50 protein-coding genes (2 of these 50 cut by a window edge) are annotated in these 57,671 nt (G+C 71.0%); 10 read left to right on the top strand and 40 right to left on the bottom strand.

Annotated elements, in window-relative coordinates; genetic code table 11:
• The 21 genes from HD593_RS64770 to HD593_RS43130 form a co-directional block, all read right to left on the bottom strand.
• A protein-coding gene (locus HD593_RS64770) for a glycoside hydrolase family 28 protein (protein ID WP_185108420.1) crosses the window boundary here: on the bottom strand, positions 1–475 show its 5' portion. 821 nt of this gene lie to the left of the window's left edge; 475 of the gene's 1,296 nt are visible here — the first part of the coding sequence; it begins with the start codon at positions 473–475; its stop codon lies beyond the left edge, outside the window.
• Complete coding sequence (locus tag HD593_RS43225; RefSeq protein ID WP_221525282.1) at positions 472–2,622, bottom strand: hypothetical protein; 2,151 nt, start codon at positions 2,620–2,622, stop codon at positions 472–474. Before HD593_RS43225 ends, HD593_RS64770 begins: the two co-directional genes overlap by 4 nt.
• Before the next feature lie 158 nt (positions 2,623–2,780).
• On the bottom strand, positions 2,781–3,782 hold the full coding sequence (locus HD593_RS43220) for a DUF5605 domain-containing protein (RefSeq protein WP_185108418.1): 1,002 nt from the start codon (positions 3,780–3,782) through the stop codon (positions 2,781–2,783).
• Positions 3,779–5,161: a DUF5060 domain-containing protein gene (locus HD593_RS43215; RefSeq protein ID WP_221525281.1), complete on the bottom strand. Its 1,383-nt coding sequence runs from the start codon at positions 5,159–5,161 to the stop codon at positions 3,779–3,781. The genes HD593_RS43220 and HD593_RS43215 overlap by 4 nt, the downstream gene beginning before the upstream one ends.
• A 14-nt stretch (positions 5,162–5,175) precedes the next feature.
• Positions 5,176–6,609: an ABC transporter substrate-binding protein gene (locus tag HD593_RS43210; protein WP_185108414.1), complete on the bottom strand. Its 1,434-nt coding sequence runs from the start codon at positions 6,607–6,609 to the stop codon at positions 5,176–5,178.
• On the bottom strand, positions 6,606–7,787 hold the full coding sequence (locus HD593_RS43205) for a sialidase family protein (RefSeq protein ID WP_185108412.1): 1,182 nt from the start codon (positions 7,785–7,787) through the stop codon (positions 6,606–6,608). Before HD593_RS43205 ends, HD593_RS43210 begins: the two co-directional genes overlap by 4 nt.
• Positions 7,784–8,929, bottom strand: coding sequence for a sialidase family protein (locus HD593_RS43200; RefSeq protein ID WP_221525280.1), 1,146 nt, complete (start codon positions 8,927–8,929; stop codon positions 7,784–7,786). Before HD593_RS43200 ends, HD593_RS43205 begins: the two co-directional genes overlap by 4 nt.
• Complete coding sequence (locus HD593_RS43195; RefSeq protein WP_185108410.1) at positions 8,926–9,966, bottom strand: ABC transporter ATP-binding protein; 1,041 nt, start codon at positions 9,964–9,966, stop codon at positions 8,926–8,928. Before HD593_RS43195 ends, HD593_RS43200 begins: the two co-directional genes overlap by 4 nt.
• Positions 9,963–10,958, bottom strand: coding sequence for an ABC transporter ATP-binding protein (locus HD593_RS43190; RefSeq protein ID WP_312904135.1), 996 nt, complete (start codon positions 10,956–10,958; stop codon positions 9,963–9,965). Before HD593_RS43190 ends, HD593_RS43195 begins: the two co-directional genes overlap by 4 nt.
• Positions 10,959–10,964: 6 nt before the next feature.
• Positions 10,965–12,149, bottom strand: coding sequence for an ABC transporter permease (locus HD593_RS43185; RefSeq protein ID WP_185108408.1), 1,185 nt, complete (start codon positions 12,147–12,149; stop codon positions 10,965–10,967).
• 6 nt (positions 12,150–12,155) lie between these two features.
• The gene (locus HD593_RS43180; RefSeq protein ID WP_185108406.1) at positions 12,156–13,154 is read right to left on the bottom strand and encodes an ABC transporter permease; all 999 of its coding nucleotides are present in this window, start codon (positions 13,152–13,154) and stop codon (positions 12,156–12,158) included.
• Between the two features lie 9 nt (positions 13,155–13,163).
• Positions 13,164–15,149: an ABC transporter substrate-binding protein gene (locus HD593_RS43175; protein ID WP_185108404.1), complete on the bottom strand. Its 1,986-nt coding sequence runs from the start codon at positions 15,147–15,149 to the stop codon at positions 13,164–13,166.
• Positions 15,150–15,168: 19 nt separating this feature from the next.
• Positions 15,169–17,514 carry an Ig-like domain-containing protein gene (locus HD593_RS43170; protein ID WP_185108402.1) on the bottom strand — a complete coding sequence of 782 codons (2,346 nt, stop codon included), beginning with the start codon at positions 17,512–17,514 and terminating at the stop codon, positions 15,169–15,171.
• Between the two features lie 259 nt (positions 17,515–17,773).
• Complete coding sequence (locus tag HD593_RS43165) at positions 17,774–18,790, bottom strand: sugar-binding transcriptional regulator (RefSeq protein WP_312904134.1); 1,017 nt, start codon at positions 18,788–18,790, stop codon at positions 17,774–17,776.
• Positions 18,780–20,297 (bottom strand): FGGY family carbohydrate kinase, encoded by a 1,518-nt coding sequence (locus tag HD593_RS43160; RefSeq protein ID WP_221525279.1) that lies wholly within the window; start codon positions 20,295–20,297, stop codon positions 18,780–18,782. Before HD593_RS43160 ends, HD593_RS43165 begins: the two co-directional genes overlap by 11 nt.
• Entirely contained in the window at positions 20,284–21,258 is a 975-nt protein-coding gene (locus HD593_RS43155; protein WP_221525278.1) for a transketolase family protein, read from the bottom strand. Before HD593_RS43155 ends, HD593_RS43160 begins: the two co-directional genes overlap by 14 nt.
• The gene (locus tag HD593_RS43150) at positions 21,255–22,190 is read right to left on the bottom strand and encodes a transketolase (RefSeq protein ID WP_221525277.1); all 936 of its coding nucleotides are present in this window, start codon (positions 22,188–22,190) and stop codon (positions 21,255–21,257) included. The genes HD593_RS43155 and HD593_RS43150 overlap by 4 nt, the downstream gene beginning before the upstream one ends.
• The gene (locus HD593_RS43145; RefSeq protein WP_185108398.1) at positions 22,180–23,160 is read right to left on the bottom strand and encodes a sugar phosphate isomerase/epimerase family protein; all 981 of its coding nucleotides are present in this window, start codon (positions 23,158–23,160) and stop codon (positions 22,180–22,182) included. Before HD593_RS43145 ends, HD593_RS43150 begins: the two co-directional genes overlap by 11 nt.
• A gap of 18 nt (positions 23,161–23,178) precedes the next feature.
• A complete protein-coding gene (locus tag HD593_RS43140) occupies positions 23,179–24,087 on the bottom strand; it encodes a nucleoside hydrolase (RefSeq protein WP_185108397.1) in 909 nt (302 codons plus the stop codon).
• 48 nt (positions 24,088–24,135) lie between these two features.
• Entirely contained in the window at positions 24,136–25,497 is a 1,362-nt protein-coding gene (locus HD593_RS43135; protein ID WP_185108395.1) for a hypothetical protein, read from the bottom strand.
• Positions 25,494–26,915 carry a pectinesterase family protein gene (locus HD593_RS43130; RefSeq protein ID WP_185108393.1) on the bottom strand — a complete coding sequence of 474 codons (1,422 nt, stop codon included), beginning with the start codon at positions 26,913–26,915 and terminating at the stop codon, positions 25,494–25,496. Before HD593_RS43130 ends, HD593_RS43135 begins: the two co-directional genes overlap by 4 nt.
• A gap of 227 nt (positions 26,916–27,142) precedes the next feature.
• Here HD593_RS43130 and HD593_RS43125 point away from each other — a divergent pair, with 227 nt between their 5' ends.
• Genes HD593_RS43125 through HD593_RS43115 form a run of 3 tightly spaced genes read left to right on the top strand, consistent with a single transcriptional unit; the run spans position 27,143 to position 29,524 of the window.
• Complete coding sequence (locus tag HD593_RS43125; RefSeq protein ID WP_185108391.1) at positions 27,143–27,814, top strand: DUF998 domain-containing protein; 672 nt, start codon at positions 27,143–27,145, stop codon at positions 27,812–27,814.
• Positions 27,815–27,847: 33 nt separating this feature from the next.
• On the top strand, positions 27,848–28,222 hold the full coding sequence (locus HD593_RS43120; RefSeq protein ID WP_185108389.1) for a YciI family protein: 375 nt from the start codon (positions 27,848–27,850) through the stop codon (positions 28,220–28,222).
• 18 nt (positions 28,223–28,240) lie between these two features.
• Positions 28,241–29,524: an RNA polymerase sigma factor gene (locus HD593_RS43115; RefSeq protein WP_185108387.1), complete on the top strand. Its 1,284-nt coding sequence runs from the start codon at positions 28,241–28,243 to the stop codon at positions 29,522–29,524.
• Positions 29,525–29,579: 55 nt separating this feature from the next.
• Here HD593_RS43115 and HD593_RS43110 read toward each other — a convergent pair whose 3' ends face one another.
• From HD593_RS43110 to HD593_RS43095, 4 genes are all read right to left on the bottom strand, one after another.
• Entirely contained in the window at positions 29,580–30,470 is an 891-nt protein-coding gene (locus tag HD593_RS43110; protein ID WP_246547024.1) for an RpnC/YadD family protein, read from the bottom strand.
• 71 nt (positions 30,471–30,541) lie between these two features.
• Positions 30,542–31,165: a hypothetical protein gene (locus HD593_RS43105; protein ID WP_185108384.1), complete on the bottom strand. Its 624-nt coding sequence runs from the start codon at positions 31,163–31,165 to the stop codon at positions 30,542–30,544.
• A gap of 171 nt (positions 31,166–31,336) precedes the next feature.
• Complete coding sequence (locus HD593_RS43100) at positions 31,337–32,404, bottom strand: SMP-30/gluconolactonase/LRE family protein (protein WP_185108383.1); 1,068 nt, start codon at positions 32,402–32,404, stop codon at positions 31,337–31,339.
• Between the two features lie 53 nt (positions 32,405–32,457).
• Positions 32,458–32,880: an RrF2 family transcriptional regulator gene (locus HD593_RS43095; RefSeq protein WP_185108381.1), complete on the bottom strand. Its 423-nt coding sequence runs from the start codon at positions 32,878–32,880 to the stop codon at positions 32,458–32,460.
• 94 nt (positions 32,881–32,974) lie between these two features.
• On the opposite strand from HD593_RS43095, the gene HD593_RS43090 reads away from it, so the two are divergent.
• The 4 genes from HD593_RS43090 to HD593_RS43075 are packed head-to-tail and all read left to right on the top strand — an operon-like array spanning position 32,975 to position 34,924.
• The gene (locus tag HD593_RS43090) at positions 32,975–33,544 is read left to right on the top strand and encodes a TetR/AcrR family transcriptional regulator (protein WP_185108380.1); all 570 of its coding nucleotides are present in this window, start codon (positions 32,975–32,977) and stop codon (positions 33,542–33,544) included.
• Between the two features lie 14 nt (positions 33,545–33,558).
• Positions 33,559–33,873: a hypothetical protein gene (locus HD593_RS43085; protein ID WP_185108378.1), complete on the top strand. Its 315-nt coding sequence runs from the start codon at positions 33,559–33,561 to the stop codon at positions 33,871–33,873.
• Positions 33,874–33,887: 14 nt separating this feature from the next.
• Entirely contained in the window at positions 33,888–34,784 is an 897-nt protein-coding gene (locus tag HD593_RS43080) for an SDR family NAD(P)-dependent oxidoreductase (protein WP_185108376.1), read from the top strand.
• A gap of 2 nt (positions 34,785–34,786) precedes the next feature.
• Positions 34,787–34,924 carry a hypothetical protein gene (locus HD593_RS43075; RefSeq protein ID WP_185108375.1) on the top strand — a complete coding sequence of 46 codons (138 nt, stop codon included), beginning with the start codon at positions 34,787–34,789 and terminating at the stop codon, positions 34,922–34,924.
• On the opposite strand, the gene HD593_RS43070 is transcribed toward HD593_RS43075, so the two are convergent.
• The 8 genes from HD593_RS43070 to HD593_RS43035 all read right to left on the bottom strand — a co-directional run bounded on the left by HD593_RS43070 (position 34,917) and on the right by HD593_RS43035 (position 47,373).
• Positions 34,917–37,901, bottom strand: coding sequence for a glycosyl hydrolase (locus HD593_RS43070; protein WP_312904132.1), 2,985 nt, complete (start codon positions 37,899–37,901; stop codon positions 34,917–34,919). The genes HD593_RS43075 and HD593_RS43070 overlap by 8 nt on opposite strands.
• A 141-nt stretch (positions 37,902–38,042) precedes the next feature.
• A complete protein-coding gene (locus tag HD593_RS64765; protein ID WP_185108373.1) occupies positions 38,043–39,842 on the bottom strand; it encodes a right-handed parallel beta-helix repeat-containing protein in 1,800 nt (599 codons plus the stop codon).
• The gene (locus tag HD593_RS64760; RefSeq protein WP_221525276.1) at positions 39,839–41,647 is read right to left on the bottom strand and encodes a right-handed parallel beta-helix repeat-containing protein; all 1,809 of its coding nucleotides are present in this window, start codon (positions 41,645–41,647) and stop codon (positions 39,839–39,841) included. Before HD593_RS64760 ends, HD593_RS64765 begins: the two co-directional genes overlap by 4 nt.
• A gap of 11 nt (positions 41,648–41,658) precedes the next feature.
• Positions 41,659–42,426 carry an RraA family protein gene (locus HD593_RS43055; RefSeq protein ID WP_185108369.1) on the bottom strand — a complete coding sequence of 256 codons (768 nt, stop codon included), beginning with the start codon at positions 42,424–42,426 and terminating at the stop codon, positions 41,659–41,661.
• Between the two features lie 30 nt (positions 42,427–42,456).
• Positions 42,457–44,364 (bottom strand): DUF8034 domain-containing protein, encoded by a 1,908-nt coding sequence (locus HD593_RS43050; protein WP_185108367.1) that lies wholly within the window; start codon positions 44,362–44,364, stop codon positions 42,457–42,459.
• A 2-nt stretch (positions 44,365–44,366) separates the two neighbouring features.
• Positions 44,367–45,176 (bottom strand): carbohydrate ABC transporter permease, encoded by an 810-nt coding sequence (locus HD593_RS43045; RefSeq protein ID WP_185108365.1) that lies wholly within the window; start codon positions 45,174–45,176, stop codon positions 44,367–44,369.
• Positions 45,173–46,078, bottom strand: a complete 906-nt coding sequence (locus HD593_RS43040; RefSeq protein WP_221525275.1) for a carbohydrate ABC transporter permease — start codon at positions 46,076–46,078, stop codon at positions 45,173–45,175. Before HD593_RS43040 ends, HD593_RS43045 begins: the two co-directional genes overlap by 4 nt.
• A 23-nt stretch (positions 46,079–46,101) precedes the next feature.
• Positions 46,102–47,373: an ABC transporter substrate-binding protein gene (locus HD593_RS43035; RefSeq protein ID WP_185108363.1), complete on the bottom strand. Its 1,272-nt coding sequence runs from the start codon at positions 47,371–47,373 to the stop codon at positions 46,102–46,104.
• A gap of 161 nt (positions 47,374–47,534) precedes the next feature.
• Between HD593_RS43035 and HD593_RS43030 the strand changes: the two genes are divergently transcribed.
• Positions 47,535–48,608: an FCD domain-containing protein gene (locus HD593_RS43030; RefSeq protein WP_185108361.1), complete on the top strand. Its 1,074-nt coding sequence runs from the start codon at positions 47,535–47,537 to the stop codon at positions 48,606–48,608.
• A 19-nt stretch (positions 48,609–48,627) separates the two neighbouring features.
• Here HD593_RS43030 and HD593_RS43025 read toward each other — a convergent pair whose 3' ends face one another.
• Positions 48,628–51,045 carry a glycoside hydrolase family 95 protein gene (locus tag HD593_RS43025; protein ID WP_185108359.1) on the bottom strand — a complete coding sequence of 806 codons (2,418 nt, stop codon included), beginning with the start codon at positions 51,043–51,045 and terminating at the stop codon, positions 48,628–48,630.
• 37 nt (positions 51,046–51,082) lie between these two features.
• Here HD593_RS43025 and HD593_RS43020 point away from each other — a divergent pair, with 37 nt between their 5' ends.
• Entirely contained in the window at positions 51,083–51,916 is an 834-nt protein-coding gene (locus tag HD593_RS43020; protein ID WP_312904131.1) for an amidohydrolase family protein, read from the top strand.
• On the opposite strand, the gene HD593_RS43015 is transcribed toward HD593_RS43020, so the two are convergent.
• From HD593_RS43015 to HD593_RS42990, 6 genes are read right to left on the bottom strand one after another with little or no spacing between them, the layout of a single operon-like run.
• The gene (locus HD593_RS43015; protein WP_185108355.1) at positions 51,905–52,954 is read right to left on the bottom strand and encodes an aldose 1-epimerase family protein; all 1,050 of its coding nucleotides are present in this window, start codon (positions 52,952–52,954) and stop codon (positions 51,905–51,907) included. The two genes, HD593_RS43020 and HD593_RS43015, sit on opposite strands and share 12 nt — an antisense overlap.
• Positions 52,951–53,655: an SDR family NAD(P)-dependent oxidoreductase gene (locus tag HD593_RS43010; protein WP_185108353.1), complete on the bottom strand. Its 705-nt coding sequence runs from the start codon at positions 53,653–53,655 to the stop codon at positions 52,951–52,953. The genes HD593_RS43015 and HD593_RS43010 overlap by 4 nt, the downstream gene beginning before the upstream one ends.
• A complete protein-coding gene (locus HD593_RS43005; protein ID WP_185108350.1) occupies positions 53,652–54,686 on the bottom strand; it encodes a type 2 periplasmic-binding domain-containing protein in 1,035 nt (344 codons plus the stop codon). Before HD593_RS43005 ends, HD593_RS43010 begins: the two co-directional genes overlap by 4 nt.
• Positions 54,674–55,864, bottom strand: coding sequence for a CaiB/BaiF CoA transferase family protein (locus tag HD593_RS43000; protein ID WP_185108348.1), 1,191 nt, complete (start codon positions 55,862–55,864; stop codon positions 54,674–54,676). The genes HD593_RS43005 and HD593_RS43000 overlap by 13 nt, the downstream gene beginning before the upstream one ends.
• A gap of 2 nt (positions 55,865–55,866) precedes the next feature.
• Positions 55,867–56,631: an enoyl-CoA hydratase/isomerase family protein gene (locus HD593_RS42995; RefSeq protein ID WP_221525274.1), complete on the bottom strand. Its 765-nt coding sequence runs from the start codon at positions 56,629–56,631 to the stop codon at positions 55,867–55,869.
• Between the two features lie 15 nt (positions 56,632–56,646).
• On the bottom strand, positions 56,647–57,375 hold the full coding sequence (locus tag HD593_RS42990; protein WP_185108346.1) for a FadR/GntR family transcriptional regulator: 729 nt from the start codon (positions 57,373–57,375) through the stop codon (positions 56,647–56,649).
• A 92-nt stretch (positions 57,376–57,467) separates the two neighbouring features.
• Here HD593_RS42990 and HD593_RS42985 point away from each other — a divergent pair, with 92 nt between their 5' ends.
• Positions 57,468–57,671 carry the 5' end (the start) of a FadR/GntR family transcriptional regulator gene (locus HD593_RS42985; RefSeq protein WP_185108344.1) on the top strand. It continues 498 nt past the right edge of the window, so 204 of the gene's 702 nt are visible here — the first part of the coding sequence; its start codon is at positions 57,468–57,470; its stop codon lies off the right edge, out of view.

Below are 57,671 nucleotides of genomic sequence, written 5' to 3'. Positions count from 1 at the left end.
CGGCCTCGTGCGGCATGCCCTCGCGGTAGCCGAACTCCGGCGTGCCCACCCACGGCCACCAGTGCTCGGGCCCGGCCGAGCCGTCGAGGGTGCCCTCGCCGGTGATCGCGATGTTCTCCTGGCCGTAGGCGTAGACGAAGGGGGAGTAGTTGTAGCACTCGATGGCGGAGAAGCGGGTGTGGACGACCGGGAGGTAGTCGGCGGGGTCGGTGCTGAACAGGATCGTGGCGCCCGGCTCGACGTGCAGGTCCACGTTGCTGAGCAGGTGGATGGCCCCGGTCGGGTACGTTCCCGGCGGCACCCGGACGTGGCCGCCGCCCGCCTCGTGGCACGCCTCGATCGCGGCGCGGAACGCCTCGGTCCACTGCTCCCCGCCGCCGTAGGACGTCACGTCGAACCAGCGGTCGGGGAACTCCGGCGGGCGCACCCTGTCCCTGAGCTCGTCGGCGTACCGCCAGGCCTCTTCCTCGTTCACGACACCTTCCTCATCCGTAGTGCGTGGTACAGGGGCAGTGCGATCACCCAGGACGGGTTCCAGGTGTTCGCCTCGCCCGTACGCTGCCAGTTGGTCTGAAAGAAGCCCTCGCCCTGCTCGCCCGGCGTCCGGAAACCCCAGTCGCCTGGCTCCGTGCAGATGCCCTGGCCCATGGCGTGCAGGATCCGGTCCGCCTGCTCCGCGTACTCGGCCCTGCCGGTCGCCCGCCCGAACTCCATCAGCTCGGAGGTCGGGAAGAACACGTCGAGGTGATGGTTCTGCACGCTCACCGACGGCCAGCCGCACGCCTTGAAGCCGCGCCGCTCGAACGTGCTGCCCCTGTCGAACTCCGGTGACCACGCGTACACGAACGTCAGCAGCCAGTCGGCCGCCACCTCCGCCCACCGCGCGTACGTCTCCCGCCCGGTCAGCCGGAACAGCTCGTGGGCGGCCAGGAAGAAGTACATCCCGGCCTCCTTGTCCTCCCCGGAGGCGTCCAGCGTGGCGTGCGCGAACGGCCGCTCGAACGTGGCCGCGTGCAGCCGGTGGTAGTGGCCGAGCACCTCCTCGGCCCGCAGCAGCCACATCCGCTCCCCGCTCAGCCGGTACGCGCCCAGCATCGCCTGCACGCACGAGATGCCCGCCGCGCTCACCATCGGCGAGACAGGGGTGCCCATCGGGGTCCAGCCGAGCGGGACGACGCCCTCGGGCAGCCTGGTGTGCCAGAAGACGGCGGCGGCGTCCGTCACCGCCTCCTCCCACTCCGGCGGCACCTCCAATTCCGCGTCCCTGAACAGCAGGGTCAGCGCCGCCAGGTCGGTGATCGTCTCGCCCAGGGCGCGGCTGGAGACGAAGTCGGCGCCGTCCCTGCGGAACATCTCCCAGCGGCCCTCGTCGACCAGGTAGCGGGCGGCGCGCAGGCCGCGTACCGGGGTCGCGCTGCCTTCGACGTAGAAGCCGGCGGCGCGACGGGCCCGCTCGACGCGCTCCGGCTCGTCCCGCCCGTCCCGCTCGTCCCGCTCGTCCTGATCGAGACCGAGCAGGGCGTCGCACAGGGCCAGCTTCATGCACTGGCCGGTCCAGCCGTACAGGTACGAGCGGGGGCGGCCGTGGCGGGTGCCCTCGTAGGCGAGGTAGCCGTCGCCGTTCCAGCGCGCGTCCATGGCGTTGGTCTTGAGCCGGACGAGGTCGTCCGCCGAGAGCGGCCTGGCGGGTTCGTCGCGGTAGAGCCTGGTGTGCACCAGCGTCCTGAAGCCGAGGCCGCGCGGCTCCACCGGGCCCCAGTCCAGCGTGTGGCGGGTGGTCATCGTCGCGCCCGGGGCCAGGTCACGGTAGCCGATCGGGCGGTCCGCCACCTCCGCCTTGCTGACGTAACAGACGTCCGGCTCGCCGTCGAACATGATCACACCCGTCAGGGCGGCCACGGCCGGGCCGGGGGACCTGACGACGCCGAGCGAGCCGTAGGTCACCCTGCCCTCGTGGTCGCGGGTGGCTTCCGGGTGGGCGAACAGGCTGACGTAGCGGCCGTCCCAGGCGGCGTTCACGGCGGGGATCGGGAGGCGGTGCTCCTCGGCGACGTACGGGATGCGGGGGACCTTCCTCGCGGGGTCGGAGGAGGGGTTGTCGTTGTAGAGCACGCCCGGCATGGTGACGTGGGCGTCCTGGGTGGGGAGGGGGAGCAGGAGGCCGGCCGCCACGTCGGTGATCTCGGTGCCGGAGTCGTTGCGCCAGGTGGTGGTGAGGGTGAGCAGGCCGTCCGGGGTGAAGGCCAGCTCCAGCTCCGCACTCAACCCCCCGGCCCGCGCCGTCACCACCACCGTCCCGCCCGCATCCGGTGCTGCGCTGGCGGCTGGCGCTCCGCGGGCGTCCGGCGCCGCGCTCGCGTCGGGTGCTTCGCCTGTGTCCGGCCGGCGGAGGTGCACGGTGCCCGGTTCGGCGGGCTCGATGTGCCAGGGGCGGCCCGCCGAGGCGGTGAGCAGGCCGCGCAGCGGTGCCCGCAGGTACGGGCCGGCCGCGCCGCGACAGCCCAGCCGCACCTCGGGACCGCCAGAGGCGCACACCACCTCGACGACCTTGCCACCGGGCTCGGCGATGGCGGCGAGCACGCCACCGGCGCCGGCCCGCACACCACCGGCATCGGCCCGCACGCCACCAGCGTCGGCCCGGACGTCGGTACCGCAGGCCGGAGCCTCGGTCCAGTTACCGGATCGTTGGTCCGGTGGTTGGGTCGGGTTGCCGCCGGACGGCCGGTCCGGTGGGTCGGTCCGGGGGCCGGATCGTTGGTCCGGTGACTCGCGTACCGAGGTCATGGCACCCGCCGCAACCGGATCGCCTGCCCGACCACCCCCGGCAGCGGCACCGTCACCACCGGCCCTTCCTGCACCCCGTGCGGCGTCACCGTCATCCCCCACGTGTCGATCACCTCGACCTCGTACCGCCCCTCCGGCACGTCGTACTCGCGCTGCGGGAACCGATGCTCCCCGCAGAACTCCAGGTAGAACTCCCCGGGCACCTTCAGCATCGGCGCGTCCCTGTCCCGGTACCGCGCCTCCTCGGGGATCGCGACGAGCACCTGCCGCAGCAGTCCCAGCCGCGGCACCGCCTCGCCGACGAGCGTGCCGCCGTTCTGCGACCAGGTCAGCCCGTCCTCGTCCACGTACCACTCCCCGTGCGTGACGCATCGCCGCCGCACGGCGCCGTCCCAGGCGTGGGTCACGACCTCCTGCGGGGTCAGGCTGAGCCACGGGTCGGGCGCGTCGCCCTCGTAGCCGCACATGTCCATGGCGACCGGCCTGTGGTGGTCGCGCGTCTGGACCCATGCGTCGCGCGGGCTGCGCGCGGTGACGCTGCCGTGCGTGAAGCCGCGCCGCCACAGCAGTGGCGAGCCGGCCGGGACGGTGATGGACAGCGGATGGTGGCCGGGGTCCTCCTCGGCCACCAGGTTCGCCAGCCGCACCCAGTCGTGCTCGGAGATGCCGGGCAGGAGCGAGGGGTCGGCCGACAGCGACCACCACACGTTCGGGTGCTGCGCCAGGCGGGGGACGACCTCCTCCAGGTAGCGCGCCGCGGCCGCCACGTCGGCGATGCCGTCGTCGGGGTGCAGCAGCACCAGCTCGGCGGTCACCCCGATCCCGGCCAGCTCCGCCACCCGTTCCTCCAGCGAGTCGAGCGTGCACCGGCCGGCCAGCGCCGCCATCCGTACCCGGTCGAAGGGGGAGGCCTGCAGCGTGGCGAGCGTCCGCGCGCGCCGGTTGGCGCCCTGAAGGTGCCAGGCGAGCGCGGTCGTCGCCATCCCATCGATGATCATCGTGCAACCCTCGTCATCCGCAGCGCCAGGTACGGCCGGCGCGGCAGCGCCACCCGCACCTGCTTCCGGTGCGCCCCGTCCACCGGGGTGATCGTCATGTTCCAGGTGTCGATCAGCTCGACCTCGTAGGCGGAGCCGTCGTCGGGCAGGTCCACCGTGACGGAGGCCGCCTGCCGCCGCCCCAGGTACCGCAGCAGCACGCCGTCGCCGCGCGCCTCCATGACCTGGCGCAGGAAGGCGATCCTGGCGGGGCTCTCCCCGTACAGGCCGCCGCCGTTGCCGATCCAGGCCCGCTCCTGGAAGCCGGCCAGCGACTCGCCGTGGCCGACGTAGCCGCCGCGCGCCATGCCCTCCCAGAACCGGTCCACCAGCTCCTCGCCGGTGATGTTGCCCCAGCGCTTGCCGATGTTGCCCTCGTAGCAGATCTCGTCGAGCACCACCGGTTTGAGGCAGGTGCGCAGCCACTCGTCGGTGGGGGTGACGTCCCAGTGCTGGATGCTCTGGTGCGTCACCCAGGGCTTGGTGAAGTCGTACAGGGTCGCGACCTCGTACATGCGGGTCCCGTTGTGGATCGAGCGCAGGTGCTCGTACGGGTCCAGCCGGGCGATCGTCCGCAGGATGTCGTCCCAGTCCTCGACGGTCTTGGCCTGGTTGAAGTCGTACTCGTTGGCGGCCGACCACCACACGTTGCGGTAGGCGGCCAGGCGGGCGATGACGTAGCGGAGGTAGCCGTGGTCGGTCTCGCGGCCCAGGTCCTCGATGCCGCGCCGGCCGAAGTCGTACGGATGGAACAGGATGATGTCGGCCTCGATGCCCAGGTCGAGCAGATCCCGGACGCGGGTCTCGAGGTGGCGGAAGAAGACCGGGTTGAACCGGGTGAAGTCCAGCCCGTCCGGGTCCTGCCCGGCGAACGGCACCTCGGGCGGCGACATCGCGCCGGTCGGCAGCACGCACATGCGCAGCTTGTTGAAGGGGGAGGCGGCGAGCGTCCGCAGCGTCTGCCGCTCGCGCTCCTCGTCCAGGTCGTGCGTCCAGTGGTAGGTCGTGGTGCCGAACGGCAGGTACGGCGTGCCGTCGGCGTACTCGAAGTCGGTGCCGGACGCGCGCACAGGGCCGTGGTTGCCCTCGGACGCGGGCGACACCTCGAAGGAGCCCGCGTGGCCGTCCAGCTCGGTCACATTACTGACGGTGGTGTAGCTCCACGGACCCACCGCGTCCGGCATGAACCGGACGCGGTAGACGCCGTCGCCGTCGTAGAAGCCGTCGGCCTCGACGATGCGATTGCGGAACTGGAACCGGGCCGACAGACGAACGTCAGCGAAGGGGTTGCCGTCGGACGGCCCGGTCAGCTCGATCTCGTGGACGCCCCAGCGTTCCACGGTGGGGGACAGTGTTACCAATCCTTCCCTGCGGCGGCCTGCGCCTTGATGTAGTTGGGGATGTCCTGCTGCTGGGACAGGGCCAGCGCCTGCTCGGGCGTCCCGCCGTCACGCAGGATGTGCTGGCGGTAGACCGACCACAGCGGCAGGTCCCAGTACTCGGTGTTCTGGTAGTTCGAGATCGCGGCGTTCTCGCCCCAGTAGAGGGCCGAGGCGTCGATCTTCGCCAGCTCGGGGATGGCCTTGCCGAAGCTCTGCACGACCTTGTCGGTCTGCAGGACCGCCTTGACGCCGTGGCTGGACAGCTCCGTCTGACCCTCCTCGGAGACCATCCACTTCACCAGCTGCAGCGCCTGATCCTTGTGCGCTGCAGCCGGCGGCACGAACGCGGCCCGCGTGTTCGGCTGGTAGATCGTCTTGTCGCCCCTCTTGAGCACCGGGATCGCGCTGACGCCGATGTCGACGCTCTTGGCCTGCTCCGCGAAGGCCGCCTCGTCGCCGTCCTCGATGAACAGCTCGCTGCCGGCGTACATGTTGAGCCGCGACAGCGTGTCGACCGCCATGGCCAGGTGGCCCGGCTGGCTCATGTCGCCCTTGAAGAAGTCGGTGACGGTGGTGAAGTCGTTGCGCGGGATCTCCAGGAAGCGGTACAGGTTGTCGACGTACGTCTTCCAGGCGTCACTGCTGATGTCGACCTTGACGTCCTCGGGCGCGGGCTGCTCGCTGGTCGTCGGCAGGAACGGGTAGAGCCCGGCCTGGTTGAAGTCCAGGTACTGGTCGGGGTGCTGCATGTAGCCCTTGTAGTGATCCAGGCCGTCGTCCCTGGTCAGCTGCTTGGCCTTCTTGAACGCCTCGTCGTAGGTCATCCCGGGCGAGGGGTACTTGACCTTGAACTTGTCGAAGATCTTCTTGTTGTAGAGCAGCACGTGCTCGTCGATGAACAGCGGCACGCCGTAGATCCCGCCGTCGGAGCGCGACCTGGTCAGCTCCACGGCGGCCTGGTTCAGCGTGTTCAGGTCGATGCCCGCCTTCTGGAGGTCGGCGGTGAGGTCGCCGACCCAGCCCATCGGCTCCAGGTCGCGGTCGATGCGGTTCTTCGGGTCCTCGATGATGAGGTCGGGGGTGACCCCGGCCTTCTTGAGGTCCTCGTACCGCACGGGGTAGTCCCACGTCGCGTACTTGATCTTGACGTCGGGGAACGCCGCGCGCAGCTTGTTGCCGATGATCTCGTCGAAGACCCTCGTCGCGGCCCCCTGCTCGTCCTCGACGGTCGCCTCGAACGGCTTGTAGTTGGCGGCGAAGATGAACAGCTCGTCGTCGCAGACGCTGAACGGCAGGTTGTACCGGTTCGGCACGTCCTTGCAAGCGGCGGCGGAAGCGTTGGCGGGGACGGCGGTGACGGACAGGGCCAGCGCCAGCAGCGCGATCCCGCGGACCTTGCTCATCATTGACTCTCCTTGACGGGGGAATAGCTGCACTGGCGCACGACATTGCGCCGGACGTTGTTCTTGAACTCGGTGATCGTGTGCTCGGGCCAGTTCGAGAGCAGGCCGACCGCGTTGCGCAGGAATTCCTCGTTGAGGACCACGTGCCTGATGTTGTTGCGGTTGTAGGAGTAGACCAGGTGGATGAAGCCGTCGGAGCTCTGGGTGAGCACCGGGTAGGTGAACTGCGGGCCCGACTGGGCCTCCACGTCCACCGAGTTCTCCCACGTGCGCCCCTTGTCCGGCGAGAGCGACAGCCGCATGGGGGAGCGGTGCTCGACCCACGGGTTGTAGGCCAGCACGAGCTTGCCGTTGGCCAGCTTCAGCGCGGCGACGCGGGAGTTCGGGTTGCCGATCGGCTCGGCCACCGGAGCGCTCCACGTGCGGCCGAAGTCGGTCGACTCGCTCTTGTAGATCGCGTTGTCACCGGTCCGCATGTACGCGGCCAGCCGTCCGGGCTCCACCTCCACCACGGTCGGCTGGATCGAGCCCTCCGGCGTGCGGATCCAGGCCCCGGTGTCCTCCGGGTACGCCTTCCACGTGCTCAGGTCCTGGCTGAAGACGTAGAAGCCGGAGCTGGAGTTCGCCTCGTCGTAGATGGGCAGCAGCACCTCGCCGTTCGACATGCGGATCGGGTTGGTGCCGACCATCCAGCCCCACTCGGAGCGGATGACGGTGGGCTCGCTCCAGGTGCGGCCGCCGTCGTCGGAGGTCTTGAGCCGGATGGAGGCCTGCTCCCAGCCGTGCCCCTCGATGACGACGTAGAACAGGTAGACCCGCTTGCCGTCCGACCACAACACGGGGTTGCCGTCGGCCTTGCCGGGCTCGTCGACCACGACCTCCGGCTTGGACCAGGTCTGCTTGCCGGTCGCCAGCCGTGACAGGTAGAGCGCCTGGTTCGCGGCACCCTCCGACGTGCCGCCGTAGTAGACGGTCAGCAGGTCACCGGTCGGCGCCTGCGTGATGGCCGCCGCGTGCACCTTGGGGACGTCCGGGTCGGGGGCCGCCACGTCCTGGCGGCAGGCGTACGCCCCGGTGGGCGCCACCCGCACGTCGCCGTCGCCGAGCCCGCCCGTCACGTACGAGGGCACGCCGACGGCCACCGCCAGGGCGCCGTATAAAAGGCTCTGCCGAATTCTCATGAAGCGTCGATCTCCAGGTGTTTGATGGTCTTCCGCAGATAGGAGAAGGCGACGTCCAGCCGTCCTTCTCGGCCGTCGATGACGCTCGGATACGAGTAGCCGAGCTCGTTCTGCCAGTACTCGGAGTCGGATTCCTGCACGGTCCGCCGGTGCGGCCAGCTCTCGCCGCCGTCCTCGGAGAGGGCGACGACCAGGGGGGTGCGCAGCGCCTTCCTGCGCCGCTCCCCGTTCTTGGTCACCCATCTGAACTGGTCGCGCTCCAGGCTCGCGTCGTTGTAGACGAGCGCGAGCCGTCCGTCGCCGAGCCTCGTGAGCTGGACGGAGGAGTCGTTGTTCGGCAGTTCGGTCCGCTCGGGAGCGGACCAGGTGCGGCCGTCGGAGGAGGTGGAGGCGTGGATCCGCCCCGCCCGCCGGTCGCGGAACATCGCCAGCAGCCGCCTGTCGGGCCGCTGCGCGATCGTCATCTGGACCAGGTCCGCGCTTCCCGGGACCTGGTGCTCGGTCCACGTGCGCCCGCCGTCCGCGCTGGTCTTGACCACGCTGTGGTCGCCGGTGGCGGTGCAGTGGTAGGCGGGCAGCACCCACGTGCCGTCGTCCAGGACGGCGGGCGGGTGCCGGACGAAGCTGCCCGGCTCGGGGAACAGCACGCGGGGCTCGCTCCACGTGCGGCCGGCGTCGGGCGAGGTGCGGGCCACCACGTGCGCGGTGGTCTGGTCGTGCGGCTCCATGGAGGTGTGCAGCAGCCACACCAGCCCGTCGCCGTCCTCGAACAGCACCGGGTTCTGCTCGCTGCGCCGCGGGTCGGCCGCGATGAGCAGCGGCTGCTCCCAGCGGCCGCCGGTCAGGCGCGAGACCACCACGTTCGTGCCGGGGTCGCCCTCCTGCGGGCCGCTGAACCAGGTGCACAGCAGCTCGCCGCCGCGGGTGCGCAGCAGGTTGGCCGCGTGGTTGTCGGGGCCGTGCGGCACCGGCAGCAGCGCCTCGCGGGTGCCCGGCAGCACGGCCGAGGGCCGCACGATGCCGTCGAAGCGGGGATCGGCCGCCTGCCCGGCCGTGACGGATCGAGGGCCGGCCGCCTCGACGGTCGTCTCGGGTCGGGGGCCGGTCGCCTGGACGGTCGTGTCGGATCGGGGGTCGGTCACGCGGTCACCTCTCGTACGTCGGGGTCGGGGACGCCGCGCAGGTCCAGCTCCTCGGCGAAGTGGCAGGCCACGCGCCGGCCCCCGACCTCGCGCAGCGGCGGCCGCTCGGTGCGGCACTCGTCCTTGGCGTACACGCAACGGGGGTTGAACGGGCACCCCGGCGGCACGTGCGCCGGGTCGGCGATGTCGCCCAGCAGCTTGATGCGCTCGCGGTGCCGCTTGGCCGCCGGGTCCGGGTCGGGCACGGCCGACAGCAGCGCCTCGGTGTAGGGGTGCAGGGGCCGCGCGTACAGCTCCTCGGTCGGGCCCTGCTCGACGACCCGGCCCAGGTACATGACCGCGACCACGTCCGCGACGTGCTCGATGATGCCCAGGTCGTGGCTGACGAACAGGAAGCCGAGGTCCGACTCCTCCTGGAGGTCCATGAGCAGGTTGAGGATCTGGGCGCGTACCGACACGTCCAGCGCGCTGACCGCCTCGTCGGCGACGACCAGCCGGGGCGAGAGCGCCAGCGCCCGCGCGATCCCGACCCGCTGCCGCTGGCCGCCGCTGAACGCGTGGGGGTAGCGGTTGGCGTACTCGGGGCGCAGGCCGACGCGTTCGAGCAGCTCGCCGACCCGCTGGTCGATCTCGTCCGGGGTGCCGTACCTGTGCACGCGCATCGGCTCGCCGATGATCTCGCGCAGCGTCTTGCGCGGGTTGAGCGACGAGTGCGGGTCCTGGAAGATCATCCGCACCTCGGCCCTGTACGGCTTGAGCTCCTTCTCCCTCAGCCCCGCCACGTCGATCACCGAGCCGTCGGGCCGCCGGTAGAGCATGCGCCCGCCGGTCGGGTCGTGCGCCCGCACGATGCACCGGCCCAGCGTGGTCTTGCCGCAGCCGGACTCCCCGACCAGGCCGAGCGTGGTGCCGGCCGCGATGTCCAGATCGACCTCGTCGACCGCCTTCACCGTGCCGACCTGCCGGCCCAGCAGGCCGCTGCGGATGGGGAAGTGCTTGGCCAGCCCTTCGAGCTTGAGCAGGGGTTCCTCGCTCATACGTCCTCCTCGTACAGCAGGCAGGAGACCTCGCGGTCCGCCACCTGGAGCAGGCGCGGCTCGACCGCGTCGCACCGCCCGGCCACCACGTGGTCGCAGCGCGGGTGGAAGAAGCACCCGTCCGGCCGCGCGTACGGGGGCGGGACCATGCCCTTGATCGCGGTGAGCCGCCGCTGCCTGGCCCGGCCCAGCCGGGGCATCGAGCGCAGCAGCGCCTGCGCGTAGGGGTGGCGGGGGGCGGCCAGCACCTGCTCGGCGGCGCCGTACTCGACCACCCGCCCCAGGTACATGACGGCCATGCTGTCGGCCACCTGCGCCGCCACCCCGAGGTCGTGCGTGATCAGCATGATCGCCATGCCGAACTCGTCCTGAAGGTCCCGCAGCAGCTCCAGGATCTGCGCCTGGGTGGTGACGTCGAGCGCGGTCGTCGGCTCGTCGGCGATCAGCAGGCTGGGGTTGCACGACAGCGCCATCGCGATCATGGCCCGCTGCCGCATGCCGCCGCTCAGCTCGAACGGGTAGGCGTCCACCCGCCGCTGCGGCATGGGGATGCCGACCCGGTCGAGCATGTCGATGGCGCGCCTGCGGGCCGCGGCCTTGCCGACGTTCTCGTGCAGCCGCACCGCCTCGACGATCTGGCTGCCGATGGTGTGCACCAGGCTGAGCGAGGCCATCGGCTCCTGGAAGACCATCGCGATGTCGTTCCATCTGATCTGCCGCAGCAGCTTCGGGTCGGCGCCGACCAGCTCGACGGGGCCGCTCTCGCGGTGCAGGGTGATCTTCCCGCCCTCGATCTGGCCCGGCGGATCGACCAGGCGCAGGATCGAGCGGGCCATGACGCTCTTGCCGCAGCCGGACTCGCCGACGATGGCCAGCGTCTCGCCCCGGCGCACCTTCAGGTCCACGCCGTCCACGGCGCACACGACGCCGTCGTCCATGAGGAAGTGCGTGCGCAGGTCCTCGATCTCAAGCAGCACGTCGTCTGCGGGCACGCCTGCTCACCTTCCTGTTGCTGTGTTGATGGTCGCGCTCGCTTGTCGCCCTGCGCGGTTACGCCAGAAGGGCTTCCTTCTCCGGGCTCGGCTCGCCGCTCCGTACGGGTCGGCGGCGTCCCTGAGGCCGTCCCCGAAGAAGTTCATGGCGACCACGACGACCACCACCGCGACGCCCGGCGCCAGCAGCCACGGCGCGTTCGCGACGACGCGCACGTTCTGCGCGCCCTCCAGCAGCACGCCCCAGCTCACCGCCGGCGCCTGCAGGCCCAGGCCGAGGAAGCTCAGGCTGGTCTCGCCGAGGATCATGGCCGGGATGGCCAGCGACAGCGAGGCGATGATGTGGCTGGCGAAGGACGGGATCATGTGCCGGAAGATGATCGACAGCCGGCCCACGCCGTCCAGCCGGGCGGCCGTGACGAAGTCCTCCTCGCGCAGCGACAGGAACCGCCCGCGCACGTCGCGGGCCAGCCCGGTCCACCCGATCAGTGACAGCAGCACCGTGATGGCGAAATATCGGGTCAGTGGCCCCCAGTCGGTCGGCAGCGCGGCCGACAGCGCCATCCACAGGGGCAGCGTCGGGATCGCCATCAGGAACTCGATGACCCGCTGCACGACGTTGTCCACGCCGCCGCCGAAGTACCCGGAGATGCCGCCGATGAGCATGCCGAGCAGGAAGCTGGCCGCCACCCCGACCAGGCCGATCGACAACGACACCCTGGCCCCGTGGATCAGCCTGGACAGCAGGTCCCGCCCGTTCTGGTCGGAGCCCAGGAGGAAGAACGGCTCGCCCTTCTGCACGGGGCCGATCAGGTGGATGTCGGACGGGATCAGGCCGAGCAGCTTGTACTCGTCGCCGTGCACGAACAGCCCGACCTCGGTCACCTGGGAGGGATCCTCGGTGTAGCGCTGCTCGTAGGTGTTCGGGTCGCGCTCGGTCGTGTACCCGTACACGTGCAGGCCGTGCTCGCCGGAGAAGTGCAGCACCTGCGGCGGCGCGTACGTCATCGACGTGTTCGCCGTCGAGCTGGACATCGGCGCGAAGAACTCCGCGAAGATCGCCACGAAGTACACCGGGATCAGGATCGCCGCACCGGCCATGGCGAGCCGGTGCCGCCGGAACTGCCGCCACATCAGCCGCCACTGCGGCAGCGTCCCTGCTTCCTTCGTCGTGGGTCGCCTGAGAAACATGCGGCGCTACTCTCTCTTGTACCGTTTGCGAATTCGCGGGTCCCACCACGCCAGGGCCAGGTCGCTCAGCACGGTGCCGACCACGGTGAGCAGGCTGAGGATCATGATGAAGCTGCCGACCAGGTACATGTCCTGGTTCATGACCCCGCTGAGCAGCAGCGGCCCGCCGGTCGGCAGGCTCATGACGACCGAGACGATGGTCTCGCCGCCGATCAGCCCCGGCAGCAGCCAGCCCACCGTGCTGAAGAACGGGCTGAGCGACATCCGCACCGGGTACCTCAGCAGCAGCTTCCACTCCGGCAGCCCCTTGGCCCTGGCCGTGTGCACGTAGGGCCGGTAGAGCTCGTCGAGCAGGTTCGCCCTGGTCACCCGGATCATGCCGGCCGTGCCGGAGACCGCGATGACCGCGATCGGCACCCAGAGGTGGCCGAGGAGGTCCAGGACCTTGCCCAGGTTCCAGGCCGCGTCCTGGAACTCGGGTGAGAACAGCCCGCCCACGCTCTGCCCGAAGTAGCGGAACCCGACGTACATGAGGACCAGCGCCAGCATGAACTCGGGGATCGCCATCCCGATGAAGCCGAGGAAGGAGAAGCCGTAGTCGCCCCAGGAGTACTGCTTGACCGCGCTGTAGATGCCGATCGGGAACGCGATCGCCCAGACCATCAGCAGCGAGGCGATCGACAGCACCGCCGACAGGACGACCCGCTCGCCGATCAGCGTGGCGACCGGCTGGTTCCAGGCAAACGATTGACCGAAATCGCCGTGCAGCACGATGGCGGAGATCCAGCGCCAGTACTGGACGAAGATCGGATCGTCCAGGCCGTAGCGCGCCCTGAGGTTGGCGGCCTCCGCGGGCGTGATGCCCTCACCGCCCGACTCCGCGTTCGCGATCAGCGTCGAGACGTAGTCGCCGGGCGGCAGGTTGATGATGACGAACGTGACGATCGAGATCGCCCAGAGCGTCACCACCACGTAGAGGAGGCGGCGGCCGAAGTAACCCAGCACGTCGGCCCCTCAGAGGGAGTACTGCTCGGGCATGGTCGGCCCGGGGTTCACCGGGGCGGCGGCCATGGACTCGGGCACGTTCTTGAAGCTGTTGGAGACGATGCCGTACTCGTTCGGGTACGAGCTGATCCCGATCGCGTAGAACTGCTCCTTGGAGATGCGCACGACCTCCTTGGCATGCTCCAGCGCCTTGGTGAAGTCCGGCTCGGTGCGCATGGTGGTGAACGCCTCCAGCTGCTTGCGCACCTCCTCCGGCGGCTCGTCGCCGCTCTTGCCCTTGCTGCCGTACCACTGGGCCCAGCGGATGGCGTAGCGGGCGCTGCCGGAGTTGCTCGGCACGTAGTAGTGGTCGCCGCCGGTGCCGGTGATCACGTCGAAGTCGCTGCACGTGTACGCGGACGCCTGCGGGTTGTTGCCCATCGTGCGCTCGTCGTACAGCGTGGACGACACCGGATCGACCCGCAGCCCGACCCCGACCGCCTCCCAGTCCTTCTTGACGAACTCCAGCGCCTGGACGTGATGGGGGAACTCGGTGTCGGCCATGACCGTGATCATCAGCGGCTTGCCGTCGGGGCCGAGCCGCTTGCCGTCGGCGTCCTTCTCCGTCAGGCCGGCCTTGTCCAGGAACTCGCCGGCCTTGGCGACGTCGTACTCCGTGTACTGCTTGGCGAAGTCCGCGTCGTAGAGGGCGTTGGACTTGGAGGGGGCGCCCTGCCAGGGCTCGCCCTGGCCCGCGTACACGCCGTCGATGATCTGCTTGCGGTTGATCGCGTACGACAGCCCGATCCGGAAGTCCTTCTTCCTGAACAGCTCGCGCAGGCCCTCGTCGGCTATCGTCTGGTTGAACTGGATGATCATCGTGTTGCTCAGCCGGCTCTGCACGTCGAAGATCCGGTACTTGCCCTTGGCGGCGTTCTGCGCGACCAGCGGCTTGTTCTCCGGCGTGTTGAAGTTGCGGAGCTGCATGTGCAGCTCGCCGTTCATGATCTTCAGCAGCTCCACCTCGACGTCGCCGAGGATCTCCGACCTGAACCGGTCGATGTAGGGGAGCTGGCGCCCCTGCTGGTCGACCTTCCAGTAGTACGGGTTCCGCTCGGCCACCACCGCGGTGCCCTTGCCGATCGCGTTGGTGATCTTCCAGGCGTGCAGCGTGGGGATGTCGGCGTTGTGCGGGACGTCGTTCTTCTGCATGAACAGCTGGGTCCAGTCCTCCAGCTGCTCGTCCTTGGCGAGCTTGTCGGCGTCCGGGTTGTACTTCTTGTGGAACTGCTTGAGGTAGTGCTTGGGCAGCAGGAACCCGCTCGCCCCGCCCCGCTCGAACGTGGCGACCGCGATCTGGAACAGCAGGCCCGCCTTCGGCTCCTTGTAGACGTAGCGGACGGTCCGCTCGTCCACCTTCTCGACCTTGACCCGCTCGGTGGTGCTGCCGTTCTCCAGGTAGAGGTCGTAGATGCCGGTCGTGTGCAGGTCGTGGTAGGTGGCCACGTCCTCGAAGGCGAACAGCATGTCGTCGGCCGTGCAGGGCTGCCCGTCGGACCACTTCAGGCCCTCGCGCAGGCGGAAGACGTATTCCCGGCCGCCGTCCTTCACCTCGAACTCGGCGACGTTGGGGATGATGTCGTCCGGGCCCTTCTGGCCGTTCGTGCCGGGCTTGAGCCGGACGAGGGGCTCGTAGAGGGCGAAGATCAGCCAGTCCCAGTCGTCCTCGCCGACCAGAGCGGAGCTCCACGTGCCGCCGTACCTGCCGGGCTCCTGCAGCGGGGTGACGGCCAGGGGGTTCTTCGGCAGGCGCTGCTCCAGCGGCGGCAGCTTGCCGGCCTTGACCAGCTCCGCCAGCGCGGGCGCCTCCTTGGCCGACAGGTCGGCGGCCTGTGCGGCGCCGGCGGTGCCCGTGTTCGGGTCGGTGTCGAAGAAGCTGCAGCCGGTGGCCGTGGCCAGCATCAGCAGACCTCCGCCGCGGAGCAGGCTCCTCCTCGTGAAAACTTGGTCAGTCATGGGTGCTCCGTTCTCAGGTCTAACGATTGACCTTGACCTGGCTGAAGGTCGCCGTGGTGTAGACGTGGACGCCGTTCGCCTCCTGGTTGCCGTCCACGGCCAGGCCGACGTAGAACCGTCCGGTCCGCATGACGATGCGCTCGTAGCCGATGCGCTCCCAGTTGAGCGAGTTGTCCGAAAGGAAGGCCTCGAACTCGGTGTCCCCGCCGGTCGGCAGGCTCCGGCAGACCAGGCGCAGCCAGTACGGCTTGTCGTCCAGCGGATCCTCGCTGGTGGGCGGGTACACGCCGACGCTCGGCGCCGTGCCGTGGGAGGCCACCCTGATCGCCTTGGCGCGCTTGCGGGAGCCGTCCTCGTTGCTGGCCGAGAACCCGATGCCGGCCATCATGAACGGCGAGTTCGGCTCCAGGTCCTGCCGCACCATGATGCCGGCCACGGCGTCGACGTGATTCTTGCTGACGCCGTCCAGGCGGGCGGTGATCTCCAGGACCTCGCCGCGCTTGCTGAACCCGACCGCCTTGTAGGCGAAGTGGAAGGAGTCCTTCCACCCGGCGATCTTGCCGGACCCCTTGATCGTGAACACGCCGTCCTTGAGCGCCGTGTTGCCCGGGATCGGCACCTCGCCGATGTCCTTGACCTGCCAGCCCGGGTGCGTCCTGGTGCGGTTGACGTGGATCGGCACCAGCGAGGAGGTGGTGGCCGAGCCCGTGCTGTCGGTGGCCCTGGCCGTCAGGAAGTAGGTGCCGTCGGTGACGCCCTTCCAGGTCGCCTGGTACGGCGCCGCCGCCGACTCGCCGATCTTCTCGTCGCCGTGGAAGAACTCGACCTTGGCGATGCTCGCCCCGTCGAGGGCCCTGGCGTCGGCGGTGATCGCGACCGGCTGCTTGTCCTTGTTCGCCGCGAACACCTGGTCGACAGCGGGGGAGGTGATCGCCACCTCCGGGTTGCGGGCCCCGGCCCGCTGGATCGAGTTCAGGTACCGCTCCAGGTTCGTGTACCCGTCGCCGCCGACCGCCTTGGCGTCGTCGGCGTTGTTCGGGTCCAGCCCCTGCGCGGTCTCCCACTCGTCAGGGATACCGTCCTTGTCGGTGTCGGCCGGTGCGGGTACCTCGGTGGGTAAGGGCAGGTAGCCGCCCACGTCCTTCTGGGAGTTGATGTGCCGGCCCGTGCCGGTGCGCGCCTCGGTGACCAGCCGGGCGTCGATGGCGTCCCGCCGCGGCAGGGTGGCCCCCGCCTGCTCCAGGACGGTCGCGTACGCCTCCCGCGCGCTCTGCTCGGTGATGCCGTGCTCGAACTCCACCGGCTTGGGCAGCAGCGTGATGCCGCCGATCGGGTAGGTGATGCCGAGCGTGTTGTCGGCCGTGACGTCGGCGTGGCCCTCGATCTCGTTGCCGCTGACGTGCCACTGGCCGAACCGGCCGGGGGCGACGATCTCCCTGGCGGTCTTCGGCAGCGTGTTGGGGCCCGGCTTGTAGTAGTTGCCGACCAGGTTGATGCCGTTGGACCACTCGCCGCCGTAGCAGGAGGTGATGCCGTGGTTGTAGATCACGTTGTTGCGGTGATCCACCGTCAGGGCCATGCCCTCCTCGAAGCTGAAGCGCGGGTTGCGGGCGTTCTCGTGGATCAGCAGGTTGTGGTGGTAGGTGACCGTGTCGCCGCCCCACAGCCCGCCCATGCCGTGCCGGCCCTTGTCGTGCACCGAGTTCGTCAGGCCCTCGGAGATGATGCACCACTGCACGGTCACGTTGGTGTTGCCGTAGACCGAGAAGCACTCGTCCACGCCCCAGGAGAAGGAGCAGTGGTCGATGATCAGATCCTTCACGCCGCGGGCGGCGAACGTGTCGATCGGGGTGCCCATCTCGTCACCGCCGCGGAAGCGCAGGTGGCGCAGGATGATGTTGTCGCCCTTGATCGCCGTCTCGTTGCCGGCGACGGTGATGCCGTGACCGGGGGCGGTCTGCCCGGCGATCGTGAGGTTGGACCCGGTGATGTCGAGCCCGCCCTTGATCCTGATGGTGCCGGCGACCCGGAAGACGATCGTGCCGTCCGACTTGGCGGCCGCCTCGCGCAGCGAGCCGGGGCCGTCGTCGGCCAGGGTGGTCACCTCGTACACGGCGCCGCCCCGGCCGCCGGTCGTGTACTTGCCGGCACCCTCGGCGCCGGGGAAGGCCGGGATCTTCGGCTTCGCCGCTGTGGTCGCCTGCGTGCTCGGGCTCGGCGACGGTGACGGCGTGGGCGCCGAGGCGGCGGCCGTGCCGGCCTGACCGGCCAGGGCCACGGCCGGCGTGGCCAGCGCCGCCGAGCGCACGAACGCGCGGCGGCTGAATTCTGATTGCTGGGGATCGAAGCCAGGGGCCTCGGTCATCGAAACGCTCTCTTTCCGCCCCGGGAATAGGCAGGGCTGTGCCGTGCATCGGCACACTCCGGACCACGCTGTCGCTAGGTGAGAATTTTTATTCAGCCATGAATGGAGTGGATTGCATCACATCGTGAACGACACGGATGTGACTGTCAAGAGCGGTTTCTCGGCCAGATGACGCGCCGGTAAATTCTCAGGACCCGTCCAGGAACGGCGAAGGCCGCCGTGCGGCGTGCGCACGGCGGCCCTGTCCTGGGGGCGGGAGCTAGTCCTTGAGCAGCTCCTCGGCCACGCCCACGTCCGTGATGAGCGTGTTGACCCAGCCGCCCTTGAGCGCGGCCCTGATGGCGGCGGTCTTGCGCCGCCCGCCGGCGATCGCGATGCGCCGCGGCACGCGCAGCAGGTCGGCGGCCGGGATGCCGAGGATGCGCTCCTCCAGCGGCGAGTCGACCAGCCGTCCTTCGGCGTCGAAGAAGCGCAGGCACACGTCACCCACGGCGCCGAGCCCGCGCAGCGTCTCCATCTCCTCCTCGCCGATCGCGTTGCCGCTCTCCTGCAGCAATGGCGACGGGTTGAGGCTGCCGATCCCGACCAGCACCGTCGTCAGCCGCGACCAGGCGTCCACCACCTGCCGCACCACGTGGTCGTCGGACAGCGCCTGCCGCGCCACCGCCGAGCCGACCAGCCCCGGCGCGGGCAGGAACACCGGCTCGGCGCCGGTCAGGTCGGCCAGGTGGGCGGCCAGCCGGGTGGCCTGCACCTGCGCCGAGCCCTTGCCCACGCCGCCGATGAGCTGCACGACCTCCTCGGCCACCCGCACCGGGCGGCGCTGCATGGCCTCCACCGTGGCCAGCAGGCTCGCGCTCCACGAGGAGATGCCCAGGTGCTCGCCGCCGATCAGCGTGGCGTCGAGGTACGTCGCACCCGCCGAGCCCAGCGCGGCCACCACGTCGTGGCTGTCGCCGGAGGCGTCCACGACGATGATCTGCTCCACGCCGTACTTGCGCTCCAGGTCCTCCTCCAGCAGCGCGTGCACGCCGCTGGGCACCACGACCACCGTGCGCACGATGCCGATCTCCGCGGCCTCCTTCAGCAGCCGGGACACGCGCGGCTGCGAGATGCGCAGCTGGGCGGCGATCTGCGGCTGCCGCACGCCGTGCTCGTGGTAGAGCCGGGCCACGCGGACGAGCAGCCGCATGCGCTCGGACTCCTGGCTGAGCCGGCGCCCGCCGAACCGCACGGGCTCCGCGCGGCCCTTCTCGAACTGACTGTCAGCTCCCACGATCGCTGGCCTCCGCTTCGGCTCCGCCGCTCCTGCTGGTCCGGTGGCGAGCCCGGGCCACTGCCGAGTGCCATTCTGCTAGGGCGCGACGCCGTTCGCACACCGGCAGAACGGGGGTGTAGCGCCGGCCATGGCGGGGCAGCCCGGACAGCTCCCGGCGGGACCATACACCGGATGCGGCCCCGGCGAGGTGCGCGGCCCCGAGGGCCGACAGCTCGGGGCGGCGCGCGACGCGCACCGCGTGACCGGTCACGTCGGCCTGCCACTGCATGAGGTCGGCGTTGGCGGTGGGCCCGCCGTCGGCCAGCAGCTCCGCCACCGGCCCCGCCGCGCGCTCCACGGCCGACACGACATCGCCGACCTGCAGGCCGATCGAGTCGACCGCCGCCCTCGCCATGTCCTCCCGCCGGCTGTCCAGGCCGAAACCCGTCATGATCGCCTCTGCCCGGTCGTCCCACCACGGCGCCCCGAGGCCGCCGAACGCCGGCACGATCTGCAGCCTACCCCGGCGGCCGGCGGTCGCGAGCCGCGCCAGCTCCCCGGCCTCCGTCCCCAGGACCCCGGCCAGCCAGGCGACCGTGGCGCCGGTGGACAGGATGTTGCCCTCCAGCGCGTACGCGGGCACGCCGTCGTCCCAGCCGACCGTCAGGCACAGCCCCTCGTCGTCCACCTCCTGCGGCCCCGGGACCGGCGCCATCACCGACGAGCCCGTGCCGTACGTGACCTTGACTCGCCCCGCCTGCCCCGCGGCGTGCGCGAACAGGGCGGCGTGCGAGTCGCCCAGCACCGCCGCGACCGGTACCCCGGCCAGCGCGGGATGCAGCGCCTTCGCGTCGGCGTGCGTCCCGGTGGAGGCCACCACGCGCGGCAGCGCCTCCACCGGCACGCCGAACAGGCCGAGCAGCTCCGGGCTCCACGCCCGCCGCCGCACGTCCAGCAACTGCGTACGGGAGGCGCACCCCACCTCGATCACGTGGCCGCCGCCCAGCCGGTGCAGCAGCCACGAGTCCACCGTGCCCAGGCACAGCTCGCCCCTGCCGGATCGCACCCGCCCGGGGTCGTGGTGGTCGAGCAGCCAGGCCGCCTTGGCGGCGGAGAACATCGGGTCCAGGGGGAGGCCGCTGGTGCGGCGTACCAGGGAGGCGGCGCCGTCGGCGGCCAGGCGGGCGCACAGGCCGGTGCCCCGGCGGTCCTGCCAGCTCACCAGCGGCCCGAGCGGGGCGCCCGTGGCCCGGTCCCAGAGGATCACCGACTCGCGCTGCACGCTCAGGCCCACGGCGATGACCAGCCCGGGGGGCGCCTGCGCGAGACAGCCGGCCACGGCCTCCAGGACGCCGCGCCACAGCTCCTCGCCGTCCTGCTCGACCAGCCCCGGCCCGGGATGCCGGCTGGACAGCGGCGCCGAGGCCCGCGCCACGATCTCACCCGCCGCGTCCATCAGGATCGCCTTGGTCGCGCTCGTGCCCTGATCGACCCCCAGGACGAACCGCCGTTCAGACGTGGTCAAGGCCCAGCACCTCCAGCACGGCCCGGGCGATCCCGTCAGCGGTGAGCCCGAAGTGCTCCAGCAGGAAGCCCGGCTCCCCGGTCGGCGCGAACGCGCGGGTGCCGAGCAGCCGCATCGGCACCGGCCGCGTCTCCAGCACGACCTCCGCCACCGCCGCCCCGAGCCCGCCGGTGGGCACCGCCTCCTCGGCCGTCACGACCGCGCCCGTCTGCCGGGCCGCCGCCACGATCTCCTCCCGGTCGAGGGGGGAGATCGTGGACACGTTCACCACCCGGGCCTGCACCCCGCGCTCCTCCAGCAGCGCCGCGGCGCGCATCGCCCGGCTCACCATCGTGCCCGTCGCCACGACCGTCGCGTCCACGCCCTCGCGCAGCCGCACCGCCCGCCCGTACGTGAAGGCGGGGACACCCGGCGGCGACACGTCCGGCACGGGGAACCTGCCGATCCGCAGGAACACCGGCCCCTCCGTCTCCGCCGCCCACCTGATCGCCGCGCGGGTCTGCGCGGGGTCGGCGGGCACGACGACCGGCAGGTCGGCGATGGCCCGCAACCACGACAGGTCCTCCGTCGAGTGGTGCGTCGGCCCCAGCGCCCCGTACGCCAGCCCGGGGCTCATCCCGCACAGCTTGACGTTCGCCAGGCTGTAGGCCACGTCGGCCTTGATCTGCTCCAATGCCCTGGCCGTCAGGAACGTCGCCGCCCCGCACACGAACGGCACCAGCCCCGCGTTGGCCAGCCCGGCGCCGATGCCGACCATGTCCTGCTCGGCGATGCCCACGTTGACCAGCCGGTCGGGGAACTCGGCGGCGAACGCGCCCAGCTTGCTGGAGCCCACCGAGTCGTTGCAGACGGCCACGACGCGGCTGTCCGCGCGCGCCAGCCTGACCAGCTCGTCCGCGAAGGCGTCCCTGCAGTCGTACGTCTCCTCGTGCGTCTCTTCGCGCGTCTGCCGGAGGATCAACGCAGTTCCTCGAGTGCCGAGCGGGCCTGCTCGGCGTCCGGCACCTTGTGATGCCACTCCACCCGGTCCTCCATGAAAGAAACCCCCCGACCCTTGACGGTCCTGGCGATCACGCAGCGCGGCCGGCCCGCGTCGTGCGGCGCGGTCAGGGCGTCCAGCAGCGCCAGGTGGTCGTGGCCGTCCACCTCGACCGCCTCCCAGCCGAACGCGCGCCACTTGTCGGCCAGCGGCTCCAGCTCGTTGGTCGCGCTGGTCCTGGCGCCCTGCTGCAGGCCGTTCCTGTCGATCACGGCCGTCAGCGACGTGAGCCCCCGATGCCCCGCCGTCATCGCGGCCTCCCAGTTGCTGCCCTCCTGCAGCTCGCCGTCGCCCAGCACCACCACGGTCCTGGCCGCCGAGCCGCGCAGGCGCAGGCCGACCGCGATGCCGACGCCCACCGGCAGGCCGTGCCCGAGCGGGCCGGTGCTGGTCTCGACGCCGGGCACCGACCTGCGGCTCGGGTGGCCGTTGAGCGGCGACATCGGGGCCGCGAACGTGCTCAAACGCTCCGCCGGGAAGAAACCGCAGGTGGAGAGCGTGGTGTAGAGGGCGACCGAGCAGTGACCCTTGCTCAGGACCAGCCGGTCGCGGTCCGGCCAGCCGGGGTCGGCCGGGTCGACGCGGAGCACCGCGCCGTACAGGGTGGCGAGGATGTCCGTCACCGACAGGTCGCCGCCCGCGTGGCCGAGGCCCGCCCCCGCGATCGTGCTGATCACGGTGCGGCGGATCCCGCCGGCCAGGGCCGCCAGCGCGGCGGCCGCGGCGTCCCTGTCGGCGCGTGCCAGCCGCTCGCGCAGCCCGCGCCACTCGGCGATCGCGTCGTGGTCGGGGAGGAGATCGGTGACGTCGTGGCCGGGCGGGGCGGCCGTGATGGTCGTCGGGCTAGGTCGCACGTGCCATCCCGATCGCCGACCAGAGGATCGCCTGCGCCGCGAGCGCGTCCTGCCGCTCCTGCGCGTCCGCCAGCTCTTCCAGGTCGATCCGGTCGCACACCTGCTCCAGTGCGCGGATGGTCCTGATGCTCTCGGACAGCGCGCGTACCGGGTCCTCCCTGAACGGGAACTGGTCGAGCAGGACCGGCCTGTCCCAGCCGATCCGGCGCACGGCCAGCAGGTACTCGACGGTCTCGAACAGGTGCACCGAGGCCACCGGCAGGTCGTCGTCCCAGCCGCGCCAGTTGTCGTTCAGCTCGACCGAGACGAGCCTGCCGCGCCGGTGCACGAGCTGCACCGCCTCGGCCGGCGTCTCGCCGGCCAGCAGCGAGTGACCGAAGTCCATGACGATGCCGACGTTCGGCTGCCCCGCCTCGTCGATGGCCAGCAGCGTACGGGCCGCGTCGGCGAGCGTGATGCGCACCCGCGGCTCCTTGGCCTTGTACTCGATCGCGAACTGCACGTCGGGATGCGCCGAGGCGAGATCGCCGATCGCGCCCACCGTCAGCTCCCACAGCCGCGCGTAGTCGGCCTGCCCCGGCAGGTCGAACCCGTCCTGGCCAGGCCAGAACTTCACGTAGTCGGCGCCCAGCTCCCTGGCCACGGCGACGGCCTCGTGCACGCGCTCGGCGGCGCGGCGGCGCACCTCGGGCTCGGGGTTGGTGAACGCCCCTCTGGCGAACTCCCTGGTGTAGAGGTGCGGCGTGATCGCCCTGGCCCGCAGCCCGCGCTCGGCCAGCGCCTGCGCCAGCTCGGACGCCTTGGAGATCCCCTCGGCGAACGGCACGTTGATGTCCAGGCACTCCAGCCCGTCCACGGCCGCCGCCAGGTCCAGCATCTCCGTCATCGTCCTGGCCGGGCCGTAACCGTCGGTGGCGTACCGGTCGACGATCTGCCCGAACGCCCATATCCCGGCGCCGAACGTCAGCATGGTCCTCGTCCCTCCCTGTCAGCGGTGATCCGCGAAGGCGCGTAGCTTCGCGAAGAAGTCCTCATGGATGAAGCGCGCGTCGATCGAGCCGTAGACGCGGATCGGCCTGCTGGCGTCTTCGGCGGCGGAGAAGTCGTACGTGCCGTCGTAACGGAAGGCCGGTGCCGGCCGCTCCACCCAGGTCCCGCAGTCGGGGTGCAGCATCAGCCCGATCGCGGGGGAGTCGCCGAGCACGCGGAACTCGATCGACCCGCCGTGCTGCCGCTCGTTCCACTCCACGAGCTGGCGCACGAGGTACTCGCCGACCTCGCCGCACGGCGCGACCTTCGCGTCGAGCTCGGCGTAGCCGACGGCCATCATCCGGTACGTCGGCGCCGGGACCTGCCACACCTTGAGCGCCGAGGAGAAGACGAGGTTGGCCGCCACGATGTCGTTGGACAGGTTGAACTCCGGCCTGCCGTTCTGCGGCCCGACGCCGTCGTACCCGCCGCCGCCGATCCAGATCACGGTCACGTCCCGCTCGGCGATGCGCGGCTCCAGCATCAGGGCCGAGGCCATGTCGGTCAGCGGGCCGAGGAAGGCCACGTAGAGCGGCTCGGCCACGTCGCGCATGGCCTCCTCGACGATCAGCTCGACGCCCGGGGCCGGGACCGGGGTGCCGGCGTCGGGCAGCGCGTACGGCGCGCCGTCCGCCACCGGCACCCGGCCGTCGAGCTTCATGAGCCGCAGCAGCAGCTCGATCTCCGCCCGGCTTTCCTCCAGGCTCGACCGGGTGCGCCGGTTGCCGAAATGCGCGGCCACCAGACCGCGGATATCCAGGCTGGGGGAGAGCAGGGCGTGCACGATGGCGAATTGGTCGTCCGCCTCGTTTTTCGCATCGGTGTTGATGATCACCCGGCGCCGATGGGAAAAAGTCCTGTCCGCCATGCGACCTCCGTCTGAATATCTATTCAGCAGTGTATCTATATTCCGATATTATGTTGTGACATTTGCGGTGTCAAGGTCCCAGAGGATCACGGAAAGCGCGTGCGGCGAGATGGTGTGGTCGTCGTGCGTGGCGTCCTCCAGCAGGTCCCACCGCCCCCGCTCGGGCCGCCCGCCGGCGAGCAGCGCCACCCGGTCGCGCACCGGAGCCTGGTAGACGCGGTGGCTCACGCCGTTGAAACAGCAGTCGTCGAAGCGGTTGAGCACCTGCAACTGCCCCCGGTTCTCGCCGACCGAGGCCATCACGTACATCTCGAGGTAGTCGTCGGCCGTGCCCGCCGTGATCGAGGAGTAGAAGCCGGGGAACGACGCCCTCGTCTGCTCCCAGTCGCCGGTGGTCGGGCTGGGCTTGGGGGAGGCGGCCCGCAGGAAGAACGGCAGCGAGCCGGCCGTCGGGTAGCTGTGGTTGATCCGGGGGTCCAGCGCCGCGTACACCGTGGTCGTCCAGCCGCCGCCGGACAGGCCCAGCATCTCCACCGACGCCGGGCGGTAGGTCGCCTGCGCGTGGTTCAGCGTGACGACGAGCGGCTCCAGGAAGAACGTCAGCGTGGAGAACGTGTCGCTCTCCCAGGGCACCAGCTCGCGGTGGGAGGGGCTGGGCAACATTGTGCCCGGGTTCTTCGGGTCCTCGATCTGCTGGCCGCCGTTCCAGTGGTGGAAGGGCATCGCGTACGCCATCACGCGGTAGCCGCGGTCGAGGAGCGCCTGGATGGTGCGGAGCATGGTGTCGAAGGGCTCGCCGTGGCCGTTGTGGTACAGGGCCAGGCGGCGGTTCCAGGGCTTGCGGGGGAGGAGGTCGTACACCTTGGCGGTGATCCGGTACTTGAGGGGGACGGTCAGCAGGTCGATCCTGCGTACGCCGGTGAGCGAGGCGAAGTCCGGGGCGGTCACTCCCGTTTCCACGGTGGGGGTCGTCGTGGGGAGGCCGGCGCCCTTCCAGATGAAGTCGGTCATCTTGCGGCGGCGGGCCGTGATGTCCTCGGGGTCGGTGATGCCGATCAGCGGCTCGATGTCGACGCCGGCGACGGCTGGGGGAAGGGTCTTGTACTCGGGGCCGAACCTGGCCGCCGCCTCCTGGTTCACCGGCGCCACCGGGCGCGGCGCCCGCTTGCCACCGTGCCCGGCCGCCGCGGTCCCGGGCCCGCCCGCCGTCCCTGCCGCTCCGCTCCCTGTCGCCGCGCTCCCGTGGGGGACGCCTGCGTGCGCGGCGCCCGCCGGGACGCCCGCCGCCAGCGCGACGCCGATCCCGCCCAGCACGCCCCCGAGCATCCTGCGCCTGCTCGCCCCCGCACCTGCGCCCCTACCCTCACCCTTGCTCGGACTGGGCATTCCCGACATATCCGGCGTCGTCATCGCGTCACTCCATCCAGGGGATTCCAGCCGCCCAGCACGAACGAGGGGTCGCTCCACCGCTTCGCCTCCTCGGGCGTGAGCTGCCGCGAGCAGGCCAGCCGCTGCGAGGTGTCGATCGGGCGGCCGTCCAGATCGGTGCTGCCGTACTCCCAGAACGAGGCCGACCCGGCCTGCGCGCAGTCGTTCGGATCGATCTGCCAGCCCACCGGCGCCACGTGGGCGTCCATCTTCGTGTCGATGAACACCGCCTGGCTGTGCGTGAACCGCCACACCGCGGTGCGCCCCAGCACCACGGACGCGTCCGGCACCCCCGGCGCCCTGGTCAGCTTGGTGCGCACGAACACGTAGCCCGGCCGCGTGTGGTCGCTGCGGCTCTGCGAGATGTAACCGCGGTCGGTCGACTCCAGCACCGAGTCCTGGATGAACACCGTCCCCGTGCCCCAGACGAAGTCGGTGTCCCCGCGGATGTGGCTGTCGGTCACGAAGCCCTTGCCCTGCAGCCGCAGCGTGTCCTGGTTGCTGAACAGGTTCACCCGTTCCAGCAGGATGCGGTCGTTGTTGCCGCGGAACGCCTCGGCCTGCGAGCCCCCGTCCGGGGTCGTGTTGTGCACGGTGAGGTCGGCGAGCCGGAAGTCGGCCGCGTCCACGCCGAACGTCTGCCGCCAGCAGTTGTGCAGGTCGGAGGTCTCCAGCACGCGGCGCGGGCACACGTCCGCCGGCCCGCCGTCGACCAGCGCCTTGTCGCCGTTGCGCAGGTCGTTGTTGGGGTACCGGATCACGGTGCGGCCCTGGCCCGCGCCCTTGACGGTCAGGTACGGCCGGTCCTCGCGGACGTACACCATCTCGGTGTAGACGCCGCGCTTGACGTCGATGGTGACCGGCCGCGTGTTGCCGGTGGGCACGGCGTCGATGGCGCCCTGCACGGTGCAGAAGTCACCGGCCCCGGCGGCGGAGACGGTCAGGTGGCGCAGGTTGCGCGGCGGATGCTTCCTGGTCGAGAACCGCCAGCTCGCCGCGCCGTGCCCGGGGAAGACGCCGGCCTCGACGGTGACGGTGTACGTCTGGCCGTACTCGAACTGGCGGTGCGGATGGACGGTGGCGGTGCCGCCCTCCACCATGATCGATTCGTACGAGAAGTCGTGCGGCAGCCCCGTGTCCGAGATCGCCTGTCCGATGTTCTTCTTGTCCGTCTTGGCGGTGGCCGCCTCGATGCGGTCGGCGAGCGTGCCGTCCGCACGCCGGATCTCGATCGCCCCCGAGGAACCCAGGGTGACGGGCTCGGGGAAGGTGATCGTCAGGGGGGCGTCCACGCAGGTCCCGCCACGTCCCGGCGCCGAGAACCGGGGACCGGTCTCCGCGGCGGCCGGGGTGGTGACTAAGACGAGCGCTGTGACGAGAACGGGGATCGATGCCTTCACATTCGGCCTCTCTACGCGCGAATGGATAGTTGGCGGTGAATATATATGTAGACCTCTTAACAGGTCCGGTCAAGAGCTGTGAGCCCGACACCTGCCGCCCCGCGATCGCTGGCGGTCCAGAAAAAAGTTGGAAGAAATCCTTTGGCCGTGTCGAAACCGGCCCGGCTCGTTCGCTGCCTAGCCAGAGGGCCGGACCGGCCGGCCCCCGCGACGCAAGGTGGACCACCATGGCTCAGCTCGCCCAGACCTCCTCCGGCCCGATCTCCCGCGTGATCTCCCGCCCCCGCCTGCTGCTCGGATTCGGCGTCCTGGCAGGCCCGATGTACGTGACCGTCGCCCTGGCCCAGGCGTTCACCAGGGAGGGCTTCGACCTGCTCCGCCACCCCTGGAGCTTCCTGGCCAACGGCGACCTCGGCTGGATCCAGACCCTCAACTTCGTCCTCACCGCCCTGGCGACCATCGCCGCGGCGGCCGGCATGCGGCGGGCCCTGGCGCCGGGACGCGGCGCCCAGTGGGCCCCCGTCCTCATCGGAGCGTTCGGCGCCGGCATGATCGGCGCCGCCCTCTTCCCCGCCGACCCCGCCATGGGCTTCCCCGCCGGAACCCCGGAAGGCCCCGGCGCCATCACCCTCTCCGGCACCCTGCACATGGCCGTCGGCGGCGTGGGCTTCCTCTGCGCGGTCGCGGCCTGCTACGTCCTCGCCTCCCGCTTCGCCCGCGACGGCCGCAAGGGCTGGGCCTGGTACTCCCGCGTCACCGGGACCCTCTTCCTCGGCTCGTTCATCGGCATCGCCAGTGGCGGCGGGATCGCCTGGTCCAACCTCGCGTTCGTCGCCGGCATCCTGGCCCTCTGGATCTGGATGTCGCTAGTGTCGCTGAACCTGTCCCGCTCCGCCTGAATCCTCTCTCTCACACCGAAAGGCATCGCGACCATGCGCTACCTCGTCACCCTCAAAGTCGTCACCCAGCCCGCCGGCCCGCCCCCGGCCGACCTCATGGAAGCCATCATGAAGCTCGGCCAGGAGGCCACCGAGTCCGGCGCCCTGCTCGACACCAGCGGCCTGGCCCCCAGCTCGGAGGGCGCGCGCGTCGAGGTCGGCGGAGGCCGGCTGATCGTCAGTGACGGCCCGTTCGCCGAGGCCAAGGAGATGATCAGCTACGCCCTGTACGAGGTCAGGACCAAGGAGGAGGCCGTGGAATGGGCCTCCCGCTTCGTCAAGCTGCACCGCGACCTGTGGCCCGGCTGGGAGGGCGAGGCCGACGTGCTCCGGCTGTTCGGCCCCGCGGACTTCGCGCCTCCTGCGTGATCGCGATAATCGGGAGGCATGACGGTAGCCGATTCCCACCGGGCGGTCGAGGCGGTCTGGCGCATCGAATCCGCCCGGGTCATCGCCGCGCTGGCCCGCATGGTCAATGACATCGGGCTGGCGGAGGAGCTGGCCCAGGACGCCCTGGTGGCGGCGCTCGAAGAATGGCCGCGTAACGGCGTACCGGACAATCCGGGCGCCTGGCTGACGCTGACCGCCAAGCACCGCGCCATCGACCAGTTCCGCCGCCGCGATACCTACCAGCGCAAGCTGCAAGAGATCGGCCGCGACATGGAACTCCGCCAGGAATGGGCAGAAGCCGAACTCGACGACGCCCTCGACGACCACATCGGTGACGACCTGCTACGCCTGATCTTCACCGCCTGCCACCCGGAACTCCCGGTCGAGGGGCGGCTCGCGCTCACCCTCCGCCTGCTCGGCGGCCTGTCCACCGCCGAGATCGCGCGGGCGTTCCTCGCCCCCGAACCCACCGTCGGCCAGCGCATCTCCCGCGCCAAGCGCACGCTCGCCGACAAGCAGATCCCCATCGAGCTGCCGCCGCCCGCCGAACTGCCCGCCCGGCTGGCCTCCGTCCTCGAAGTCATCTACCTGATCTTCAACGAGGGGTACGCGGCCAGCGCCGGCGAGGACTGGATCCGCCCGGCGCTCTGCCAGGAGGCGATGCGGCTCGGCCGGGTGCTCGCCGGGCTCATGCCGTCCGAACCCGAGGTGCACGGCCTGCTGGCGCTCATGGAGATCCAGGCGTCGCGCATCCCGGCCAGAACCGCCGCCGACGGCACCCCGATCCTTCTCCCGGACCAGGACCGCAGCCGCTGGGACCGGCTGCTCGTCCGCCGCGGCCTGGACGGCCTGCGCCGCGCCGAAGAACTGGGCACGCTCGGCCCGTACGGCCTCCAGGCCGCCATCGCCGCCTGCCACGCCCGCGCCCTCACCCCGCAGGCCACCGACTGGGCCCGCATCGCCGCCCTGTACCGGCTCCTGGCCCACCTCACGCCCTCATCCGTCGTCGAGCTGAACCGCGCGGTCGCGGTCGGCATGGCCCACGGCCCGGAGCGCGGGCTGGAGATCGCCGACGCCCTCCTGGACGAGCGCACGCTACGCGACTACGCGCACCTGCCGGCCGTCCGCGGCGACCTGCTGGCCCGGCTCGGCCGGACGGCGGAGGCCGCCGCCGAGTTCCGCCGCGCGGCCGGGCTCACCCGTAACACCCGTGAGCGCGAACTGTTCCAGCAGCGGGCTGCCGGGCTCGACCAGGGTTCGCCTCCTGCCAGCTCGTCATGAACCACTGATCTGGAGCTGGTTGTCTGCAATCGGGCCGGGCGTGGTTTGCGCTCGCCTAATGGTCGCCTTGGTGGTGCTGTTGGTTTGGTTCGGTGAACAGGTCTTGGGGGGTGTGAGCGGTGGCTGCGCGGGTGAGCCAGGTGTGGAGTTGTGTGAGGTCTGTGCAGGTGGTGATCATGGTGCGGGTGTCGTCCGGGATGTCGAAGCCGCGGGCCTGGAGTACCAGCAGAACCGACTTGGCGGCCTCTTCCGCCTTGCCCTCCTCTCGGCCGCGGCCGAAGTGTTCGCGGGCGAAGGGGCTGTGGACCGGCCAGGCGGTGGACGCCATGATCTCCTCCAGGAGCTTTTGGGTTTCAGGCCCGGACATGCTGTACGCGTATTCATAGTACTTCGTAGCGTGTTCATCGGAGGCGGTGTTGAGAGCTGCGGCGAAAGCTTCGACGACCTTGCGGTCGTTGCCCTGAGTCATGACGGACATGACCGCGAGCGGGAGATCGGCCGCGGCCTCCTGGGGGTCGATGATGGCCGGGATGTCCCTCGGTCCCGCCACCCGGGCCTGGAAGCGGTAGCCGTTCAATCCTGACTGCACTGGTTTCGCGTAGTGGTCGGCGACCGATTGATGGGGACAGACGACCAGGACCGTGACGTCGCACTTCAACATCAGCCACGCGGCGGCGGCGTAACGCGCAAGCTGCTTGGCGTCCTTCCTGTTGTCCTGCTGAACTTCCCCGATGATCACATGCACCGGGCTCTGCTTCGGTCCCATGGTGAAGACCAGGTCGGGCTCGATGTCCTCGGAGATCCGGGTGTTGAAGGTGCGTTCCTCCTCCTGGATGATCGCGGTGTCGGGAAGCTGCGCGTGGATGAGGTCGCGCAGGATCTCCGTCACCAGCTGGGGGCGGTCGGAGAACAGCTGGACGAGAGCGTCATGTGAGGGGGAGGGCATGGCGCTTAGCGTATCGTTACGTTTACCTAGTGTGACGATAATCCGTGAAAGACGCCGCCCAGAAGTGTCGGTCAGCGCGTCAGGAGCAGGATCAGCAGGCCCAGGCCGAGCACCAGGTCGAGCACGCCGCACCACTCGGCGTACGAACGGGCGACGATCTTGTTGGCCCGCCAGTGGAAGCCGTCCCACACGGCGTGACCCACCAGCCCCGCCGCCACCAGATAGCCTCCGGTCGCAGGAGGAACCGACAGTGCCAGGATGCCGGACGCCATGAAGGCGAGCGCGCCCGGTGCCTGCAGGGCGAAGATGCGCGGTCTGCGCAGCCGGCCGTTGACCAGGCCCAGCGCGGCGAGGGCGATCACGACGAGGGCGAGCGGCGGCCACGGGTCTATGTCGAGTGCGCGCAGGACCACGACCGTCGCCAGCAGGGCGATCACCGCCGCCCAGGTGATGCGGGGGCGGTCGGCCACCGCGATGAACAGGTAGCCCGCGGCCGGTAGGACGAACAGGATCACGTACTCGAGGCCGTCGCCGACGTCGGAGAGGCTGTAGGCGGCCCAGGCGAGTGCCAGCAGGCTGGGCCAGCGGCGGCCTACGGCGATCAGCGCGCGCAGCCACGCGGGACGGGGTGCGGCCTCCCGGGTGCCGGCCGGGTCGTCGGGCGTGCCGGGAGCGGGGGTAGCGGAGTCGGTCATGGCCACACTGTGGTCCGGCCCGCCCGGCGCATCAGCATCTCACGGGCGGACGGTCCGGAATCCTGGGTTGTCGGTCCCTCAGCCCCAAGTCGCTGGCGGATGTCCGGGGGGGCGGTGGTTTGGCGTGGCGTTGAGTGGTGCTGGCGGTGGCGCGGCATGGCGCCGCCCGGCTCAGTAGGTCACCCGCCCCACGGCGTCGCCGGTCTCCGTGCCGAGGTAGAGGGCGCCGTCCCGCTCGGTGACCGCGCTCACCGCCGTGAACGCCCCCTCACCCGAGTCCTGCAGGTTCGCGGTCACCGTGCCCTGCGCGTCGAGCCTGATCACGAAGCCGATCGGCGCCGGCTCGGGCAGCCACGTGTACGGCAGCCGCGTGATCGTCCTCCGCACCCCCGGCCACCCGCCGAGCCCGTCGAGCAGCGGCGAGCGCAGCGACATCAGCGCCACCCAGTGACCACCGCCCGCCGCCGGGGAGATGTCGTTCGGGTATCCGGGCAGGTTCCCGGCGAGAGTGTCGGTGGCCCCCGCCCGTGGCCCCGACAACCAGTGCCGGATGACCTGGTAGGCCCCGGTCTCCGACACCAGCAGATGCGTGCCGTCGGCCGACAGCGTGATGCCGTTCGGCAGTTGCAGCCCGTCGCGCACGACGCGCGTGCGGCGGGTGCGCGGGTCGTAGGCGTGCACCGCGCCGTCGCCCGCGTGTTCCAGCACGATCCAGCGGGAGCGGTCGTAGTGGAAGCGGGAGGAGGACTCGGTGAAGTAGACGGTCCCGTCGGCCGCCACCGTCACGTCGTTGACCAGGCTCAGCCGCCGCCCGTTCACGCTGTCGGTGAGCGTTCGAGGAGGTCCGCCGCCGGGCGGGATCCGCATGAGGGCGCCGAGCGGCTCGTTGGCCGCGATCAGTGCGCCGTCGGGGGCGAAGGCCATTCCGGTCGGCCGGCCGCCGACGTCGGAGAACACCTCGGCACCCGTCCCGTCGGGCGCCATGCGGTAGATCTTGCCGTCGGCCGAGCTCGTGTACATCCTGCCTTCGCGGTCGAAGGTCACGGCGTCGGGGGCGCGCACGTGGCCCCGTGCCAAGCGGGTCACGCCCGCCAGGCGGTCGTTGGGTGAGTACGCACCGGTCAGGCCGTGGTCTGCGGGCGGATCCCACGCGACCGGATCGACCGGCGTGGGCCAGAACATCAGGTAGCCGGCCAGCAGCACCACCAGTGCCAGCCCCGCCTGCAAGAATCTGCGCATCCCCAAACTCCTTGAACTCGATATGTGTTATATCTAGTTAAAGTGAAAAAAAATCAGGTGTTCCGGTGGAGGTCGGCGATCGTGGTGCCGGCCAGGCTGGCCTTCATCGCGTCCTCGGCCTGCCGCAGGTTCTCCGCGACGCGCCGGCGGATCACGTCGGGGCGCCCGCCGGTCAGCGCGTGGGTGAGGTCCGTCCTGAACAGCGGACGGTCCTGCTCGCCCGCGTGCAGCACGTCGAGCAGCGTGATCTTCTCGGACGGCCTGGCCAGCCTGATGCCACCCTTGGCGCCCTCCCTGGTCTCGACGAGCCCCGCGCGCGTCAGGCTCTGAACGATCTTCGTCGCGGTCGGTGGCGCGATCCCCAGGGCCGCCGCCAGCTCTCTCGTCGAGATGAAGTCGGTGAAGCCCTCCTCGACCTTCACGGCGATGTAGACGACCACGGCGATCGCCTGCGTGAGGGTGAGCGGGTAGGTCATAACTCAATATCTAGTACATCAAGTTGGAGACCGTCAACGCCTCGGCGACGAACCGGTGCTTGACGGTGTGACAATCTTGAATAAGATTGTCACGATGTCACAGACCATTGAGAAGCAGCAGCAGATCCTTGACGCAGCGCTCCAGGTGTTCGGCCGCTACGGCTTCCGCCGGACGTCGATGGAGCTGATCGCGCAGGCCGCGGGGGTGTCCCGTCCCGCCCTCTACAAGCACTACACGGGCAAGGAAGAGATCTTCCGGGCCGTGGCGGAGCAGGCCATCGACCGGCTCGTCGGCCAGGCGGCGGAGATCGGCCGGGAGGACGGCGACGTCGCCGACCGGGTGTTCCGTGCCCTGAACCTCAAGCTGGAGTTCGTCACGGGCAGCGTCGAGGCGGGGTTCAGGGGCGAGATGCTCGCGGAGGTGAGCGTGCTCGCCCCCGACCTGACGCGCTCGTTCAAGGACCGTCACGCCGCCGTCATCACGTCCGTCCTGCTCGCCGCCGGGGACGAGCTGCCGGGGCTCGGCACCGTCCTGTCGGCGCACGACGCCGCCGAACTGCTGCTGGCGGCCCTGACCGGCATCTCCCAGCAGGAGGACGAGGTGCACGTGCTGCGCACCCGGCTGCGGCAGCTCGTCGACATCACCGTCCGAAGCCTCACCTGATCACAGGAGTCCCCATGACGCAGACGATCCTGCTCACGTTCGTGGCGGGCGTACTCGCCGGCAACGCCACGCCGCACTTCGTGAAGGGCATCACGAAAGAGGAGTTCCCCACGCTCTTCGGCCCCAGCCCGCTGGTCAACCTGGTGGCGGGATGGTTCATGTACGTGCTGGCCGCCATCTTGACGGTCATGGCCGACGTCGCCGCCCATCCGATCGCCGCGCTCGCCGCGGGGGCCATCGGCGTGCTGGGCATGGGCGTCTTCCATGCCCACGTCGGCGCCGCCGGCCTCGGCAGGCAGCCGCGTGCCGCCCGCGGCCGTACGACGTGAGGGCAGCGCCTCCCATGACCACGATCGTGATGACCGGAGCCACCTCCGGGCTGGGGGAGCTCGCCGCCGCCCGCATGACCGCCGCGGGCGCCCGGCTGCTGATCGGCGCGCGCAGCCTCGGCCCGCACACCCAGGACGGGTTACCGGTCCTGGACCTGGCCAGGCTCGATTCGGTACGCAGGTTCGCCTCGGCGGTGCGGGACCACCTCGGGTCCACCCCCATCGACGTGCTCGTGCTGAACGCCGGCGTGTCCTTCCACGACATCGACCAGCGCACCCCCGACGGGTACGAGACCACCTTCGCCGTCAACCATCTGGCCCACTATCTCCTGCTCCGCCGGCTCCTGCCCCAGCTCGCCCGCGGCGGCCGCGTGGTGATCACCAGCAGCTCCGTCCACGACCCCGAGCACGGCGGGACCCTGCCGCCACCCCGGCACGCCACCGCGACCCTGCTCGCCAACCCGGAGCTCGACCCCGACCGGGACACCGACCCGCGGGCGGCCGGCGGTCACGCGTACACCGCGTCCAAGCTCTGCGGCCTGATGACCGCGCGGACGCTCGCCACCCGCCCCGAGGCCCTAGCCAAGCAGCTCACCGTGCTCGCCTACGACCCCGGTCCGACGCCGGGCACCGGCCTGTCCCGCAACTTCAGCCTGCCCATCCGGCTCATCTGGTCCCTGCTCGGCACCCGGCTGGGAGCCGTGGTCCCGCGCATGAACAGCCGGCGCGCCGCCGGCCACACGCTGGCCGACCTCTGCCTCGGCACGATCACCCCGCCCGCCGGCCAGCGGTACGCCTCGCTCGTACGGGGGCGGCTGACCTGGCCGGAGCCGTCGAAGACGGCCTGCGACCCCGCGGCGGGCGAGGCGCTCTGGCAGGACAGCGCCGCCCTGATCGGCCTGCCGGCGTAGCGGTGGCGCGTCGTGGCGGCGAACGTTCGGGCGGCGGCCGGGAGACGGGGAACGTGCGCATCCCGCTGCCGGACGGTGGCTCGCTGACCGCCGGCCAGGGGGACGGCGACTCGATGACCGCCGGCCAGGGCGTCACCTGACAGGCGCCTCGCGGTACGGGACCAGCCTGACCGGGCCGACCAGCCCGTACGGCTGCCGCGCCAGCCCGCCGTACACGGCCGGGTCCGCCACCCTGAGCCGGTTGCCGAGCGGGGTCGCCACCTCCACCTGGATGGTGTTCGAGCCGCGGCGGAGGTGCGGGCCGAGGTCGAGGACGGGGTGGATCTGGTCCACCGGGTCCAGGCGCCGGCCGTTGACGCTCACCCGGCAGGTGTCGCTCACCTCTCCCAGCTCCAGGTAGGCGGGACCGTCCGCGTCGACGGTGGTCGTGTACGTGCCGACGCCGGACACGTCGGCCAGCCCGGGGATCTCCGGCCAGGGCGCGAGCCGGTCGAGCCGCAGGGAGTGCACGGCCGGCGCGGGGCCCCGGTCCTCCACCCGGAGGTGCCAGGTGTGCAGCTCGACGGGGGCGGGGACGGGGCCGATCTCGGTGGTGAGCGTGCGGCCGTCGGAGAGGGTGGTGGTGTAGACGCCCGCCTTGGCGGCCCGCACCAGCAGGCGGCTCGCGGCGTACCTCACCAGGTCGGCGTTCGTGCTGGTGGCGTGCGCGCGGCGCCCCGTGCGGTCGCCGAACAGGCCGGGCCGGCCGAGGGCCACGATCCTCGCCTGGCCCGGCTGCAGGGTCACGCGCAGGCGGATGCCGTCCTCCTCCTCCGCGTACCGGGCGAGGCGGGAGGCGCGGCCCGTCCAGGGGTCGAGCACGTACGGGACGCTGTCCCGGCTGGTGCGGGCCAGCGTGACCTCGTGGTCGATCGCGGTCACGGGCGGTTTGGCGTTCTCCTGGTGTTTGCCGTTGCACAGGTAGTAGTAGTCCACGTCGCCGGCCACGCGGCGCATGGTGAGCAGGGTGGACGGGACCGCGTACCGGACATCGGGGTGGACGCCGAGGGAGGCGAGGGCGGCGGGCACGTCCGCGGCGGTGGCGATCATCCGCGTGGTGGGACGTGCGAGCAGGTCCGACAGGATCGCGCGCAGCCGCTCGTTCTCGCCGTCCTGGGGCAGGCCCGGCACCGAGGCGTTACGCCAGTCGCCTAGCAGGATGACGGGCAGGCCGGCGCCGGCGTACTCGAGCAGGCGCCGGGCCACGCCGACGGTCATCGTGCACTCGCCCGAGTAGAACTTGTCGCCCTCGACGAACAGCACCTTGTACGCGGGCCGGCCCAGCCGCCCGTCCGAGACCCGCGCGGCGGGCAGGTCGAGCAGGGGCCCGCTGACGAACTGGTGGGTCCAGCCGGTCGGGATGCCGCTCGCGGTGAACCAGGAGGCCCCGATGCCGGTCTTGGTGTAGCCGGTCTGCCGGAGGACGGCCACGTCAGCGCGAGGCTCGCCGTGCCGCATGACCAGATGGAGGCGCGCGAAATAGGTGGAAATGTCGGTGATGTGATCCCAGGTGGGCTGGCGCGGGCCCCACGACTCCGCGTACCCCACCGTTCCGCCGTACGGCGTGAACGCCGCGAACCCCGGCCACGCGGCGCCGGGCGCGTCCGCGTACGAGAAGCCGTGCAGCACCGTCTGGTTGAGCCCGGCCGCGTACGCCCCGCCCAGCGTGCGCAGCAGCTTCTTCCACGTCGTCGTGTACGCCCCGCCCTGGTACGCGCCCGCCTCGCAGGACAGCACCTCCCGCCCGGCCAGATCCCGGCCCCCGGCCAGGCACCGGTAGTCGTCGAGGTTCTTGAACCCCAGCGACTCCCCTTCCGGCACGTCCAGGATGGCCGCGGCCTCGATGGCGTCGGTCTGCAGCCCGTACGGCTGCGCCCGCAACCGCAGGCCGATCGAGTGCGCCCACTCGCGCAGCGCGGTGAAGTGGTGCTCGTTGAACAGCTCGGACACCGTGTCCCAGTAGTCCTTGCGGGCGTGCCGGGTGCGGGCGGCGTCGTAGGCGAAGACCGGGTCCTCGTTCGCGAGCATGACCACCGGGAGGATGGACGCCAGCGGGTAGCCGCGGCGCCGCTCGAACTCGGAGGGCAGGTCCGGGGTCCACGGCAGGGCGTCGGTCTCGATCTCGATGGAGTCCTCGAACAGCGCTCCGCCGGCGCGCCTGAGCAGCTTGCGGATGGCGGGGGTGAGCAGCTCCGACTCCCAGTAGTCGATCACCGCCTGGGTGCCGGCGCGGCTGAAGTGGTCCACGACGTACGCCTCGGGGGCGGTGTGCGGGCCCGACTCGGGGCGCTGGCCGGAGCCGCGTTGCCAGTAGGAGAGGAGCAGCCAGTCGCCGTCGGCGGGGGCGGCCCAGGTGATCGTCTGCCCGTCCGTGGCGGTGACGGTCCGGAGGGAGGCGGGGTCGAGGCCGGTCTCGTCGCGGGTCGAGTGGGCGGGGTCGAGCCTGGCCGCCTGGACGAGCAGCAGCTCGCTGCCGGGTTCGCCGGTGGGGATGACGGGGGGTGGCACCGGGCCGGAGTAGGTGGTTCCGGCGGGGACGGTCACGGAGCCGTGGGCCAGTTCCTTGGCCGACGCGGGGCCGGCGGGGGTGATGGTGGGGATGGCGGCCGGCCAGGCCGGGCCGATCGTGAGGTCGATGGTGAGGCCGCGCCGGGCCGCCTGGTCGAGCGCGGCCTCGACGGCGGTGTTCCAGGCGGGGGTGCCCCAGCCGTGGCCCGCCGGGTCGAGCACGGACTTGTCGCGGATGCTGTGGTGCACGGCCGCGATCTCCGCGCCGCCGAAGCCGGCGTCGGCGAGCTGGTCCACCTCCCGCCTGATCTCGGCGGGATCGACGTGGGCGTCGGGCCACCACCAGCGCACCATCGGGCGCACCTCGCGCCGCGGCCTGGCGAACCAGGCGGCCGAGGGTGCTGCGGTGGCCGTGGCGGGGGAGGAGGGGAGGCCGTCGAGGGCGAGCGTGGCGGCGGTCGTGGCGCCGAGCACGAGAAACCCGCGCCGCGTCACCGCGAACCGGGCCGGGCGGGCGCCGGGGCGGGGCGTAGGGAAGGGAGGAAGGCCGTGCTGGGTCGGGTCGTTCACGGGCGCTCCAGGAAGCCGGTCCTGCGGGGGGTTCGCCGGTTGGATGGGGCGCCGGGCCGGCCGGCCCGGCGCCCCGGCCGGTGGGGCCGGTAGGCCGGGCCGGGCTCGCGGAGCGGAAGGGGCGAGCCCGGCCCGGGCCGGCTAACTCGGGATCGGGTACGGGAACGCGCTCGTGACCCCGATCTTGTCGTACTCCATCTTCGAGGCGTCGAACCCGTCGGCCCAGCTCGCGTTCGCGACCTCGTTGCACTGGTAACTCTGGTACTCCTGGTCGGTCGTCTTCCCCACCTGGATGTCGGAGAAGGCGAAGCCGCAGCCGCCGGCGTCCATGTGCACCCCGCGGGTCCCGCTGTCGGGCATGGACGCGTCGGGGATGACGTCCCCGATGACGACCTGGGAGACGTGGTTGGTGATCTCGTGCGGGTCGAGGTTGGAGACGCCGTAGGTGTAGAAGGCGCCCATGTCGCCGCTGTCCAGCCCCGTCTCCTCCAGCCGCAGGTACTTGAACACGTTCCCGTGCGCGTACCCGTCGCCGTCCTTCACCTCGGGCCGGACCTCCAGGCTCACCCCGTACCGCGCGCTGTGCTTGACGACGGTGTGGCTGACCTCGTTGTTCCCGGTGTTCATGAGCTCGACCCCGGACGCGTCCCCGGGCACCAGCTCGCCGATGTGGTGGATGTAGTTGTTGGTGAAGACGTTCTGCCCGGCGACGTCGCCCTCACCGGGATACGGGCCCTCCACCTTGATCCCGTCGGCTCCGAGGTTCTCCAGGAGGCTGTCGGAGATCCGTACGTGATCGTTGGCGAACAGCAGGTAGAAGCCGGTGAACCCGGTGTCCGACAGGTGCAGCCTGGTCAGGTCGATGCCGCTGGTGTTGGTGAGCGTCACCGCGCCGAACCGGTTGCGCGGCATCTCGATCTGCCGGTCGTACTCGGGGTAGCGGTGCGGCTCGCCGGCGTCGCCCGCGCTGATCCAGCCGTTGCGGTACCAGCTCACGAAGTCGCTGTACTGCAGGGCCAGGCCGTCGAAGGACAGGTTGCGCACCCGCTTGTCCGGCGTGCTGCCCTTGAGCGACAGGATCGTCTTGACCGTGGGGGCCATGACCTTGTCGATCGAGGACTTGGGCCAGTAGTAGACCTCGCTGTTCTTGAAGTCGAAGTAGTACTCGCCGGCCTGGTCGAGGAAGTCCAGCGAGTTCTGCAGGTAGTAGCGGGAGCCGCCGCGGCTGTTGACCAGGGCGTAGCGCGTCCAGTGTTCGAGGGTGAGCTGGTTGTCGTCCCACGACGGGTTCTGGATCGGCACGGTGTCGGTGAACCAGCTCCACGAGCCGCCCGACCAGACCATGACCTGCGCGTTGTCGAGGTTCCAGCTCTTGTCCCAGTCACCGGGCTTGGAGTACAGCCACTGGTAGACGGCCTCCTTCTCCGGCTCCTTCAGCACCGAGGTGAGGTAGGGCGCCCACACGTCGTCCGAGCGGCGGTTCGGGTAGCGGGCGGTGGTGGCCCGCTTGCCGTCCTCGAACAGCGTGTAGAAGGTACGGTCGACCTTCGTCTTGTAGATGTTGTCCTTGTACTTCTCCCAGCCGGTCACCGGCCGCGCGCCCAGCAGGCGGGCCTTGCCGGGGCCGTCCGCGCTGCGGTAGATCACGCGGTGGCCGTTCCTGCCGGAGTCGGCCTCGGTGAACTCGATGGTCCTGTCGACGACGTAGTCGCCGGCCTTCACGTTCACCACGATGTCGCAGCTCTGGTGCCTGATGCCCCTGATCTGGTCGCGGGCGTGCTCGATGGTCTTCCAGGGGCGCTGGGCGCTGTTGCCCGGGCCCCGGTCGGCGCCATTGGGGGCGACGTAGAAGTCGATCGGCTTGCACGGCGCGTGGGCGGAGGCGGTGGGGGCGACGAGGAGCGCGCCGAGCGTCACCGCCGCCGTGATGATCGCCTTCACTGCGCGGCTCCGGGGATCGGGTACGGGAACGCGCCGGTCACGCCGATCTTGTCGTACTCCATCTTCGAGGCGTCGAACCCGTCGGCCCAGTTGGCGTTGGTCACCTGGTTGCACTGGTAGCTCTGGTACTTGTCGTCGCTGACCTTGCCCACCTCGATGTTGTCGAAGGTGAAGCCGCAGCCGCCGGCGTCCATGTGCACGCCGCGGGTGCCGCTGTCCGGCATCGCGCCCGCCGGGTCGTTGATGACGTCCGTGATCACCATCTGCTTGACGTGGTTGTCCATGGGGTGCGGCTCGACGTTGCTGACGCCGTAGGTGTAGAAGGCGCCCATGTCGCCGCTGTCCAGGCCGGTCTCCTCCAGCTTGATGTAGGAGAAGGTGTTGTTGCGGGCGTAGTTGTCCTCCGGCTTGATCTCCGGGCGGACCTCCAGGCTGATGCCGTACCGCGCGCTGTGCTTGACGTTGATGTTGCTGACGGTGTTGTTGCCCGTGCTCAGCAGCTCGATGCCGGCCGCGTCACCGGGCACCAGCTCGCCGACGTGGTAGATGTAGTTGTTGCTGATCGTGTGGTGGCCGGAGATGTCGCCCTCGCCGGGGTAGCCGCCCTCGACCTTGATGCCGTCGGCGCCGATGTTCTCCAGCAGGCTGTCGGAGACCTTGACCCGCTCGTTGGCGAAGAGCAGGTAGACGCCCATGAAGCCGCTGTCGGACAGGTGCAGCCTGGTCAGGTCGATGTCGCGGGTGTTGGTCAGCGTGACCATGCCGAACCGGTTGCGCGGCATCTCGATCTGCCGGTCGTAGACGGGGTACTTGTGCTCGTAGCCGGAGTCGCCCTCGCTGATCCAGCCGGCCCGGTACCAGTCGACGAAGTCGCTGTACTGCAGGGCCAGGCCGTCGAAGGCGAGGTTCTGCACCCGCTGCTCGGGCGTGCTGCCCTTCAGTGACAGGATGGTCCTGACCGTGGGGGCCATGACCTTGTCGATCGAGCCCTTCGGCCAGTAGTAGACCTCGCTGTTGGCGAAGTCGAAGTAGTACTCACCGGGCTGGTCGAGGAAGCGCAGCGTGTTCTGCAGGAAGTAGCGCGAGCCGCTGCGGCTGTTGACGAACGAGTAGCGCGCCCAGTGGTTGAGCGTGAAGAAGTTCTTGCGGAAGTCGGCCCCGCCCAGCGGCACCGTGTCGGTGAACCAGCTCCACGAGCCGCCGGACCAGACGACGATCTGCGAGTTCCGGTCGAAGTCGGCGTCCCACTCCTTGGGCACGTCCTCGGGCTTGAAGTACAGCCACTGCCGCACCGCCTCCTTCTCCGGCTCGCCGAGCACCGAGAACAGGTACGGCGACCACAGGTCGTCGCTGGTCCGGTTGGGGTGGCGGGCGGTCGTGGCGCGTTTGCCGTCCTCGAACAGCGTGTAGAAGGTACGATCGACCTTGGTCTTGTAGATGTTGTCCTTGTAGAGCTGCCATCCCGTCACCGGCTTGGCACCCAGCAGGCGGGCCTTGCCCGGGCCGTCCGCACTGCGATAGGTGATCCTGTGGCCGTCCCTGCCGGAGTCGGCCTCGGTGAACTCGATGGTCTGGTCCACGACGTAGTCGCCGGCCTTGACGTTGACGACGATGTCGCAGGTCTGCCTGCCCTTCTTCGCCCGGAGGGCGTCGCGGGCCTGCTCGATGCTCTTCCACGGGCTCCGGGCGCTGCCGTCGCCCCGGTCGCCGCCCTGGGCGGACACGTAGTAGTCGCAGTTGGGTCTGGCCGCTGTCGCCGGCGCGGGGGTGGTCAAGCCGCCCACGAGTAAGACGATCGCGCCCACGGACCTGAGTATCACTGGCTCTCCTTCACGTCCCGCCACCGCTCGTACTCGGCGCGGGTCTCGGGGGTGAGTGGGTAGTAGTCGGAAAGCGCCCCGCCCTCCTCGATGCGGGCGCGGCTGTAGCGCTCCCACTGCTCGTGGTCGGCGGCGGCCTCGAGCACCTGGCCGGCCCGGCGCAGCGGCACCACCACGGCGCCGTCGTCGTCGGCCACGCACAGGTCGCCGGGCAGCGCGAGCGCGCCGCCGACGGCCACCGGCACGTCGTACGCCCAGGGGAACAGCTCCGCCTGCGAGGCGTAGTGCGGGGTGGCGCCGGTGGACCATATCGGCAGGCCGATGCCGCTCACGCGGGGCAGGTCCCTGATCCGGCCGTCGACGACGATGCCGGCGCCGCCCTTGCGCTTGAAGTAGCGCACCAGCATGTCGCCGAAGCAGCCGGTGTACGCGCTGCCGTACGCCTGCACGACCAGCACGTCGCCGGGCTCGATGTCCTCCAGCACGTGCCACAGGGCCGTGTGCCGCTCCACGTACTCCTGGCCGAGGCCGGAGGCGATGTCCTCGCGCTGCGGCATGAACTGCAGCGTGCGGACCCGGCCGGCGATCTTCTGCCCCGGCGCGATGGGACGCGGCCCCTCGACGAAGGTCCGCCGGATGCCCTGCGCGTGCAGCTTGGCGCAGGCGGTGGCCGAGCTGATCCGGGACAGCCCCTCCACGAGGGCGGGATCGGGTGCGGCGGGAAGTTTCCCGCGTACCGGCAGATCCCAGATGGCGTCGTCCATGAAACTCCTCTTGCGACTCAGTGGTGCGACTCAGTAGTGCTGGTGCGACGGCGTGCGGACGCGCGCGGTCGTGTGCAGGTCGAGGCGGATGCGGCGGCCGGGGGGCAGCTCCACGAGCAGGCGCGGGCCGTTCACCGTCACCTCCTGCTCGCTCTGCGGGATGGGGGGTGAGGTGTAGGCGCGGGGGTCACCGGGGTAGTCGTCGCCGGAACTCCGGGTGACGGTGGCGTGGTCGATGCGGTCGTCGCCGAACTGGCCGGCCTGGATCACGACGCGCCGGGTGTGGGCGAGGCTCAGGTTGACCAGCTCGACGGCGGCGCCGCCGGGGCGTACGGAGTCGACCAGCGCGGCGACGTCGCGGGGCAGCCCGGGGCGGGCGCGGTCGGCGTCGAAGTAGGCCAGCCGGGTCGGCAGCAGGCCGCCGTTGTAGAGCACCTGCGGGGTGCCGGTGACGAGCTGCAGCAGCGCCTCGGTGAGCACGGGGTTGAGCCGCTGCCAGTGGTGCACGTGGATGGTGGCCAGGTCCGCCTCGTCGGCGTCGATGAGCGCCATGCGGCGCTGCACCTGGCCGAGGGCGGTGGAGAGCATCCGCTCGGGGAAGCCGGGGTTGGCGCCGCGCAGGTACTCCAGCCACGGGGCCTCGTGCCCGGCCTCCTCCTTGTTGCGGAACGGCCGCACCGTCGCCCAGTCGTAGCCGGACGCCTTGCGCAGCCGGTCGAGCCGGTCCGCGTCACTCCGGCCCCGCGACACGTGCCAGAGCCACACGGGCAGGCCGAGCTGCGGCGGCTGGAAGTCGAACCAGCCGCTGTCGTCGTGCCGGTTCGGCACCAGCATGGTGGGCTTGCCGGCCTCGTCGCCCAGCTCCGCCAGCCAGCGGTCGCTGATGCTCATCTCGGTCTCGGTGACGGCGGCCTGGACGGCGCGCCCGTACACGGTTTCGAGGGGGTCGCGGCCGATGGCGAGCGTGGCGTCGTCCCCGGTCAGCAGGTACGCGTTGACCGCGGCGATCGCGGCGGCGGCGCCCACGCTGTAGAGGCCGTGCGGCCACTGCCAGCCGTAGTTGCCGCCGTACCAGCGACCCCCGTGCAGCTCGCCCACGAGGCCGGACGGCCCCACGTTGTCCGGGATGATCCCGTCGTTGGCCTCGGCCCTGCGCTGCCAGGCGCCGATGTAGCGCAGCGCCCAGTCGCGGTAGCGGTCGTCGCCGTCGTACAGCCAGGCGTTGACGGCCAGGCTGGTCGCGGCCAGGTTGACGGCCACGTCGCCGCGGCCGATGCGCTCGCTCATCGCCGCGCCCATGCGGGCGGCGTTGCTCGGGTCGCCCAGGTCCTCCCAGCGTTCGATGCCGGGCAGGTCGCGCAGCGGCAGGCCGAACGGCCGCATGCTGGTCAGGTCCGTGTGGTAGGAGGCCCACTCCCACTGCAGGCCGTAGCGGGGGCCGACGGCGCCGTTGTGCGGGGCGCGGATGATGTCGTGCTCGGCGTCGTAGTTGGCCGAGCCGGGCAGGTACAGGTCGGCGAAGCGGCGGGCCCGCTCGCGGAAGCGCTCGTCGCGCGGGTCGGCCGTGCAGATGCCGTAGAACAGCAGCATCGACTCGCCCTGGTGGAACCAGTCGTAGCCGCGCTCGTACTCGTCCACCAGGTAGCCCAGCTCGGTGAGCTGCGTGGTGATGCCCTCCCAGTGGTGCTTGGCGGCGTCGAGCAGGTCGTCGGCGCCGCCGAGCTGGTAGAGCGTCGGCCAGTTGAAGAACGCCTCGTAGAAGTCGTCGGCTCCGTCGCGGTCCGCTGCCGGGCCGTGGTAGATCAGCCGGCCGTCGGGGCCGCAGTAGCGGGCGGCGAAGCCGCGCCACGCCTCGTCGAGGGCGTCGAACAGCCTGCGCTCCAGCACCGCCCACGCCGGTGGCTCGCCGAGCGGCACCGTGGCTTTGATCTCGCGCATGGTCAACCTTTCGTTGCTCCTGCCGTGAGGCCGCTGATGATGTGCCGTTGCATGAAGACGAAGAAGACGAGCAGGGGCGCGATGGCCAGCAGCAGTGTCGGGAAGACCACCGTGTAGTCGGTGGAGTACTGGCTGACCGCCGCGTACACGCCGGTGGTGACCGTGTAGAGGCCGCTGCCGGGGCCCAGGATGATCTGCGGGTTCACGAAGTCGTTCCACACCGAGAAGGTGTTGAGGATGACCATCGTGGCGACCGCGGGCCGCATCAGCGGGAAGACGATCTGCCAGAACGTGCGCAGCCTGCCCGCCCCGTCCACGGCCGCCGCCTGGTCGAGCACGGCCGGGACGGTGGCGATGTAACCCGCGTACAGGAAGATCGAGAACGGGAGCGTGAGCGTGGTCTCGAACAGCACGAACCCGCGGATGGTGCCCATCAGGCCGAGCGTCTTGAGCACGTACACGACGGGGATGACCAGCACCTGGCCGGGGATGAACGTGCCGGCCAGGAAGAACAGCATGAGGGCGCGGAAGCGGCGCTTGGGGCTGCGCGCGATCACGTACGCCGCGGGCGCGGCCAGCCCCACCGACAGCACGTTGACCGCCACCACGAACAGCAGCGTGATCGCGTAGCCCTTGAACACGTTGAAGTTCGGGTTCGTCAGCGCCCTGCCGAGCGGTTCGAGGGTCAGGCCGCCCAGGCCGAACGGGTTGGACAGGATGTCCTGCTGGCCCTTGAACGCGTTGACGGTGAGCACGTACAGGGGGATGAGCATGAAGGCGACGGTGGCCCACAGGAAGGTCTTCCTCGTCATTGGTGCACCGCCAGCTCGCCGCGCCTGCGCAGCTTGGTGACCACGAACGCCAGCGCCGCCGTCACCAGCATGAGCAGCACCGACTGCGCGGAGCCGAAGCCGAGGCGGGCGTCGTGGAAGGAGTTCCACAGGATGAGGTAGGCGACGGTCTGCGTCTGGCCGGCCGGGCCGCCCGCCGTCAGCGAGACCACCAGGTCGTACGTCTTGAGCAGCGTCACCAGCGACAGCACGATGTTCACGGTCACCGACGGGCCCAGCGCGGGCAGTGTCACGTTCCTGAACACCTGCCAGCGGGTGGCGCCGTCGATGCGGGCCGCCTCGATCAGCGAGTGCGGCACCGCCTGGAGACCGGCCAGGTACAGCACCACGTTGACGCCGAACCCGGCCCACACCAGCACCGCGATCATGGTGACCGTGGCCCAGGTCGGGTCCGACAGGAACGGGATGACCTCGCCGCCCCAGGTCGTGACCAGATTGTTGACCGCGCCGCTGGTGCCGAGGATGGCCGACCAGAGGAAGCCGACCACCAGGGCGCTGAGCACGTGCGGGTAGAACAGCACGATCCGGAAGAACGTGTTGGCCCTGGAGTTGCCGTTGACCAGGAGGGCGAAGCCGAGGCCGAGCAGGTTCAGCCCGGCGGTGCCGGCCACCGCGACCAGCAGCGTGACCAGGGAGGCGCGCCGCAGCTCGGGGTCGTCCAGCAGGTCGAGGTAGTTGGCGGCGCCGACGAAGGCGGGGTTGGCGCTGAAGCCGTCCCAGTCGGTCAGGCTCAGGTAGAGGGCCAGGCCGACCGGGACGATCAGCATCACGGTGTAGAGGATCGTGGCGGGGGCCACCATGAGGGTGGTGGCCAGCCCGTCGCCGCGCCGCTTCCTGGGTGCCGGAGCGGGCGGTCTCACCACAGGTGGTGCTTCTCGGGTGAGCGTCATGACCGCCCGGCCAGCCAGCGGTCCACGCCCTCGGCGACCTCCTTGGGCGACTTGCCCACGTACAGGCCCTGGACCTCGGTGTTCCACGCGGAGTTGAAGCCCTTGGGCAGGGTGGCGTCGCCGTAGCCCTCGCCCTGCGGCACCCCGGAGGGAGCCTGGTCGAGGATCTCCTGCACCTGCTTCTCCAGCGGGGTGAACTCGCGCTCCACGCCGGTGCGGAAGTTGCCGTCCTGCGCGAGCTGGCTCTTGACCGCCGCCGGGTCGGTGACCAGCCACTGGACCAGCTTGAGCGCCGCGTCCTTGTTCGGGGTGGACTTGAGGATCATGTACGGGGCCGCGAGCGTGGCGCCCTGCGGGCCCGGGTAGGCCTGGCCCTTGTCCACCGGGGCGGGGAAGACGCCGACCTCGAAGTCCTTCTCGGCCTTGGCCTCGGTGGCGGTGAACCAGCTGCCCATGACGTACATGGCCGACTTGCCGGTCAGGAACTGGGTCTCGGCGTCGGCGTACTTCAGGCCGAGCGCGTTCTTGTCGACGTACCCCTTGTCGATCCAGCCCTGGTAGCGCTCCAGGTAGGGCAGCAGCGACTCGCCCGCCTTGGTCTTGCCCGCCTTGACGTCCTGCTGCCAGGCCGGGTGCGTCTGGGCGCGGCTGGGGTTGGAGAGCTGGAGGAGCTGCAGCCCGGTCAGGAAGTCGCCGCCGGTCTGCAGCGGCAGGTAGCCGGCCTTCTTGAGCTCGCCCATCGCGGTCTCGAACTCGTCGAACGTCTGCGGCGGCTGCTCGATGCCCGCCTTGTCGAAGGCCGCCTTGTTGTAGAAGACCAGCGACTGGGCCTGCACGCCGACGCCGACCTGGTAGAGCCTGCCGCCCAGCTTGGCCTGCTCGGCCAGCGGGGTGTCCTTGGTCCACGCCTGGTCGGTGAGGTCGAGCATCTGCTTGGCCAGCGTCTCGTCCGCCATCAGCGTCTCCACCACGTCGGGCGCGTTGCCCGCGGCGAGTTGCTGCGGCAGCGTGTCGGCCACGCCCTTGCCGGTCGGGGCCTCGATCTTGACGTCGATGCCGGGGTTGGCCTGCTCGAACGGCTTGACCAGGCCGTCCCAGTACGTCTGGGTGAGGTTCGGGCTGATGTTGACCAGCATCCGGACGGTGACCGGGCCGCCCTCGCTCTGCTGTGCCTGGGACTCGCCGGCGAAGCCGCCCCCACCGCAGCCGGTGACGAGGAACAGGCAGCCGAGAGCTGAAAGGGCGAGGGATGGACGGGGGGAACGCATCGCACCTCCAAGGGGGCGAGATCTGCGACGCCTTTTAATGGGTCGATACTCGATTAGCGATTATTTAATACGTTGGTCACAGGGGACCGTCAAGGGCAAACGTGACGCTACAAATACGTGTCCTGTGGGTAGCTGAGTCATAAATACGTTAAAGTTGCGGCGTGGCAGGACACGAGGAAGACAAACGGCTGGTATTGGGCGCGGAGGAGCTCGCCACCCTGCGCGAGTGGGCCGGCCGCAAGCCCGGCGGCGGGCTGGCGCTGCGCAGCAGCATCGTGCTGGCGTGCGCCGAGGGGCTGCCCCGCAAGGACATCGCGAGCCGGCTGTCGGTGAGCCCGGCGACCGTGGCGAAGTGGCGCGCCCGCTTCGTCGAGCGCGGCCTCGACGGCCTGGCCGACGCGCCCAGGCCGGGGCGCCCGCGCAGCGCCGAACGGCAGGAGGCCGAGCGGGTGATCGCCGCCGCGGCGGGGGGCGGCGCCGTGCCGTCCACCCGGACGATGGCCGCCCAGCTCGGGCTGTCGCAGTCGACGGTGGCCCGCATCTGGCAGGAGCAGCAGATCGCGCCGGACGCGGCCCGCGTGCTGCCCAGGGAGCTGCTGTCGGACCGCGTCTACGCGCTGCTGCGCGGCTGGATCGTCTCGGGCGAGCTGGTGGCCGGGCAGCGGCTGGTCGAGGCGGAGATCGCGCGCCGGGTCGGCACCAGCCAGGCCCCCGCCCGGGAGGCGATCAAACGGTTGGCGCACGAGGGGCTGGTCATCTCCTATCCCAACCGGGGCAGCTACGTCGCGGAGATCTCGGACGAGCAGGCCAGGGAGGTACGCGACATCAGGGTGTTGCTGGAGGAGTATGCCGCACGCGGCGCCGCCGTCCGCATCCAGCCCGACACGTTGCGGCAGCTCTCCGCCGACGTGCTGGCCATGCGGAAGGCGGCCCGCGACGGGGACATCGGGGCCTTTCGGGATGCGGATCTGGCCTTCCATCGCCGGGTGTGCGCCGCTTGTGGCAACTCCTTCCTGTTGCGGTTGTGGCGGACGATCGAGTCGAACCTGTGGAGCCTGCACGTGGTGGGCAACCCGCTCTACTCCGGGGACTGGTCGGTGATGGCGGGTCACCACGACGACCTGGTGGCGGCCCTCGCCTCGGGGGACCCGGAGGAGGCGGCGCGCCTCTTCGCGGCCCACGCCCGGGGCGAGGCCTCCCGTACCCGTCCCCGCCACCGCCCCCCGGCGCCGTAGCCAGGGGGCGGGAGCGGCGTCAGACGGACGGGGTGAGGTCGTAGGTGGCGCCCCGGCGGGTGTCGAGGACGAGCACGCCCGGCTCCGGGCGTTCGGCCTTCACCGGCCGGCCGCGTTCCGTGACCGTCACGGCCGACGGGGTGCGGAGGGTGAGCCTGCGGCCCAGGTCGGAGCGTACCCGCCCGCGCCGCAACCCCCCACCGCTCCACTCCACGTCCACCTCGAACCCGCCCCGGGCCCGCAGCCCCCGGTACGACCCCGCCGGCCAGGCGGGGGGCAGGGCGGGCAGCAGGTGTACCTGGTCCCCGTGGCTCTGCAGCAACATCTCGGTGATGCCCGAGGTGCCGCCGAAGTTGCCGTCGATCTGGAACGGCGGGTGCAGGTCGAACATGTTCGGCGCCGTACGCGCGGGCACCAGCAGGTTGCTCAGCCGCTTGTACGCCTCGGCCGCGTCCAGCAGCCGCGCCCAGAAATTGATCTTCCAGGCCAGCGACCACCCGGCACCCGCCTCGCCCCGCAGCTCCAGCGTGCGCCGGGCCGCCGCCGCCAGGTCGGGCGACAGCCGGGGGTCGATCTGGTGGCTGGGGAACAGCCCCCACAGGTGGGAGATGTGCCGGCTGCGCGACAGCGCGGCGTCGCCCCGGTAGTCCTCCTGCCACTCCTGGATCTGTCCGAGATGCCCCACCTGGTTGGGGACGAGGCGCGCCCGCGCCTCCACGGCCTGCCGGCGCAGCTCCGGCTCCGCCCCGAGCACCTCGGACGCCTCCTCGAAGGCGGTGAACAGGTCGCGCAGGATCTGCATGTCCATGGTGGGCCCGGCGCAGATGCTGACGTTCTCGCCGTTGTCCTCGTGGTGCCCGACCTCGGGGGAGTGCGAGGGGTTGGTCACCAGGTAGCCGGACCTCGGATCGGTCTGCAGGGTGGCCAGGAAGTACTCCACCGAGCCCTTGATCAGCGGGAAGTGCTCGCGCAGGCGCCGCTCGTCCCCGGTGTACTGGTAGTGCTCCCAGAGCGTCAGGCACAGCCACGCCCCGCCGGTCGGCCACACGCCGTAGAAGGCGAAGTCCACGGGGGCCGTGCCGCGCCAGCCGTCGGTGTTGTGGTGGGCGACCCAGCCGGGTGCCCCGTAGGTGTCCTTCGCCGTGCGGGCGCCGGTCTCCGACAGGTCCTTGATCAGGTCGAAGAGCGGGTCCATGCACTCGATCAGGTTGCCGGGCGCGGCCGGCCAGTAGTTCATCTCCAGGTTGATGTTGATGGTGTACTTCGACTGCCACGCCGGTTCGAGGGAGTCGTTCCAGATGCCCTGGAGGTTGGCGGCGTAGCCGGGGGCGCGGGAGCAGGAGATCAGCAGGTAGCGGCCGTACTGGAAGTACAGGGCGGCGAGCTGCGGGTCCGTGTCGAGCTGCTTGCGCTGGATGCGCTCGTCCGTGGGCAGCGCCACCGCCTCCGAGGTGCCCAGGTCGATCGAGACCCGCCCGAACAGCCGCTGGTAGTCCTGGACGTGCCTGCGCTTCAGCACCTCGTACGGCCGCCCGCCCGCCTTCGTCAGATGGCGGCCCGCGACCTGCGCCGGATCGCCGCCGACGTCCTTGTAGCTGCGGTAGCTGCTGCCCATGGAGATCAGCAGGGTGACCTCGTCCACGCCCTCGACGACCAGCGTGCCGCCTTCGACGCGCACGGTGCCGCCCTTGGCCTCGGCCCTGGCCAGCGCCTGGAAGCGTACCTCTCCGGGCATGCCCTCGGTCTGGCCGCTGACGCCGTTCAGCGCGATCGTGGCCGGTCCGGCGCCGGCCGGGCTCGACTGCTGCGGGCTGGAGAAGGCCGCCGTGAACGAGATCGAGCCGCGCTGGTCCGCGGTGTGCCGCAGCACGATGACCTGGTCGGGGTTGCTGGCGAAGACCTCGCGCTCGTGCCGCACGCCGTCACGGGTGAACCGCACGCTGGTGACGGCGTTCGTCAGGTCGAGCTCGCGCCGGTAGTCGGTGAACTCGGCCGAGCCGGGATAGGTCAGCGTGAGGTCGCCGAGCACCTGGTACCACGCCTGCTCGCTGGGCGTGCCGAGCATCTTCTCATCCGCCAGGTTCTGGGCGGCCTGCCACTTGTCCTCCCAGACCAGCCGCCTGATCTCCGGCAGCGCCTCCAGAGCGCCCGGGTTGTCGTAGTTGTGCGGCCCGCCGGCCCAGATGCTGTCCTCGTTGAGCTGCAGCCGTTCGGTGGCCACGCCGCCGAACACCATGGCGCCCAGCCGCCCGCAGCCCACCGGCAGCGCCTCCAACCAGACCTCGGCCGGGCGGGTGTACCAGAGGGTCAGCGGGCCGGCCTTCCTGCCGTCGGCCCATGCCGGGAGGGCGTCGGCACCGCTCACGATCAGGGTTCCGGCCGCCGCGCCTAACCCGGTGGCGAGCACTCCGCGCCGGGTGTATCCATCGCTGGTCACTGTTGATCACTCCTGTCGAATACATAGGATGTCTGCCGTGAATCGCATCGATGCTCACCATCACGTCTGGGACCTGTCCGCCCGCCCCCACGCCTGGCTCGACCCGGCCAGGATGGCCCCGGTCCGCCGCACGTTCACCCTCGACGACCTCGCGGAGCAGGCCGCTGTCAGCGGTGTGACAGGTACCGTGCTGGTGCAGGTGCTGCCCGATCTCGACGAGACCAGAGACTTCCTGACGCTGGCCGCCGAGTCAAGCCTTGTGTCAGGAGTCGTCGGATGGATCGACCTGACCGAGCCCGGCGCCGCCGACACGCTGGCCGCACTGCCGGAAGGGCTGGTGGGCGTGCGCCACGGCGTGCAGTCCGAGGCCGACCCCGCCTGGCTCAACCGCCCCGACGTGCGCCGGGGGCTGGCCGCCGTGGCCGAGGCGGGGCTGGCCTACGACCTGCTGACGCTGCCCCACCAGCTCCCGGCCGCCATCGACACGGTGAGCGCCCTGCCCGAGCTGACGTTCGTGCTCGACCACCTGTCCAAGCCGCCGATCGCCTCCGGGGAGCTGGAGCCGTGGCGCAGCCGGATCGTGGAGCTGGCCGCGCGGCCCAACGTCTTCTGCAAGCTGTCGGGGATGGTCACCGAGGCCGACTGGGGTTCGTGGCGTACGTCCGATCTGCGGCCGTACGCCGAGACGGTGCTGGAGGCGTTCGGCCCCGAGCGGGTGATGTTCGGCTCCGACTGGCCGGTGTGCCTGCTCGCGGCCGGGTACGACCAGGTCGTCTCGGCCGCGGACGAGCTGGTCGCCGGGCTGTCGGAGAGTGAGCGGGGGGAGGTGTTCGCCGGGACGGCGCGGCGGGCGTACCGGCTAGGAGGCTGACTCCACCCGGAACGTCGTGTGGTACGTGCGCGACTCCTGCGGCCCGAGCCAGATCATGCTGCCGTCCTGCCGGGCCGCGGCGTCGCCCGACACGTGGTGCGTGGACGGCTCCAGGCCGACCGCGTAGTTGCCCGAGCGCAGGTTCAGCCACTCGAAGAAGTACGGGAACTCCGCGGCCCGCCACTCCACGGCCACCCGCATGCCCAGGCGGTCGTTGACCACGGCCACCCGGTGCAGCCCGTCGGGCCGGGGGACGAGCGCGTGCTCGTACACCTGCTCCACGAACCCGGGGATCGGCCCTGGGAAGGTGAGGTGGTCGGCCTTCTGCTCGGCCACGCTGTCGCTCTGCCACAGCGTCTCCCGGATGTCGGCCTCGAACCTGGCGCCCTCGTCGAGCAGCGGCCAGCCCAGGTTGATGTGGTAGAGGTACATGTGCGGCGTCGGCTCGAACCCGGCGTTCGTCACCGTGTCGGCCAGCCGGATCTCGTCGCCGCCCAGGTCGGCCTCGATCCGCCGCACCAGCCGCAGGTTCTCGGCGAAGACCGCGGCCTGCCGTACCTCGCCCTCCGCCCAGAGCACGCACGTGTCGCCGTCCCAGCGCTCGCCGTAGCCGGTCAGCCGGGCGGGCAGGTTGCCGGCGCGGCCGTGCAGCCCGTGCCGTACGGACTCGCGCGGCGGATACCGGTAGCCGTCGGCCGGCACCTCCCCGCCGAACAGCGTGTGGTCCAGCCCGGCCGTCACGGTCAGCCCGGAGAACGAGCGCAGCCACGACAGCCCGTCCTCGTCGTTGTGCTCGTGCAGCCCCGGATGGCGGAACCCGGTGGGGGAGCGCCAGCCGAACGCGCGCCCGGCGTGCTCGGCGTGCCCGAGGTCCATGCACCGGTCGACCAGCACCTCGAACGCCAGCCCCGAGCCGGTCCTGAACTCCAGCGCCCTGATCCCGCGCTCGACGCCGTCGCCCAGCGTGACCAGGCGCACTCCGCCGGCCGCGCTCAGGTCACCCGTCAGCTCGGCCAGCCGCCTGCGGTCCGGCCTCATGCCATCACCCACCCTCCGTTGACTTCGATGGTCTGGCCCGTGACGAACGAGGCGTCGGGGCCGGTCAGGAACGACACCACGGCGGCCAGCTCGTCGGGCGTGCCGCGCCGCTGCAGCGCCTGCCGCTCCAGCACCATCCGGTTGTACGCCTCCAGGTCCTCGTGGATCTCCTCGGCGGCCGTCGGGAACGCGCCCGGCGAGACGCAGTTGACCCGGATCTCCCTGGGGCCGAGCTCGCGGGCCAGCGCCCTGGTGAAGGCCGCCGCCGCGCCCTTCGTGGACACGTACGCGGCCAGGTCCGCCCAGCCGCCGTGCATGGTGATCGAGGCGACGTTGACGATCGCCCCGCCGCCCAGCTCCGCCATCTGCCGGGCCGCGTGCTGCGCGCACAGCCAGTAGGCACGCTGGTTGACCGCGACCACGTGGTCGTACTCGTCCAGCGGCACCTCCAGGAACGGGCGGGCCGGGTAGACGGCGGCGTTGTTGACGAGGACGCCGACCGGGCCGAGCCGCGCGGCCGTCTCCTCGAACGCGGCCTCGATCGCCGCCGGGTCGCGCAGGTCGGTCTTCAGGTTGAGCGCGCCTTCCAGGCCGCCCGCGTCGACGTCGAGTGCCGCCACCCGGTGGCCGTCGGCGGCCAGGCGGCGCACGATCGCGCGGCCGAGGGCTCCGGCGGCGCCTGTGACGAGCGCCGTGGTCATGGTGTCCTCCATTCCTCGTGCAGGGTCTTGAGCAGGTCGCGGGCGGGCGTCCGCGCGAGCAGGCCCTCGCGGATCAGCGCCGAGGATCGCTCCTGCGAGGCGATGTAGCCGGGGAAGCGCGGCCTGACCCAGGCGGCCTCCATGGTGGCGAGAGTGTCGCGGTAGAAGCCCGGGGTGTCCCACACGGACCGGGCGGCCGGCTGGCCACCGACGGCCGGGAACAGCTCTGCCTGCACCGGTTGCGACGTCAGGCGCAGCAGGTGCGCCCGCACCGCCTCGCGGATCTCGCCGATGCGCCGCCGCGAGACCACCAGCCCCGTGCCGCCGAGCACGCTGCCGGGCTCCCGCCCCGGCCAGGCGGGCGCGTCGGTGAAGGCCAGCGGATACGTGACGTACCCGTACAGGAGCGGGCAGAAGTCCACGCGGCCCGCCGTCATCGCGTCCAGCACCCCGATCGGGTTGCGCAGCGACACCGCCGGGTCGGCGAGCGCGAGCAGCTCCGCCATCAGCTCCAGCGCCCGCTCCCCGGCCTCCTCGTCCAGGAAGTCCCCGCACGTCACCGCGCAGAACATGAGGAACGCGTGCGGCCCGCCCAGGCACAGCGCCATCCGCCCGGACACCGCCGCCTCGCGAACCTCCGGCCAGGACGACGGCACGTGCACGCCCGGCCGGGCGGCGGCCACCTGGGTGGCGGCGTCCAGCGGCAGCGCCCACTGCCGCCCGTCCAGGTGGTAGCTCTCCAGCGAACGCCCGGCGAAGCGCAGCCCGGCCAGCTCCTCCGGCTCGAACAACTCCTCCATCGGCACCAGCGCGCCCGTCGCCGCGCCCAGCCCAGGGTGATCGATCACCATCACGTCGTACGTCTCGCACAGCCGCGCGATCGGCTCCGACTCGAAGCCTTCGAGCGGCTGCCGGTCCCACACAATCGGCTCCGGGACCTGCCCGTACGGGTTCGCCCCCGCCCGGTCGAGCCGCGTCAGCTCGTCCAGCGGCGCGTACCCGCGCGGATGGTCCCAGGTCAGTCCTCGCATGCCAGCACGCCCTCCGCCGCCAGCTCGGCCGTGCGCTCGGCGGAGTAGCCCAGCTCCTCCAGCAGCTCCCTGGTGTGCTCGCCCACCAGCGGCGCGCCCCTGCGCACCCCGGGCGGGGTGGCGCTGAACCGGTACGGGAAGCCGGGCGTGGTGACCGTGCCCTCGGTGCGGTGCTCGTAGGTGACGAACGAGCCGTTGTGCTCGACCTGCGGATCCTTCACCAGGTCCGCGTAGCCGTACACCGGGCCGGCCCACAGGTCGTGGCGGGCCAGGATCTCCAGCCACTCGTCCGTCGTGCGCTCGGGCAGCCGGGCGGCCACCAGCGCGGTGATCTCGTCGCGCCGGGTGTGGCCGTCGGCGTCGCCGTCCATCGCGGCCAGCTCCGGCAGGTCCAGCGCCACAGCCAGGCCGTCCAGGCGGGGCATGCCGAGCGCGATGAACCCGTCCTTGGTGGCGAAGACGCCGTACGGGGCGCGGATGTAGGTGTGGCCGTGCGGCTCGCGCCCGCGCCGCTGCGGCACCTTGCCGACCGTGAAGATCGACAGCTCCTGCATCTGCACGGCCACGGCCGCGTCCAGCATGTTCACGCTCACCCGCTGGCCCTCGCCGGTGCGCTCGCGGTGCAGCAGCGCGGCCAGCGCGCCCTCGAACGCGCTGTAGGCGGTGATGGCGTCGATCGCGTACGAGCCGGCGGGCGCGGGCGGGTCGCCCTCGCGGCCGGTGCTCAGCATGGCCCCGCTCATGGCCTGCAGCAGCAGGTCCTGGCCGGGCCGGGAGATGTACGGGCCGGTCTCGCCGTAGCCGGACATCGAGACGTACACGATGGACGGGTTCAGCCCGCTGATCGTGTCGTAGTCCATGCCGAGCCGCTCGGCCACGCCGGGCCGGTAGTTCTGCAGGAACACGTCGGCCGTGGCCGCCAGCCTGTGCACGATCTCGCGGCCCTCGTCCGACTTGAGGTTCACGGCGAGGCTGCGCTTGTTGCGGTTCAGCGACAGGAACGAGGCGTTGACCCGGTTGCCGCTGGCGCCGCCCGCCGGGGCGTGCCGCTGCCACTCGCCGGACACCGGCTCCACCTTGACCACGTCCGCGCCCAGGTCGCCCAGCCGCATGGCGGCCAGCGGGCCCGCCATCGCGATGGACAGGTCCACGACGCGGTAGCCGTCGAGCACTCCCATGGTCAGCGCCCTTCGAAGACGGGCTCGCGGCGGGCGGCGAAGGCGGCCCTGCCCTCGGCGGCGTCGGCGGTGGCGAAGCAGACGGTCTGCAGGTCGCGCTCGTACTGGATGGCCTGGTCGAGCGGCATCGAGTAGGCGGCCTTCAGGTTGGCCTTGGCGGTCTGGGCGGCGATCGGCGGGCGCTTGGCGATGGTGTGCGCCAGCGTCCTGGCCGCCTTCAGCAGCCCGTCCTGCGGGTGGACGTCGGTGACGAGCCCCCACGCCTGGGCGCGGGCGGCGTCGACGGGGTCGCCGGTGAGCAGCATGGTGGCCGCGTTGCCCGGCCCGACGGCGTGGGCCAGCAGCGCCGACTGGCCGCTGCCGCCGATCCAGCCCAGCTTGATCTCCGGTGCCGCGAACGTCGCCGTCTCGGCGGCCAGCCGGATGTCGCAGGCCATGGCCAGCTCCAGGCCGCCGCCGTAGGCGTAGCCGTTGACGGCCGCGATGATCGGCTTGCGCAGGGCGCGGACGGCGTCGCCGTAGTCGCCGCGGTTGCGGAACTCCCACGGCGTGGCGTACTCGTCGAGCTCGCGGATGTCGCTGCCCACGCAGAACGAGCGCTCACCGGCGCCGGTCAGCACGGCCACGCGGAGGTCGGGGTCGGCGTCCACCCTGGTCAGGCAGGCACGCAGCGCGGCGGCCATGTCGGGGGTGATCGCGTTCAGCTTGGCGGGTCTGTTGAGGGTGACGACGGCCACGGGGCCATCGACCTCGAGGAGGACGTCCAAGGGGAGCCTTTCCAGCTAACAGCAGAGACGTGCCAGATCACTGGCATGCTGCTCGGCGTCGGCGCGGGCCACTTCGACCACCGTGCGCATGGCCTCCTCGGCCTTGCGGTGGTGGCGGCGCCTGATCGCCTGGGCCACGCGTTCGTGGCCGGGCAGCGTTTCCTTGTTGTGCGCCACCGAGCGGGTGTGCACCTGGCGCACGGACCGCAGGGCGATGCTGATCATGTCGTAGACGTAGAGCAGGAGGTCGTTGTCGGCGGCGGCGAACACCGCCTGGTGGAAGGCCAGGTCGGCCTCGATGAACGGCTCGGGGTCGTCGGCGGTGGCGTACAGCGCGGCCAGGGCCTCGTCGATGCGCCGGACGGCCGCGGCGTCGGCCCGCTCGGCCGCCACCCTGGCCGCCCCGGGCTCCAGCGCGACCCGCAGATCGGCCAGCACCCTGATGTCCTCGGGCCGGGGCTCGGGCTCGAAGCGCCAGCTCAGCACGTCGGCGTCGAGCAGGTTCCAGGACTCGCGGGGGCGCACGATCGTGCCCGCGCTCCTCCTGGTCTCCAGCAGGCCCTTGCCGGCCAGCACCTTGACGCCCTCCCGCACCGCGGAGCGGCCCACGCCGAGCTCGCCGACGAGCTCCTCCTCGATGGGGATGGACGTGCCGGGGGCGAGCGAGCCGCCGACGATGCGGGCGCCGAGGGCCTGCACGACCTGGACATTCCTGGCCGAGTCCCTCTGGGGATCAGTTGCCACGGCTCCGCACGCTATCCCGCGCGCGCCCGTTTTCCTAGACCCTTCATCTGATGAAGTGACATTTCGGTACTTTGGTCGTACCATTCCGGTGAATGGTACGACCAATCGAGGTGATCGCCGTCGACCCCGTCTCCGACGCTCTGTCCGGGCTGATCCGGGACCTCGGCGAGGGCGCCAGGCTGCCGCCCGAGCGCGAGCTGGCCGAGCGCCTCGGCGTCAGCCGCACCGCGCTGCGCGACCGCCTGCGGCTGCTCGACGCGTTCGGCGTGCTGAGCAGGCGCCAGGGCTCCGGCACG

Origin of the sequence: Nonomuraea rubra, from assembly GCF_014207985.1 — a bacterium.
GTDB lineage: Bacteria > Actinomycetota > Actinomycetes > Streptosporangiales > Streptosporangiaceae > Nonomuraea > Nonomuraea rubra.
The sequence above is the reverse complement of the archived record's forward strand: the minus strand, read 5'-3'. Positions and strand labels throughout refer to the sequence as shown.

Excerpts from the sequence above, each read along its gene's own strand:
- HD593_RS43220 (WP_185108418.1), bottom strand. The coding sequence starts at position 3,782 with ATGATCATCGATGGGATGGCGACGACCGCGCTCGCCTGGCACCTTCAG.
- HD593_RS43210 (WP_185108414.1), bottom strand. The coding sequence starts at position 6,609 with ATGATGAGCAAGGTCCGCGGGATCGCGCTGCTGGCGCTGGCCCTGTCC.
- HD593_RS43205 (WP_185108412.1), bottom strand. The coding sequence starts at position 7,787 with ATGAGAATTCGGCAGAGCCTTTTATACGGCGCCCTGGCGGTGGCCGTC.
- HD593_RS43195 (WP_185108410.1), bottom strand. The coding sequence starts at position 9,966 with ATGAGCGAGGAACCCCTGCTCAAGCTCGAAGGGCTGGCCAAGCACTTC.
- HD593_RS43185 (WP_185108408.1), bottom strand. The coding sequence starts at position 12,149 with ATGTTTCTCAGGCGACCCACGACGAAGGAAGCAGGGACGCTGCCGCAG.
- HD593_RS43175 (WP_185108404.1), bottom strand. The coding sequence starts at position 15,149 with ATGACTGACCAAGTTTTCACGAGGAGGAGCCTGCTCCGCGGCGGAGGT.
- HD593_RS43170 (WP_185108402.1), bottom strand. The coding sequence starts at position 17,514 with ATGACCGAGGCCCCTGGCTTCGATCCCCAGCAATCAGAATTCAGCCGC.
- HD593_RS43145 (WP_185108398.1), bottom strand. The coding sequence starts at position 23,160 with ATGCTGACGTTCGGCGCCGGGATATGGGCGTTCGGGCAGATCGTCGAC.
- HD593_RS43140 (WP_185108397.1), bottom strand. The coding sequence starts at position 24,087 with ATGGCGGACAGGACTTTTTCCCATCGGCGCCGGGTGATCATCAACACC.
- HD593_RS43135 (WP_185108395.1), bottom strand. The coding sequence starts at position 25,497 with ATGACGACGCCGGATATGTCGGGAATGCCCAGTCCGAGCAAGGGTGAG.
- HD593_RS43125 (WP_185108391.1), top strand. The coding sequence starts at position 27,143 with ATGGCTCAGCTCGCCCAGACCTCCTCCGGCCCGATCTCCCGCGTGATC.
- HD593_RS43120 (WP_185108389.1), top strand. The coding sequence starts at position 27,848 with ATGCGCTACCTCGTCACCCTCAAAGTCGTCACCCAGCCCGCCGGCCCG.
- HD593_RS43115 (WP_185108387.1), top strand. The coding sequence starts at position 28,241 with ATGACGGTAGCCGATTCCCACCGGGCGGTCGAGGCGGTCTGGCGCATC.
- HD593_RS43110 (WP_246547024.1), bottom strand. The coding sequence starts at position 30,470 with ATGCCCTCCCCCTCACATGACGCTCTCGTCCAGCTGTTCTCCGACCGC.
- HD593_RS43105 (WP_185108384.1), bottom strand. The coding sequence starts at position 31,165 with ATGACCGACTCCGCTACCCCCGCTCCCGGCACGCCCGACGACCCGGCC.
- HD593_RS43100 (WP_185108383.1), bottom strand. The coding sequence starts at position 32,404 with ATGCGCAGATTCTTGCAGGCGGGGCTGGCACTGGTGGTGCTGCTGGCC.
- HD593_RS43095 (WP_185108381.1), bottom strand. The coding sequence starts at position 32,880 with ATGACCTACCCGCTCACCCTCACGCAGGCGATCGCCGTGGTCGTCTAC.
- HD593_RS43090 (WP_185108380.1), top strand. The coding sequence starts at position 32,975 with ATGTCACAGACCATTGAGAAGCAGCAGCAGATCCTTGACGCAGCGCTC.
- HD593_RS43085 (WP_185108378.1), top strand. The coding sequence starts at position 33,559 with ATGACGCAGACGATCCTGCTCACGTTCGTGGCGGGCGTACTCGCCGGC.
- HD593_RS43080 (WP_185108376.1), top strand. The coding sequence starts at position 33,888 with ATGACCACGATCGTGATGACCGGAGCCACCTCCGGGCTGGGGGAGCTC.
- HD593_RS43055 (WP_185108369.1), bottom strand. The coding sequence starts at position 42,426 with ATGGACGACGCCATCTGGGATCTGCCGGTACGCGGGAAACTTCCCGCC.
- HD593_RS43050 (WP_185108367.1), bottom strand. The coding sequence starts at position 44,364 with ATGCGCGAGATCAAAGCCACGGTGCCGCTCGGCGAGCCACCGGCGTGG.
- HD593_RS43045 (WP_185108365.1), bottom strand. The coding sequence starts at position 45,176 with ATGACGAGGAAGACCTTCCTGTGGGCCACCGTCGCCTTCATGCTCATC.
- HD593_RS43035 (WP_185108363.1), bottom strand. The coding sequence starts at position 47,373 with ATGCGTTCCCCCCGTCCATCCCTCGCCCTTTCAGCTCTCGGCTGCCTG.
- HD593_RS43015 (WP_185108355.1), bottom strand. The coding sequence starts at position 52,954 with ATGAGGCCGGACCGCAGGCGGCTGGCCGAGCTGACGGGTGACCTGAGC.
- HD593_RS43010 (WP_185108353.1), bottom strand. The coding sequence starts at position 53,655 with ATGACCACGGCGCTCGTCACAGGCGCCGCCGGAGCCCTCGGCCGCGCG.
- HD593_RS43005 (WP_185108350.1), bottom strand. The coding sequence starts at position 54,686 with ATGCGAGGACTGACCTGGGACCATCCGCGCGGGTACGCGCCGCTGGAC.
- HD593_RS43000 (WP_185108348.1), bottom strand. The coding sequence starts at position 55,864 with ATGGGAGTGCTCGACGGCTACCGCGTCGTGGACCTGTCCATCGCGATG.